Below are 51,632 nucleotides of genomic sequence, written 5' to 3'. Positions count from 1 at the left end.
TCGGCGCCCCGCCGCGCCTCCCGGCCGGGGGGGGGGGGGGCGGGGGGGGGGGGGGGCCGGCGCCCCCCCCCCCCCCCCGGCGACGCGTCACTGCAGGGTGGCGAAGGCGGCTTCGCGGGCGCGGGCCGCGTTCGGGGCGTTCTTCGCCTCCTCCGCGGCCTTCTGGTACGCCACCAGCGGATGTGCGGCGAGGGCGGAGCCGACGGCGGGCACCGCGGCGGCCCCCATCGACAGGCTGCTGACGCCGAGCCCGGCGAGCACGCCCGCCAGCAGCGGGTCCGACGCGGCCTCGCCGCAGACGCCGACGGGCTTGCCGAGCCGGTGCCCGGCCTGCCCGATCAGCGCGACCAGCCGCAGCAGCGCCGGTTGCCACGGGTCGTTGAGCCCGGCGAGCGCGCCGGACATGCGGTCGGCGGCGAACACGTACTGCGCGAGGTCGTTGGTGCCGACGCTGACGAAGTCGACGGCGTCGAGCACTTCGTCGGCGGTGAGCGCGGCGGCCGGGACCTCGATCATCACCCCGGCCCGGCCGAGGCCCGCGGCGCGCACCCGGTCGGCGAACCAGGCGGCCTCGTCGGCGGTGGCGACCATCGGCGCCATCACCGAGACCTTCGCGCCGGAGTCCTGCTCGGCCCCGGCGATGGCCTCCAGCTGCCGGTCCAGCACGCCGGGCCGCTCGAAGCAGACCCGCAGCCCGCGGACGCCGAGCGCCGGGTTCGGCTCGGTGCCCATGTCCAGGAAGGACAGCGGTTTGTCGGCGCCCGCGTCGAGGGTGCGCACGACGACCGGCCTGCCCTCGAACGGGGACAGCACTTCGGCGTAGGCGGCGCGCTGGGTGCGCACGTCGGGTTCCTCGTCGGCGCCGAGGTAGCAGAACTCGGTGCGGAACAGGCCGACGCCCTGCGCCCCGGCCTCCACCGCGAGCCGCGCGTCGACGGCGGACCCGACGTTGGCGACGATGGACACGGCGTGCCCGTCGGCGGTGCCGCCGGCGCCGTTCCAGTCCACGCCCCGCCCGCGCTCGGCGGCCCGGGTGCGCACCGGTTCGCCGGACGTCTCGACGCTGCCGGTCGCGGCGCCGACGAGCACGCCGACGACGGGCGCCGCGGCGAGGATGCCGCGGGCCGCGACGACGGCGGGGATGCCGAGCGCGCGGGCCAGGATCGCGGTGTGGCTGGTGGGGCCGCCCTCCTCGGTGACCAGCGCGAGCACCAGCCGCGGATCGAGGTCGGCGGTGTCGGCCGGCGCGAGGTCGCGGGCGAGCAGGACGCTCGGCCGGTCCAGGTCGGGCACGCCCGGCGGGGTGGCGCCGAGCAGTTCGGCGATGACGCGGTCCCGCACGTCGTGGATGTCCCGGACGCGTTCGGCGAGGTAGCCGCCCGCGTTGCGCAGCGCGTCGGCGAAGCCGTTGGCGGCTTCGTGCACGGCGCGCGGCGCGGGGAGCGCGTTGTTGGTGACCAGTTGTTCGGCTTGGGACAGCAGCGCCGGGTCCAGCGCCATGGCGGCGGTGGTCTCCAGCACGGCCTTGGCTTCGCCCCCGACGACTCCGGCACGTTCGAACAGCCGGTTCGCGACGGCTTCGGCGGCCGGGCGGATCCGGCGCGCTTCGGCCGCGGCGTCGGCGGGCGCCGGGGTCGCGGCCGGTTCGGGGAGGGCTTCGGCGACCCTGGCGACCGGGCCGGATGCTCGGCCGGAGCTGACTCCGACACCAGTGAACAGCGACATGGTCTAGACCATACCCTTCTCTTGCGGCCTCTCCTCGATCGTAGGCAGGGCTCATCCGATCGGCCCGGAAATGCACCGCCGGAACGGGCACGCCAGGTGATTCGGTGACCCAGTACGTACCCGTACGGAGCAGCGGTTCAGCTGACCGATGAGTAACCGATGAGTAGCCGTACGGATCCCGCCGGACCCCTTCGGCCGACAGAGTGTGCTCATGGCAACACAGCGCACAGCACGCACGATCGCAGGCCCCGCTTCCGACCTCGGCGACCTCGCCGATCCGATCGACCGGATCGCCGTGATGTTCACCGAGCTGGGGACCGAACTCGGCGTGCTCGGGGAGCAGCTTCGCGGTCCGGCCGCGCAGCGCGCAACGGCATCTGGGGAAACCACGACGAACACCGAAGGTGACACCGTGATCACTGGGGAACGCTCCGCACCGACCGGCGGCATCCTCGCCGCGCCACCCGACCGACCGACACCCGGCGGCAGCAGACGTGCCCGACCGGGCGCACCCGACCGGATCCCGCTCCCGACGGCGACGATCCGCACCGGGACCGCACCGATCCCCGGCGAGCCCGTCGACACCAGCTTCGCCGAACCGACGCAGACCCCGGCCGCGCCCGCGGCGGGGGCTGCCCCGTCTTCGGGGGCCGGTCGTGGCGAGCCGGGAGAGTCCGACTCCTGCGGAACTTCCGGCGAGCCCGGCTCGTCCGGTGGAACCCTCCCTTCCCACGAATCCGAGCCTTCCCACGAATCCGAGCCTCCCCACTACTTGGAGCCTTCCCGCGACTTCGGGACACCTCGCGAGCCCGACCCCGCCCTCGGTTCCGGTGCGTCCCAGGAGCCCGGTTCTCCTCGCGACCCCGATCCCTCCCCGGGTTCCGGCGCGGCGCGCGAGCCCCGTTCTCCCAGCGAGCCCCGTTCTCCCAGCGAATCCCGTTCTCCCGGCGAATCCCGTTCTCCCCGCGACTTCGCTCCTTCCCGCGATCTCGGCTCCTCGCACGACTCCGGCACGCCCAGCGACCCCGGCAGCCACGACGGTTCCAGCACCGTCGAGCCCGGCGCGGCGCGGAACTCCGCCGGACCCGCCACCTCCCAGCCCCCGGCCGGACCGGCCGCGCACTTCGTCCCGCCGCAGCCAGACGGACTGCTGACGTGGCTCAACCGCCCGGTCGGCGGCGGCTACCCGCAGCACCCGGCGACCGTTCCGCCCCCGCACCACCACGCACCGCTGCACCCGGCCTCGCACCCGTTCACCGGCACCGCGCCACCGCCCCCGCCGCGACCGACGCCGCTGGACCGGATGGCGAACTGGACCGCTCGGCAGGGCACCCGGCTGCTCGCCTGGGCCGGGGCCGCGATCACGCTGCTCGGCGTCGTGCTGCTCATGGTCATGGCCGTGCAGCACGGCTGGATCGGACCGGTCGGCCGGACCGCGGGCGGCGCCGCCCTGGGCGCGGTGCTGCTCGGGTGCGCGTTCCAGGTGCGGCGGCGCTCGACCGCGGCCGCCGGGGCGTTCGCGCTGGCCGCCACCGGCATCGCCGTGTTCTACCTGGACGTGCTGGCCGCGACCGCGCTCTACGAGTTCCTGCCCGCGCCGGCCGGGCTCGCCGCCGCCCTGGTGCTCGCGCTGCTCGGGTTGTGGCTGGCCGACCGCTGGCTCTCGCAGGCCCTCGCGGTCGGCGTGGTGCTGGGCTGCGCGCTGTGCGCGCCGCTGCTGTTCGGCCCGGTGCCGGCGGAACCCGCCTCCACCGCGCTGCTCACCGGGTTCCTCGTCGTGCTCAAGGTCGCCGCGATGCCGGTGCAGGTGCGCCGGTCCTGGCGCGGGCTCACCGCCGCCTCCGCGGTCCCGGCGGTGCTGGCCGCGGTCGTCGCCGACGGCCACGCGCTGCTCGCGGGCGACCCGTGGCCCGCGACGGCGGCCGCGCTGGCGGTGGCCTGCGCGGGAGTCGCGCTCGCCGTGGTCACCGCGCGCCACCGCCCGCGCGACCCGCTCGCGATCGCGCTGCTCGTCGCCGCCGGGGCCCCGACCCTGCTCGTCGCACCGCTGCTGGACCGCTGGTCCGCGCTGGGGGTGCTGGTGCTCGTCGCCGCGGCGCAGGGCGCGGTGTGGGCCGGTGGCCTGGCGAGCGCGGTGCCCCGGGTGCTCGGCACCGTCGCGGGCGGGATGGCCGCGCTGACCGCGTTCCAGGCGACGCTGCTGGTCGCCGGTGGTTCCGGCCGGTCGCTGGGGCTGCTCGCGGAGGCGGTGCTGCTGGCGCTGCTCGCGCACCGGTTGCGCGGCAGGGGACTGCTGCTGGGCGCCGCGCTGTTCGGCACCGCCGGAACGCTGCTCGCGCTGGTCGCCGAGGTGCCGCCGACGTCGTTCCTGCTGTTCCCCGCCGGGCCCTTCCCGGCCGGTTCGACCTCGGCGGTGCTCTCCGGTGTGGTCGCGTTCCTGCTGATCGGCGCCGCCGCCGCGAGCACGACCTGGTCCGCGGTCCGGTTGGGCGTGCTGGCGGCGAGCCCGCGCGCGGTGCTGCCCGCAGCCCTCGGCGTGCTCTACGGCGGGAGCGGCGCGGTGCTGGCGCTGAGCCTGCTGGTGGTGCCCGGCCCGGCCGGGTTCCTCGCCGGGCACGCCCTGATCACCGTCTCCTGGCTGGCGACCGCGCTGCTGGCGCTGCTGCGCGGGATCCGCTCGGTGTCCGCGCGCGTGACCGGGTTCGTGCTCGTCGGGGCCGCGCTGGCGAAGCTGCTGCTGTTCGACCTGGCGGCGCTGTCCGGGTTGGTGCGGGTGCTGGCGTTCCTGGCGGCCGGGCTCCTGCTGCTGGCCGGGGGCACCCGCTACGCGCGGCTGGTCGGGGAGCGCGAGGAGCGGGCCACCGCGTGATCGCGGGTCGGCGCGGGCGCGGCGACAGGTCGGTGTGTCGACATGTCGCCGCGTCGACACGCCCGGTCGTGCCTCGGGTCGACGTGTCGACATGTCGGCGGGGCGACTCGGCGGGAGCGACTCGGCGGGGCGGAGACCGCTCGGAGCGGACTTCGCGTCCGGCAGGTGCCGCGACGGCGGAGCTAGGCCGCGGCGGAGCCGAGGTCGAGCGGTCGGGTGGGGCCAAGGCCGCGCCGGGTCGAGAAACAGCGGCTGGACCAAGACGGGCGCTGATCAAGACGGCCGTCGAAGACGGGCCCTGCGGGTCGGGACGGGGCCGGGTCGGGACGGGACGGGGCCGGGTCGAGACGGGGCCGGGTCGAGACGGCGCCGGGTCGAGATGACGCCGAGTCAAGACGTCGATGAGTCGAGACGGCGACATGTCGACAAATCGGCATGAGGCCCGGCGACTCCCGGATCACGTCCCCCGCGCAGCGTTCGCCGCAACTCCAACCACCGAACTCCGGAACGTTCCCACCCTTTCGGGGGTAGTTCTCGACCAAGTGGCATCCGCGCGACGCGGCCGCGCGTCAGACTGGATGAGTTGCTGCTCGCCGGTATCGCGCCACCGGCGATCGCAACCCCCAGGCGCCGGCCGTGACGCCCCCCGTGCGGCCGGCCCCTGGTCCCACTCCCGGGGAGCTCAGCGATCCCGCTTCAGGCCCAGGGCGTTCAAGGTGCCTTCGACGGGACCGGGCTTGTGGTCCGGCAGCAGCTCGGGGGCGTGCTCGCGCACCGCGTCCAGCACCTGCCCCGCCGACGGGTTCACCGCCGTCCAGTCGCCCAGCACGACCGTCGGCACCGTCTCGTTGCCGTCGGCGATCGAGCGGACCACCGCGGCCGCGTCCTGCTCCTGCCAGATGTCGACGTCCCGGTACTCCAGGCCCTGGCGCCGCAGGCCAGCCCGCAGCGACGTGCAGAACGGGCAACCCGGCCTGGTGTAGACGATCAGCTCCGCGGCGCCCATCGGCCGCACCTCCCTGCTTCCGGGCCGGAGCCCGTTGCCGTGATGTTCTCGTGCGCGCAGTGGTCCCCGCGTCCCCGGCTTCCGACGCGACCGCGTCCACCGGGAACGGCGTTCCCGAGCCCGGCGCTCCGGTTCCCGGGTGGCCCGGGCCCGCTCCCACGGTCGGGCGATCACCGACGAGTGATCCACTGGCCTCCACCGCGCAACGCCACCGCCGCTCGGCTTATTCCTGATCACCGAAACGGGCGTTCCACCGGTCCGGCCGCTACGACCCGTTACGGTGCCCGTGACGTCCCGATCCGCGCCGCAGCGCCAGCACCAGCGGCAGCACTCGATGGAGCGACCGCATGACGAGCCAGGGCACCCGGCGCGAACGCATCCGTGCGGCCACCGATCTGGAGATCCTCGAACACGCGCGCGCCCTGCTCATCGCGCAGGGGCGGGACGCGGTGACGTTGCGCGCCATCGCCCGCGAGCTCGGCATCACCGCGCCCGCGCTGTACCGCTACTACGACTCGCGGGAAGACCTGCTGCGCAGGCTCGGCGACGACGTCTGCACCGACCTGGTCGACGAGCTCAACGAACGGCTGGAGCAGGTGGACCCGGCTGATTTCCGCGGCAAGCTCAACGCGGTCTGCCACGGGTTCCGCCGCTGGGCGCTCGCCCACCCGAAGGAGTTCGCGCTGGTGTTCGCCACGCGGTCCGACGAGACCGGCGAACCGGGTGCGTCGGCGCGCGGCGACGGCTCGGACGACCGGTTCGCCGGGGTGTTCATGAGCGTCATCGGGCCGCTCATGGTCGAAGCGACCACGCTCGTGCGGCACGACGCCGCGCCCGCCGACCTGCAGGCCGAGCTCGCCGCCAACCAGCGGGCCCTCGCGCACGCCTTCGCCGAGGACGTCCCCGAGAGCGCCTACGACACCGATGCGGTGTTCGTGCTGCTGCGCTGGTGGGTGCGGTTGTACGGGCACGTGGCGCTGGAGGTGTTCGGGCGGTTCCCGTTCGCGCTGGTCAACTCGGACCGCTTGTACGAGTCGCAGCTCGACGAGCTGGCCGCGGAGATCGGCATCGCCTGATCCGGGCGAGAACGCTCCGCGGCGCGATCCGGTTGCCCGCCGGTCCGGGATCTCACTCCTGCCCGGCCGGGGGCATCCTCGGCCGGTGCCGCGCGTCTTGTGGTCGAGGAACACGACGACCGCCAGGAGGCACCACATGCTCAGCACCGCGAAGTTCCGCCGCGTCGCCACCGCCACCGCGCTCAGCGCCCTGGTCGGCGGAGGTGCGCTGCTCACCGCGGGCGCGGCAGCCGCCGCGGACGCCCCCGAGTACCCCTGGTGCACGCCGGGTGACCTGGACGTCTCGGTGGCGGAGGGCCACGCGCCGGACGACGGGCGGCTGTTCGCTATCACCTTCGCGGCGAAGCCCGGGGTGTCCTGCGAGGTCGAGGGCGCGCCGTCGTCCCTGATCTTCTTCGACGGAGAGGCGCAGCAGCCCGTCGAGGTGATCAGCCCCGAGCCGGGTTCCGCGCAGCGGTACACGATCGACGAGCAGCACCCCGGCGTCGCCTACGTGGCCACCCCGCCGGAGTCCTCCGACCCGATCCCGGTCTCGACGGCCCAGCTCACCCTGCCGCAGGGCGGCGGGATCGGCGTCGACTGGCCGAGCGCGATCGACGGCCCCCTCCACGTCGGCGACATCGGCCCGGCGGTGAGCTGACGAGGGCCCTCGCAGCCGCGGGCCGCCGGAGCACGAACCACCCGCGGGTTCTCGACGGGATCCGTGCGAGCACGGCGCCGTCGCCCGTGGCGCGGCCACCGGTGAACGTTCCCGCAGCGGGACGGCCAACCGGGGTTCCGCCAGGCTCGGCGCGAGGCGGGTTCGGCAGCGGGGTGCGCGGCCGGGGGACCGGGAGAGGGGAACGGTTCCCCGGCCGCGCGTGTGACACCCCTGCTTCCCGGTCCCCACCGGGTTTCTCCGCGATTCGGACCGAGGCCGCATTCTTCGGGGTGGTGCGGATCGGGGTCCGAATCGGACAGGATCGTCGGCTCAGTAGCCGAAGTCCTGGGTCCAGGTCGAGCCGCCGTCGTCGATGCCGACGCCGATGCTCTTGAGCGAGCAGTTCAGGATGTTGCGCTTGTGCCCGTCGGACTTCATCCAGGCGTCCATGACCTGTTCGGCGCTGCGCTGCCCCTGGGCGATGTTCTCGGCGCCGGCGGACGGGTGACCGGCCTTCTTGATCCGCTGGTCGAAGGTGACGCCTTCCGGCGTGGTGTGCGAGAAGTAGCCGCGGGTGGCCATGTCGGAGCTGTGCCCGGTGGCGGCTTCGGCGAGCCGCTGGTCTGCGGTGACCGGCCCGCAACCGGCGTTCGCCCGCTGTTCGTTCACCAGCTCGACGACGCGCTGCTGCTGCCCGGTGTCGGCGGCGAACGCTTGAGCCGGAACCGCGATCCCGGCCCCGAGCGCCACTGCCGCGAGACCCGAAGCGATTACGGAACGTTGCGAATTGGTCCATGCCATGGGGCCGAAAGCTACCCAAGGCGAGTGAGATTGTTCCGTTATATGTGCGCCAAGGCACAGATCAAGACACTATCCGTGCTCAAAGTCGTTCCGATCTTTTCACCCATATGGGCGTAGATCAATTCCTCTCATTCACCACGCAACAGTGTCGGATCGAACAGGAACCGGAAGAATCCGGGTACCGCACGACAGCGGCCCCCCGACCGCGAGGTCGAGCGGGCCGCCGGTTCCGGAGATCAGCCGAGGGTGCGGTCGTGCGCGCGCTGCGCGTCCTGCCGCGCGTGCTCCGCGCCCGTCGCGATCGGCGCCGTCAGCCACTGGCGGGGCAGGCCGAACGCCTCCACCAGCTCGACGGCGTGCGGCCGCAGGCCCTGGCAGAGCCCGTTCACCGCCTCGGTCACCGCCTTCGCGCGCCGCGGCGTGATCCGCTCGTGCTCCAGGAACCAGCCGCGGTCCTCCTCGATCGTGCTGAGCACGTACAGGTCGCACACCCGCTCCAGCAGCTGCGCCGTCGCCGGGTCGGGGCACCGCTCGACACCGGCGACGAACGCCTCCAGCACGACCCGGTCGATGTGCACCCGCGCCGCCCGCAGCACGTGGTCCTGGGCGTTGTTGAACACCGCGAACGGGTCGGCGTCCTTGCCCGCGGCGCGGCGCAGCCTGCGGGCGAGCCCGTCGAGCACGTGCCGCTCGCGCTCGTCGAACAGCTTCAGCTGCCAGCCGCGGTCGAACACCGCGTCCTCGTCGTCCCGCGCCGCGTCGATCAGGCGCTGCACCAGCGACTTCGCCGCGGTGCGCTCGATGACGGTGCCGACGAACTGGTCGGCGACGAAGCGGGCCATGCCGACGGTGCCGAGCTCGTCGAACTGGTCCTTGTAATCGGTGAGCAGCCCCTTCGCGACCAGCTGCAGCAGCACCGTGTTGTCGCCCTCGAAGGTGGTGAACACGTCGGTGTCCGCCTTGAGCTGCGGCAGCTGGTTCTCCGCCAGGTAGCCGGCGCCGCCGCAGGCCTCGCGCGCGGTCTGGATGGCGTGCGTGGCGTGCCAGGTGGTCACCGCCTTGAGCCCGGCCGCGCGGGACTCTAGCTCGCGCTGCGCCCGCTCGTCGCCGGAGACCGAGACGTCGTGCAGCGTCTGCACCAGCTGCTCCTGCGCGAAGTGCAGCGCGTAGGACTTCGCCAGCGCCGGCAGCAGCTTGCGCTGGTGGGCGAGGTAGTCGAGCACCACGGTCTCCTCCGAGGTGCCCGGGCGGTCGAACTGCCTGCGCGCGGTCGCGTAGCGCAGCGCGATCTCCAGCGCGAGCTTCGCGGTGCTGCCCGCCGTCCCCGCCACCGAGATCCGGCCGCGGATGAGCGTGCCGAGCATGGTGAAGAACCGCTTGCCGGTGCTCTCGATCGGGCTGCTGTAGGTGCCGTCGGCGGCCACGTCGCCGTAGCGGTTGAGCAGCGATTCGCGCGGCACCCGCACCTGGTCGAAGGTGATCCGGCCGTTGTCGACCCCGTTGAGCCCGGCCTTGCGACCGCAGTCGGACAGGTGCACGCCGGGCATCGGCGCGCCCTGCTCGTCGCGGAGCGGCACCAGCAGCGCGTGCACGCCGTGCCGCTCGCCGCCGGTGATGAGCTGGGCGAACACCACCGCCATCCGCCCGTCGCGGGCGGCGTTGCCGATGTACTCCTTGCGCGCCGATTCGTGCGGGGTGTGCACGACGAACTCTTCGGTCGCCGGGTCGTAGGTGGCGGTGGTGCGCAGGTGCTGCACGTCCGATCCGTGACCGGTCTCGGTCATCGCGAAGCAGCCGGGCAGGTCCAGGTTCATGATCGAGGGCAGGTAGCGCTCGTGGTGGCGCTCGGTGCCGAGCGCCTGCACCGCGCCGCCGAACAGGCCCCACTGCACACCGGACTTGACCATCAGCGACAGGTTCCCGGCGAGCATCTCCAGCGAGACGACGGAGCCGCCGACGTCGCCCCGGCCGCCTTGCGCGACGGGGAAGCCGATCTCGGGGATGCCGCTCTTGACCAGCAGGTGCAGCTGTTCGAGGGTCTGCGCGCGGTGGGCCTCGGTGTCGAGGTGGTCGCCGGGCGGGAGTTCGGTGCCCTCCAGGGCTTCGCGCACCTTGGCGCGGACTCCAGCCCAGCGCCCGTCGAGCAGCGTCGCCAGTTCGGTCGCGTCGAACCGGGCGGGGGTCTTCGGGATGTCCATGCCAGCCTCCACAGGTCTGGTGCCGTCGGCGCCGAGCTTAGTTACTCGCCAGTAACTCGACCATGTGACCTCGCTCGCCACCGCGCCCGTGATGCGGGCCGCGATCGATCCTGCCGACCCGCGGCCACCGCCCACCGCCCCGACACGCGGACGAGCGCGAAACGGCCCGCCACCCGGGAGCCGGGGGAGCGGGCCGCTCGTGCGGAACGGGGTCAGGCCACGACGTTGACCAGCCGGCCCGGCACCACGATCACCTTGCGCGGCTCCTCGCCGTCCAGCGCCGCGACCACCTTCTCGTCGGCCATCGCCGCCGCGCGCACCTCGTCCTGGCCCGCGGACGCGGGCACCACGACGCGGGAGCGGACCTTGCCGTTGATCTGGATCGGGTACTCGGCGGTGTCCTCCACCAGGTAGCGGTCGTCGGCCGCCGGGAACGGGCCGCGCGCCAGGCTCTCGGCGTGGCCCAGCCGCTGCCACAGCTCCTCCGCCAGGTGCGGCGTCAGCGGCGCGACCATCAGCACCAGCGGCTCCACCACCGCGCGCGGCGTGCCCGCCGCGCCCGAGTACGCCTTGGTGACCCGGTTGTTCAGCTCGATCAGCTTCGCCACCGCCGTGTTGAACCGCAGCGCGTCGAAGTCCTCCCGCACGCCGTCGATCGTCTTGTTCAGGGCGCGCAGCACCTCGTCGTCCGGCTGCTCCTCGGTGACGCGCAGCTCGCCGGTGGTCTCGTCGACGACGTTGCGCCACAGGCGCTGCAGGAACCGGTGCGAGCCGACGACGTCCTTCGTCGCCCACGGCCGCGAGGTGTCCAGCGGGCCCATCGCCATCTCGTACAGCCGCAGCGTGTCGGCGCCGTAGGCGTCGGCCATCTCGTCTGGGGAGACGGAGTTCTTCAGGCTCTTGCCCATCTTCCCGTACTCGCGGCGCACCTCCTCGCCGTCGAAGAAGAACTTCCCGTCCCGCTCCTCGACCTGCTCGGCGGGCACGTACACGCCGCGCGCGTCGGTGTAGGCGAACGCCTGGATGTAGCCCTGGTTGTACAGCCGCCGGTACGGCTCCTCCGAGCTCAGGAAGCCCAGGTCGAACAGCACCTTGTGCCAGAACCGGGAGTACAGCAGGTGCAGCACCGCGTGCTCCACGCCGCCGACGTACAGGTCCAGCCCGCCCGGGTCGGTCGCGCCGTGGCTCGCCGGGCGCGGGCCCATCCAGTACCGCTCGTTGGCGGGGTCGACGAACTCGGAGTCGTTCACCGGGTCGATGTAGCGCAGCTGGTACCAGCAGGAACCGGCCCACTGCGGCATCACGTTGGTGTCGCGGCGGTAGTGCTTGAGGCCGTCGCCCAGGTCCAGCTCCACCTCGGCCCACTCGGTGGCCTTCGCCAGCGGCGGTTCGGGGCTGCTGTCCGCGTCCTCCGGGTCGAAGGTGCGCGGCGAGTAGTCCGCGACCTCCGGCAGCACCACCGGCAGCGAGCTCTCCGGCACGCCCAGCGGCTCGCCGTCCTCGCCGTAGACGATGGGGAACGGCTCGCCCCAGTAGCGCTGCCGGGCGAACAGCCAGTCCCGCAGCTTGTACTGCACGGTGCCGGTGCCGTGGCCGCGCTCGGCCAGCCAGTCGACGACGGTGCGCTTGGCCTCGTCCAGGTCCAGCCCGTTCAGGTCCAGCCCGGCCGCGGGGTTCGCGGAGTTGATCCGCGGCCCGTCACCGGTGAAGGCGCCGTCGACGTGGTCCTCGGTGGGCTGCACGGTGCGCACCACCGGCAGCTCGAAGGCCTGCGCGAAGTCCCAGTCGCGGGTGTCCTCGCCGGGCACCGCCATGATCGCGCCGGTGCCGTAGCCCATCAGCACGTAGTCCGCGACGAACACCGGGATCCGGCTGCCGTTGACCGGGTTGGTGGCCCACGCGCCGGTGAACACGCCGGTCTTGTCCTTGTTCTCCTGGCGGTCCAGGTCGGACTTCATCGACGCGGTGCGGCGGTAGTCGGCGACGGCCTGCGCCGGAGTGGGGGCGCCGCCGGTCCAGCCGTCGCGGGTGCCCTCCGGCCACTCGGCCGCGGTCAGCTCGTCGACCAGCGGGTGCTCCGGGGCCAGCACCAGGTAGGTGACGCCGAACAGGGTGTCCGGGCGGGTGGTGAAGACCTCGACCCGCTCGGCGGAGCCGTCCAGCGCGAAGGTGACGTTGGCACCCTGCGAGCGGCCGATCCAGTTCCGCTGCATGCTCTTGACCTTGTCCGGCCAGTCCAGCCGGTCCAGGTCGTCCACCAGCCGGTCGGCGTAGGCGGTGATCCGCATCATCCACTGCTTGAGGTTGCGGCGGAACACCGGGAAGTTGCCGCGCTCGGTCAGGCCGTCGGCCGTGACCTCCTCGTTCGCCACCACGGTGCCCAGGCCGGGCGCCCAGTTCACCGGCGCCTCGGACAGGTACGCCAGCCGGTAGGAGTCGATCAGCTCGCGCTGCTCGGCGCGGTCCAGCTCGGCCCAGGGACGCCCGTCCGGGGTGCTGCGCACGCCGTCGGCGAACTCCTGCTCCAGCTCGGAGATCCGCCGTGCCCGGCCCTTGCCGCCGTCCGCGTCCGGGTCGTACCAGGCGTGGAACACCTGCAGGAAGATCCACTGGGTCCACTTGTAGAACTCGATGTCGGTGGTGGCGATGCGACGGCGCTCGTCGTGGCCCAGGCCCAGCCGGCGGATCTGGCGCAGGTAGCGCTCGATGTTCTGCTCGGTCGTGGTGCGCGGGTGCGTGCCGGTCTGCACCGCGTACTGCTCGGCGGGCAGGCCGAACGCGTCGAAGCCCATCGTGTGCAGCACGTTGCGGCCCAGCATCCGGTGGAAGCGGGCGTAGACGTCGGTGCCGATGAAGCCCAGCGGGTGCCCGACGTGCAGCCCCGAACCGGAGGGGTACGGGAACATGTCCTGGATGAACAGCTTGTTCGCCGCGTCCAGCTCGGAACCGGTGCTCAGCGGCCCGGACGGGTTCGGCGCGTGGAAGGTGCCGAGCTCCTCCCAGCGCTGCTGCCAGCGCTGCTCGACCTGCGCCGCCGTCTCCGCGGTGTAGCGGAACCGGGGCGTCTCCTCACCCCCGCCCGACGTTCCCGTCGGCTCGCTCGTCGCACCTGCTGCCTGGCCGCTCATCAACCGCGTTTCCTTCCCTGCTCACCGCGCGGATCGCACACCCCCAGTGTGCCGCCCACCCCCAACCGCTTTTCCGCAGGCCCGTCCGGAGGCCGCGCGGCGGGTCGCCGGTGGCCGGACGATCCCGGGCGGCACCGCTGATCGGAACCCCTGCTCGCCGTGTGATCCAGCGAACGCCACCGGGTAGCGCGCGGATGCCGGGACGGGGCCGGTCGTACCCTGTCCAGGTGATGGCTGTGCAGATGGTCTTGTGCGCGCTGCTCGTCGTACTCGGCGCGGCGCTGGTGTTCATCGGGTGGCGCGGACTGCGGAGCCAGCTGCCGCCGAACCGCTACGTGGGTGTGCGCACGCCGGCGACGCTGCGCAGCGAAGAGGCGTTCGAGCTCGGCAACCGGGTCGCGGCGCCCGCGATGCTCGCCGGTGGCGCCGTGGCGATCCTCGCCGGCGTGTCCGAGCCGCTGCTGAGCACGACGACCAGCGCGGTCGTCGTCGCGGTGCTCGGCATCGCCGGTGCGTTCGCGCTGATGGTCGTCGGCGGTGTCCTGGGCAACCGGGCCGCCGAGGCGATCCCGGCACCGGTCGCCGCCGGTTGCGGCGGCTGCCCCGGCGGCTGCTGCGGCTGACCCCACCTCGACGTCGGAACGCCCGCGGAGATCGATCCGCGGGCGTTCTCGCGTTCCGGGCTAGTTGACCTTCACGTCACCGGGGTGGGTGGCGAGGAAGGCCAGCGGGGTGCCCTGGCGGCGCAGCACCCGCCCCCACAGGTCCGCGCCGGGCGCGACGATCACGTCGTCCGGCAGCGCGGGCACCACGATCCAGTCGCCGCGTTCGATCTCCCCGGCGAGCTGCTTGGCGTCCCACCCGGCGTAGCCCGCGAAGAAGCGCAGGCCGCGGGCGCGCGGCACCAGGTCCTCCGGGTCGCCGTCGAGGTCGACGAGCCCGACCGGCCCGCGCACCCCGACCATGCCGCTGATCCGGCCGACGTCCTCCCCGGCGCGCAGCGCGGCGAGGCAGATCGCGGTGCGCTGCTCGACGGGGCCGCCGACGTACAGCGAGGGCGGTTCGCTGGCGTGCGGGGCCCACTGCGGCAGCACGTCGCTGACGGCGACCTCGCTGGGCCGGTTGAGGATGACGCCGAGGGTGCCTTCGTTCCGGTGGTGGATGATGTAGACCACCGTCCGGCGGAAGTTCACGTCGAGCAGCTGCGGAGCAGCCACCAGCAGCGTCCCCGGCTCCACCTCCGCGTCTGGTTCCACCCCCGCATGATCGCAGAGCGGAAAGCCGCCTGGCGTGACCGTGCCGCGAACGCGGGCGGTTTCCGGCGCTCACGACCGCTCGATCGACCCGCTCGACTGCGAACAGTGAATCTTGCGTGCTCAGCGATTCACCTGAGTATTAATAGATCGAGCTGACCAGGGAGAACGCGAATCGGGAACGCTCGTCTCGACGCGTGGCGCCTGAGCCCGGCCGGGAGGTGCGATCGGCGGAGTCGCGAAGCCCACTCGCCGCCAACCTTCCGCACCCGCCGCGCAGCCCGGCGGATCAGGCCTCGCCGGGGACCTCGATGCCCTGTTCGGCGGCCCAGCGGTGCAGCTCGGCGACGGCGTCCTCGTGCTCCATCGGGCCGCGGTCCAGCCGGGCGTCCTTCAGGTGCTTCCACGCCCGGCCCACCAGCGGCCCCGGCGGCAGCCCCAGCAGCCGCATGATCTCGTTGCCGTCCAGGTCCGGGCGGACCCGCGCCAGGTCCTCCTCGGCGGCGATCCGCTCGATCCGCTCCTCGAGATCGTCGTAGGAGCGCTGCAGCGCGTTCGCCTTCCGCTTGTTCCGCGTCGTGCAGTCGGCCCGCACCAGCTTGTGCAGCCGGGGCAGCAGCGGGCCCGCGTCCGTCACGTACCGGCGCACCGCCGAATCGGTCCACTGCCCGTCGCCGTAGCCGTGGAAGCGCAGGTGCAGGTACACCAGCTCGCAGACCTGGCCGACGATCTCCTTCGAGTAGCGCAGCGCCCGCAGCCGCTTGCGGGCCATCTTCGCGCCGACCACCTCGTGGTGGTGGAAGCTGACCCCGCCGCCCGGCTCGAACCGCCGGGTGCCCGGCTTGCCGATGTCGTGCAGCAGCGCCGCCAGCCGCAGCACCAGGTCGGGTTCGCCGTCCGGGTCGGCCGCCCGCTCCAGGTCGATGGCCTGCTCCAGCACCACCAGCGAGTGCTCGTAGACGTCCTTGTGCTGGTGGTGCTCGTCGATCTCCAGCCGCATCGCCGACACCTCGGGCAGCACGTGCTCGGCCAGGCCGGTCTCCACCAGCAGTTCCACGCCCTTGCGGGGGTACCGGCCGCACAGCAGCTTCGACAGCTCCGCCTGGATCCGCTCCGGGGTGATGCGGGCGAGCTCGTCGGCCATCTCGCGCATCGCCGCCAGCACCCGCTCGGCCGGTTCGAACCCGAGCTGGGCGGCGAACCGGGCGGCGCGCAGCATCCGCAGCGGGTCGTCGGCGAACGACTCCTGCGGGGTCGCGGGGGTGTCCAGCCTGCCGCCTGCCAGGTCCGCGAGGCCGTCGTGCAGGTCCACGAGTTCGCGGGCGCCCAGCTCGACGGCCATCGCGTTCACCGTGAAGTCGCGGCGCAGCAGGTCGCCCTCGATGGTGTCGCCGAACGCCACCTCCGGGTTGCGGGTGACGCCGTCGTAGCTGTCGGCGCGGAACGTGGTGATCTCCACCGTGGTGCCGCGCTTGTAGGCGCCGAGGGTGCCGAACTCGATCCCGGTGTCCCAGACGGTCTCCGCCCAGCCGTCCAGCAGCTCCCGCACCCGCTCCGGGCGGGCCGCGGTGGTGAAGTCCAGGTCGGTGCCGAGCCTGCCCAGCAGCGCGTCCCGGACGCTGCCGCCCACCAGGTACAGCCGATGGCCCGCGGCGGCGAACCGCTCGGCGAGCTCCGCGACGACCGGGGCGGCCTCGACCAGCTCGGCGACCGCGCTGCGCTGGGCCTCCGTCGGCTGCGCGCTGGGCTGGGCCTCGCGGGCGCGGGCGCGCAGGTCGGTCTCGTCCGGGGCGTCACGGGTCGAAGGGGCCACGGGGAGAGGATATCGGCTGCTCAGCGAAGGATCTCCGGGGCCGCTTCGACCACCGGTGCGGTCGCTGATCGCATTACCATCGGCCGCATGCCTCCGTCGCCCGGCCGCTCCGGCGGCGCACAGCCGGGGCGCCGGAACCGCCGCCGGCGCCGGCGGCTGCGGACCGTGGACGAAACCTCCGCCGGGGGGCTGGTGGTCGCCGAGCCGGAACGGCTCGCTGCGATCATCGGGAGGTCCGACCGCAGGGGGCGACTGCTGTGGTCGTTGCCGAAGGGCCACATCGAGCCTGGTGAGACGCCGGAGCAGACCGCGGTGCGCGAGGTCGCGGAAGAGACGGGGATCATCGGACGGGTGACGGTGGCGATCGGCACGATCGACTACTGGTTCGTCGCCGGCGACCGGCGCGTGCACAAGACGGTGCACCACTTCCTGCTGGACGCGGTCGGCGGAGAACTTTCGGACGAGGACGTGGAGGTCACCGAGGTGGCTTGGGTGCCGCTAGGTGAACTGGACGAGGTGCTGGCCTACGCCGACGAACGGCGTCTGGTGCGGCACGCGCTCGCGCTGCTCGGCGATCCCCAGCCGGGCGCGGACGAGCAGGGGAGCGGCAAGACTCCCCGGAACACGGGAACGGAGCCGGGGTGAGGTGTCTGCTAGCCGCAGTGGTCGCGGTCCTGCTGATCAGCGGGATTCCGATCACCTCGGCCCGCACGGCGAGCGCGCAGGGGTCCGACGCGACCCAGCTCGAAGTGACCAAAGTCACGCCGTCGGTGGTCTCGGGCTCGACCGGTGAGGTGAGCATCAGCGGCCGGATCACCAACCGGTCCGGCAGCACCATCAACGGCATCGAGGCCCGCGTGCAGCGCGGCTACCCGACCCAGTCGGACCCCGCCGTGCAGGACGCGCTGCGCGGCAACGCCGCCACGGTCGACGAGACGAGCTTCCGGCCGCTGATCGACACCCTCGCCCCGGGCCAGCAGGCCCCGTTCGAGCTGAAGGTGCCGCTCACCGGGCCCGACTCGCTGGAGATCGCCGAATCCGGCTCGTTCCCGCTGCTGGTCAACGTCAACGGCCAGCCCGACGACGGCGGGCGCGCGCGGATCGGCGAGTCCCGCTTCCTGCTGCCGGTGCTGGCCCCGCCCGGTGCCCCGCCCGCGAAGCCGGCGGAACCCGCGGCGATCGCCGTGCTGCTGCCGATCGTCGACTACCCGCGGATGCAGCAGGAGGGCACGCCGGACCAGCGGGCCGTGCTCGCCGACGACGCGCTCGCCGCCTCGCTCACCCCCGGCGGCAGGCTCTACGACCTGGTGCAGTCCGTGGTGGACGGCGCGGGCGCCGGATCGCCGCTGGGCAACGGGTTGTGCGTCGCCGTCGACCCCGACCTGCTGGCCACCGTCCAGGCCATGAGCCGCGGCTACCTGGTGCGGCGGCCCGACGGCGGGACGCAGGAGGGCACCGGGGCGGCTTCGGCGCAGCTGTGGCTGAACAAGCTGCGCGAGGCGACCGCCGGGCGGTGCGTGCTGGCGCTGCCCTACGCCGACTCGGACCTGCTCGCCCTGGAGCACGCCGGTCTGCCCGACCTGATCAAGGGCTCGTTGGACGGCGCGAGCCTGGTGAAGCAGGTGCTGGCCACCGAACCGCGCCGCAGCGTGCTCTGGCCCATCGAAGGAGCGCTGGACGAGCCGATCTCCCGCAGGCTCACCGGCCTCGGCATCGACACGGTGCTCGTCGACCCGGCCTCGACGTCCACCGGCTCGCCGGCCCCGTCCCGGCTGTTCGAGGACGGGCCGACGGCCCTGCCGATCGATCCGCTGCTGTCCGGGGCGCTGGACCCCAACCACGGCGGCCCGCGCGAGACGACGGCGATGTCCCCGGAGGACGGCGGCGCGGCCAGCGTGCAGAACGCGCTCGGGGCGCTCACCTACCGCGCCACGCTGGGCGCCCAGGACGGCGCGACCTCGGTGCTGGCGCCGCCGCGGCGCTGGAACCTCAGCGGGGAGGACCTGCGTTCGCTGCTGGACGGCCTGCGCGGCCTCGCCGAAGCCGGGTACGTGCGCCCCGCGGGGCTGCCCGAGCGCGGCGGCGAGGCGGAGCAGAGCGACGCGGCGCTGCCGGTGGCGCGACCGGAGTACCCGGCGGAGAACGCCGCCGAGGAGATCCCGCAGCCGGTGCTCGACCAGCTCGCCGAGCAGAACTACAAGGTCGGCGACCTGTACCGCTCCAGCGAGAAGGACCCGGCGACCGACCTGGACCGGGCGGCGCTCACCACGCCGCTGCGCAACGGGCTGCTGCGCGGCGCCTCCAGCGCCTGGCGCAACGACCCGGCCGCGGCCCGGCACTGGGTGCGGGTCGCCACCGACACCCTCGACGGGGTGCTCTCACAGGTCAGGCTCGACGAGTTCGCCGGGAAGATCACGCTCACCGCGTCGAACGCGCCGATCCCGATGACCGTCACCAACGACCTGCCGGTGACCGTGTCGGTGCGGCTGCGCATCCCCGCGACGGCCGGGCTGGAGACCCGCGACCTCGGCGTCATCCGGGTACCCGCGCAGGGGCGCAGGCACTTCCGGTTGGAGACCGAGGTGCACCGGGCGGGCCAGTTCACCGTCGACGTGGCGGTCACCACCGAGGCCGGGACGAAGCTGGGCACGGCGAAGCGGATCCAGCTGCAGTCCTACACCTACGACCCGTTCACCGTCGGCCTCACCGCGATCGCCAGCGCGCTGCTGGTGATCCTGTCCGGGCGGCGCATCCTGCGCCGGTTGCGGGCGCGCCGGGCCCGCTTGGCCGCGGCAGGCGCGGGGCAGGGCCCCGCCTCGGAAGGTGGGGAGGCGTCCGTCGCCGAGTCCACCGCGGTCTCCGGCAGCACCACCGAAAGTGACCGCAGCCCGAGCTGACATCCTGGTCCGGCCACCCGCGGGAGTGACACCCCGCGAGCCGGCACAGGCGGTGAGTGAAGGGCACAGGCAGTGAACCGAGACAGCGACGCGGAAGCACGGCGGCACCCGGCGGGTCCGGGCGGTCCCGGCGGCCCGGCGGCTCCCGCCGACGATCGGACGCAGCACATCCCGCGTGTCGAGCCCGGTGGCCCGCCGCAGGCGCCCCGGCCGCAGCAGCCGGTGCCCGCAGCGGCCCGGCCGGTGCCCGCCGAACGCGGTGCCGCCGCGCGATCCGGCTGGCACGCCGCCGAGACGCAGCCCATCCCGGCGGTGCTGCCCGAACCGGGTCTCGACCAGGCCGCCGAGCAGACCCAGGAGCAGACCCAGGTGCTGCGCCCCACCGGCGGCGGCGGTGGCGGCGGCAAGTCGCTGCTGCGCGCCAGCGGCTCGATGGCGATCGCCACCCTCATCAGCAGGATCACCGGTTTCGGCTGGAAGATCCTGCTCGCGCTGATCATCGGCTTCGGCGTCGAGAACGACTCCTTCACCGTGGCGAACAACCTGCCGAACAGCGTGTTCGAGCTGCTGATCGGCGGGGTGCTGACCAGCGTGATCGTGCCCGTCCTGGTGCGCGCGCAGAAGTCGGACTCCGACGGCGGCGAGTCCTACATCCAGCGGCTGCTGACGCTGTCGGTCGTGATGCTGGTGATCGGCACCGCGCTCGCCGTCGTCGCGGCACCGGGGCTGGTGTGGCTGTACGTCCGCGACGGGGGCAACGCCAGTCCGGAGCTGGCCACCGCGTTCGCCTACCTGCTGCTGCCGCAGATCCTGTTCTACGGGATCAGCGCGTTGATGAGCGCGATCCTGCAGGCCAAGCAGATCTTCAGCCCACCGGCCTGGGCTCCCGTCGTCAACAACCTCGTCGTGATCGCCACCATCTGCGTCTACTGGACGCTGCCCGGTGAACTCACCGTCAACCCGATCCGGATGACCGACGCGCACCTGCTGACGCTGGGGATCGGGGTCACCCTCGGCGTCGTCGCGCAGGCGTTCATCCAGGTCCCGGCGCTGCGCCGCACCGGATTCCGGTTCCGCTGGCGGTGGGGCTGGGACCCGCGGCTCAACGAGTTCGGCGGCCTCGCGCTGTGGATGCTGGCCTACGTCGGCGTCAGCCAGATCGGCCTGATGGTGATGAGCGGCGTCGGCACCCGGGCCGTCGTGTGGTCGATGTACAACTACGTGTGGATGCTGCTGCAGCTCCCGTACGGCGTCATCGGGTTCTCCGTGATGACCGCGATCCTGCCGCGGATGAGCGGGGCCGCCGCCGACCACGACTACCCGAAGGTCGTCGCCGACCTGTCCCTGGGCAACCGGTTGTCCACGGTCACGCTGCTCCCGATCAGCGGCGTCATGAGCGCCATCGGGCTCCCGCTGGCGTTGGCCCTGTTCTCGGTCGGCAAGAGCAGCGGCGATGCCGGGCAGATCGGTATCGCGCTGGCCGTCTCGGCGTTCGGCGTGCTGCCCTACGCGATCACGATGATGCAGATGCGCGTCTTCTACGCGCTCAAGGACGCCCGGACGCCGACGCTGATCATGGTCGTGATGACCGTGGTCAAGGTCGGGCTGGCGCTGCTGTGCGGCCTGGTCGAAGACCCCGAGATGGTCCTGTACGCCCTGGTGTTCATCAACTCGTTCAGCTTCGTGGTCGGCTGGGTGGTCGGCGAGGTCTGGCTGCGCCACCGGCTCGGGCGGCTCGAAGGGCGCGTCTTCCTGATCACGCTCGGCAAGACGCTGCTGGCTTCGGTCCTCGGCGGCCTCGTGACCTGGGGCGTCGTGCTCGGCGTGGACGCCGTGGTCCCCGGCGAAGCGGGGTCGGGAACGGGCTGGTTGCAGCTGCTCGCGGGCACGGTCGTCGGCTTCGCGGTCATCTTCGGCCTGATGGCGTTGTTCCGGGTGCGGGAACTGGAACCCGCGATCGGGCGGGTCAGGGCCATGCTGCGCCGTTGAGCGACGCCGCACCCCCACCGGCCGGCGGCGGGTGCGGGGGATCGGCCGCGCCGGCGGCGACCGGTCCGCACCGCCGGCGAACGACTCCGCACCTCGTCGCGCGTGCGGCGGTCGCCCGCCGGGCACGAACCGCGCGGTGCGGCGGCACCGCTTCCGCCCCGCCCGCGACCCGGGTGCGGAGGCGACCGCCGACCTGGCTCGACCGGTGCCGACCAGGGCGGGCGCGATGCCCGGTCCGGCGGTGTTGCTCCGGGTGCGGGAACCGCGGCCTGCGATCGGGCGGCTCACCGCTCTGCTGCGTCGTCGTTGACATCGGCGTCACGTACCCTCGGAGCGGAAGTCTTCTCCCGTGGGGAGGGGGTGTTCAGTGCCCCCCGGCTGGAGCGGGAGGAGCGGGAGAGGGAAGGTGAGCAGCAAACCGACCAGGCAAGCGATGCCGGAACGTGACGCGGGCGATTCGACGGCGGACGACGCCGAACAGCTGACCCCCGGGGCGGTACTCGACCACGGCCGATACCGCCTGCTGGAGAAGGTCGGCGCGGATCCCCGGTGCGACGCGCAACTGTGGCGGGCCAAGGACGGTGTGCTCGGACGCGACGTCGCGCTGACCATCCTGACCGGGGACCGCTCCCACTCGGACGCGGCGTCGAGCGCGCGGCGCACGCTGGAACGCGCGATGCACGCCAGCACCTTCAACCACGTCGGCGTCGCGCGGGTGCTCGACGTCGTCACGCCCGCCCCGGGCGATCCGCAGGGGGTGCTCGGCGTCGTCATCGCCGAGTGGACCCACGGGACCGACCTGATCGAACTCATCTCGGGCGGACCGCTCGCGCCGGGAACCGCGGCGCGCGTGCTGCAGCCGCTGGCCGCGGCCGTCGAAGCCGCCCACCACGCCGGGCTCGTGCTCGGCGCCGACCACCCGCAGCGGATCCGGGTGACGCCGGAGGGCGAGGTCCGGATGGCCTTCCCCGGACCGCTCTCCACCGCCAGCTCCAGCGACGACGTGCGCGGCCTCGGCGCCGTGCTGTACCTGCTGCTGACCGGTCGCTGGGCGCTGGACGCGGCCCCGGACGGGCTGCCGACCGCGCCGACCGGTCCGGACGGCACCATCGTCGCGCCGCGCACGCTGCGCCCCACCGTGCCGCTGGAGCTGTCCACGGTCGCGCTGCGCGCCCTCGGCAGCCCCGACACGCACGGCACCACCGGCGGCGTCCGCACCGGGGCCGCGGTGCTCCGCGTGCTGGAGCAGCACGCCACCTTCGAGGAGGACGCCTCCACCTCCACCATGCAGGCCGCCCCGGCCGGTGGCGGCGCGCGGGAGAGCAACGAGGTCTGGAGCACCCAGGACCCGAAGCCGGACGAGGTGAAGCGCAAGAAGCTGGCCATCAGCGTCGGTGCGCTCGCCGTGGCGACGCTGCTCGTCGTCGGCTGGATCGTCGCGAACCTGATCGGCCTGGTCGCGGGCAACCAGGAGGCCGAAGGCCCGTCCGTGACCTTGGAGGACGGCAACCAGCAGCCCGCGCCCGGCCCGGAGCAGTCCGTCCCGGTCAAGGTCACCGGCGGCTCGCCGTTCGTGCTGGAGCAGACGCCGGACAGCCCCGGCAAGCTCGGCAACCTGTTCGACGGCGACCCGGCGACCTCCTGGGCCACCGACTCCTACAACGACCAGTTCGGCAGCGGGTTCAAGTCCGGTACCGGTGCCGTGCTCACCTTCGCGTCGCCGACGACGCTGCGCGAAGTGGTCATCGACTCGCCGAGCGCGGGCACCGTGGTGGAGATCCGCGCGGCCGACGGCACCAGCCCCGACCTGAACTCCAGCCAGGTGCTCGGCAAGCAGACGCTGTCCGCGGGGCAGACCACCATCCCGATCGACGCGGCCCAGCCCACCCAGCAGGTGATCGTGTGGCTGACGCAGCTCGCCCCGACCGACGGCAAGTTCCAGAGCCGGATCAACGAGATCACCCTCGCCGGTTCGGCCGCCTGACCAGGCGCGTCGCGCGTCCCGCGCGGGATCACCGCGATCCCGGTCCCGCGCGGGTGCGGACCGCCGCGGCGCGGTGCTCGTGGGCGGGATCACGATCAGTAGAGTGCTGAACCGTGTCTGCCCCCGAGAGAACGGACGCCGAGCTCCTCGCGGCGCACGTCAACGGCGATCGAGACGCGTTCGCCGCGCTCTTCCGCAAGCACCGGGACCGGTTGTGGGCGGTCGCGCTGCGGACGATGCGCGACCACGAGGAAGCTTCCGACGCGCTGCAGGACGCGATGATCTCCGCCTTCCGCAGCGCCGGGTCGTTCCGGGCGGAATCGCAGGTCACGACCTGGCTGCACCGGATCGTGGTGAACGCCTGCCTGGACCGGATCCGCCGCCGCCAGGCGCGGCCCACGGTTCCGCTGCCCGAGACCGGACCGGCCGAGCCCGCCGTTCCGCGCGACGCGATCGAAGAGCAGGACACCCGGATGGCCGTGCAGGAAGCGCTGGCAGCCCTCCCCGAGGAGCAGCGCGCGCCGATCGTCCTCGTCGACGTCGAGGGCTACTCGGTGACCGACACGGCCGCCGCGCTCGGCATCGCCGAGGGCACCGTGAAGAGCCGCTGCGCCCGTGGGCGGGTGAAGCTGGCGAAACTTCTGGGGCACCTGCGGAACCCGAGTGCGGATGCGAACGTCCCAGATGACGCCAACGCCAAGTGTCGACGGGAGGGACGATGAGCGGCGAACGACGGCGCCCCGACACGCCGCAAGGCCCACCGTGGTCGCTGGATCTGGTGGCGGACCTGCACGCGGGTGCGCTGGACCCGGAGACGGCCGAACGGCTCCTGCCGCGCATCCAGGAGGATCCGGAGGCGAGCGCGCTGCTCGCCGCGCTGGACGCGACGAGCTCGGAGCTCCGGGGCCTCGACGACCTCAAGGAGCCGTCGCCGGAGGTGCCCGCGCCCGCGATGCCCGCGGACGTCGCGGCCCGGCTCGACGACGTGCTGCGCGCCGAACTCGACGCCTGGCCGGGCACGGCGCAGCCCGTCGGCTCTTCCCCAGCCGTCGGCTCCGCACCGGTCGGGGAGGGCGAACCCGCCCCGGTGCTGGACCTCGCCGCCGCCCGCGCCCGCAGGCGCAAGCGGGTCGGCTGGACGACGGGCCTGCTCGCGGCGGCCGCCGCCGTCACCGGGATCGTGGTGCTGGGCACCGCCGTCCCTGGCGGCGACAGCACCCCGCAGGCCGGTCGGCCGGAGAGCGCCCGGCCCGCGGACGGCCCGCCACCGCTGGCGCTGCGCGGCGGCGACACGCTGCCCGCCAACCACCTCGGCGAAGCCCTCTCCGCCGAGCAGTACGGGGAGCTCACCGACCCGGCGCGATTGCTCGGCTGCCTGCAGGCCAACGGCGTCACCAGCGGAAACCCGCTCGGTGCCCGGGAGGTCACGATCGACGGCCGGCCGGCGAGGGCGCTGGTGCTGCAAGGCGGCGGCATCGGGAGGTTCCGGATCCTCATCGTCGGCCAGGACTGCGGGCCGAACCGGCCGGCCACGATCTCCGACAGCACCCTCGGCGGCTGACCGGGTCGCGCTCGTCACGGGCAGCGGTGCCGGGAACAGAGACGCCTAGGATCGCGTTGACCCGGATACGCTCGCGCGTGCTGCGCGGCGGGCGGCACGCGACAACGAAAGGGGCGCGGTGAGCGACGACGTCCGCAACCTCATCATCGTGGGCTCCGGCCCTGCCGGTTACACCGCCGCGGTGTACGCCGCGCGGGCCGAGCTGGAGCCACTGGTCTTCGAGGGCACGCAGTTCGGTGGCGCGCTGATGACGACCACCGAAGTGGAGAACTACCCGGGTTTCCGGGACGGCATCATGGGCCCCGAGCTCATGGAGCAGATGCGGGAACAGGCGAAGCGGTTCGGGGGTGAGCTGCGCGCCGAGGACGTCGAGCACATCGACCTCGCAGGCGAGGTGAAGAAGGTCGTCGCCAACGGCGTCGAGTACCGCGCCAAGGCGATCGTCCTGGCGATGGGCGCCGCCGCGCGCTACCTGGGCATCCCCGGCGAGGAGAAGCTCCTCGGCCGCGGCGTGTCCGCCTGCGCCACCTGCGACGGCTTCTTCTTCCGCGAGCAGCACATCGCCGTGATCGGCGGCGGCGACTCGGCGATGGAGGAGGCCACGTTCCTCACCAAGTTCGCCGACTCGGTGACGATCATCCACCGCCGCGACGAGTTCCGCGCCTCCAAGATCATGCTGGAGCGGGCCAAGGCCAACGAGAAGATCCGCTGGCGCACGAACGCCGCGGTCACCGAGGTGCTCGGCGACACCGCCGTCACCGGCCTGAAGCTGCGCGACACCAGCACCGGCGAGGAATCGCAGCTGGACGTGACCGGAATGTTCGTCGCCATCGGCCACGACCCGCGCAGCGAACTCGTGCGCGACCAGGTCGAGGTCGACGACGAGGGCTACGTCGCCGTGCAGCAGCCGACCACCCGGACCGGCATCCCCGGCGTCTTCGCCGCGGGTGACCTCGTCGACCACACCTACCGGCAGGCCATCACCGCCGCGGGCTCCGGCTGCTCGGCCGCGATGGACGCGGAGCGGTGGCTCGCCGAGAACGAGATGAGCGAGGCCGCGCACGTCGCGCCCGAGCACGAGGGCGGCGGTTACGCGCCGGCCGCCGAGACCGCGGCAGCGCGCTGAGCGCGGAACCGACACCTGAATTCCACCCGAGGGAGATGAACATGGCCGCGAACAACACCGTGACCGTCGACGCCGACTCGTTCAAGACCGACGTGCTGGGCAGCGACAAGCCCGTCCTCGTCGACTTCTGGGCGACCTGGTGCGGCCCGTGCAAGATGGTCGCCCCGGTGCTCGAGGAGATCGCCGGCGAGCACCAGGACAAGATCACCGTCGCGAAGCTGGACATCGACAAGAACCCGTCGATCGCCCGCGACTACCAGGTCATGAGCGTGCCCACCCTGCTGCTGTTCTCCAACGGGGAACCGGTCAAGCAGATCGTCGGCGCCAAGCCGAAGGCCGCGCTGCTGTCCGACCTGGAGGACTACCTGTGACGCGTCGCTGACCCGTCGCACCGACCGGAACCCCGCCCGCCCCGCCACCGCGCGGAGGTGCGCGGGGTTCCGTCGTTCCCGCCGGTACGCGCGAGGTCACGCCGTGCGCAGCGCGCTGCGAGCGGCCCGCAGCGCCGCTGCATTGCAGGCAAGGCACAATGAGCCGGTGGGTTCGCATCCGAACCCTTCCACCCAAAAGTGGACATTCGGGGGAGTACGACCGTCCTACGCGCCGGGATCCGTCCGGCGCCTGAATCGAGCGAGGAGTGCATGCAGCTGCTCCACCGCGGTGACGTCGGTCCGGCCGTTGCCGAGATCAGGAACACCCTTGCTGCGCTGGGTCTCCTACCGGCCCCCCCAAACGGAACCGCGTCCGGTCCCGCGCACTTCGACGCAGCGGTGGAACACGCGGTGCGCGTCTTCCAGCAACGACGCGGACTGATCACCGACGGGGTCGTCGGTCCTGCCACCTACCGCGCGCTGATCGACGCGCGCTGGCGGCTCGGTGACCGATCGCTGGCCTACCTGGTGTCCAAACCGGTCAGCGGGGACGACGTGTTCGCCCTGCAGGAGCGGCTGCTCGAACTCGGCTTCGACGCGGGCAGGCCCGACGGCATCTTCGGCTGGCAGACCGAGCACGCGCTGCGCAGCTTCCAGCGCGACTACGGGCTCAACGCCGACGGCATCTGCGGGCCGGGCACGCTGCGCGCGCTCAAGCAGCTCGCCCCCAAGGTCCGCGGCGGCAGGCCGGTCTACCTGCGGGAACAGGAGAAGGTGCGCCGCGCCGGGCCGCTGCTGCGCGGCAAGCGCATCGTGCTCGACCCCGGGCACGGCGGCACCGACCGCGGCGTCGCCGTCGGCGGTGTCAACGAAGCCGACATCGCCTGGGACCTGGCGCGCAGGCTCGAAGGCCGCATGGTCGCCACCGGGATGGAAGCGCTGATCACCCGCGGGCCGCACTCCTGCCCGCCGGAAGCCGACCGCGCCGGGTTCGCCAACGAGGCGGGCGCCGACCTGTTCCTGTCGCTGCACATGGACGCCAACGCGGCACCGGCCGCGCAGGGCGTCGCCAGCTTCCACTTCGGCACCGGGAACGGCACCACCTCCACGGTGGGGGAGGCGCTGGCCGGTTTCCTGCAGCGCGAGATCGTGGCCCGCACCGGCATGCTCGACTGCCGCATCCACCCGAAGACGTGGGAAGTCCTGCGCCTCACCCGGATGCCCGCGGTGCGCACCGAGATCGGCTACCTGACCAACCCGGAGGACCGGCGGCGGCTGCTCGACCCGGCGTTCCGCGACATCATCGCCGAGGGCTTGCTGGTCGCGGTGAAGCGGCTCTACCTGCTCGGCAAGGACGATCAGCCGACGGGCACCTTCACCTTCGACGACCTGCTTCGGCACGAGCTCACCCGCGCCGAAGGCGCCTGAGCACCGCCCGCAGCGCGGAGCCGGTCGCCGCACCGGACTCGACGGCTCACCCGAGGGCCGGCTCCGCCGTTTTCACCGACACCGTGCTGAGCAGCCGTTCGAGCGCTGCTTCGACGTCTTCCTTCCAGGAGATCGCGGTGCGCAGCTCCAACCGCAGCCGCGGCCACTTCGGGTGCTGCCGGACCGTCTTGAACCCGACCTGCTGCAAGAACCCGGCGGGCACCACGCAGCTGTCGGTCTCCTCGTGCAGGTCCCCGAACGCCTCGATCGCGCGCACGCCGCGCTTCGTCAGGTCCTTCGCCACGTTCTGCAGCAGCACCCGGCCCAGGCCGCCGTGCTCGAAGTCCGGCATCACCCGCAGTGCCGTGAGCAGCACCGCGTCCGCGCTGACCGGCCCGGACGGGAACGCCGCGGCCCGCGGCACCGCGGCAGGCGGGGCGTAGAGGGCGTAACCGGCGGGGACCTCGTCGACGTAGAGCACCCGGCCGCAGGACCCCCAGTCCAGCAGCACGTTGGAGACCCAGGCCTCCTTCTCGAGACCGGTTTCGCCGAACTCCTCGGCCTGCTCCCGGATGTGCGGCGCGAGTTCCCAGAACACGCAGCGACGGCACTTCGGTGGCAAGTGGTCGAGGTTGTCCAGCGTGACGCCTACGACGCGTCGCGACACCCTGACCTCCCCTGCAATCCGCCAGAACCCACGCACGGCAGGTGGGGTGCCGCAAGGATAAGCCGACCCCACCGAGCGCCGGAAGCATCTCGTCCTTCCCAGTGTCCCCCGGAATGGTGAGATGGGTTACCGTCAAGCCGGTTTGTGCGAGGCGCCCGTTACACAAGCCACCGCCGGACGCGATAGCACAGATAGACTCGCGCGACCGTCACCTAGCGGTAACAGGAGACGATCACTACAGCGCACACCCGATCCACCGGAGCGCGGAATGTCCGATCACGGCAGCAACCCGACCGATCAGCAGCAGCCCGGCCCCCAGCAGGAGGCAGCGGTCCAGCAGGCAGGAGCGGCGCGCAACCTCGACGCGCACCGCGACCGCTACGCCCAGCGGACCGCAGGCATGACCGCATCGGAGATCCGGGCACTGTTCGCCGTGGCCAGCCGGCCCGAGGTCGTCTCGCTCGCCGGCGGCATGCCGAACCTCGCCGCGCTACCGCTGGACTCGCTCGCCACCGAGGTCGCCCGGCTCATCGCCGATGACGGCCAAGCCGCGCTGCAGTACGGCTCCGCGCACGGCGTGCCGGAGCTGCGCGAGCAGATCTGCGAGATCATGGCCGCCGAGGGGATCACCGGTCACCCGGACGACCTGATGGTCACCGTCGGTTCCCAGATGGCGCTGGACATGGTGACCAGGCTGTTCTGCGACCCGGGCGACGTGGTCCTCGCCGAAGGACCGTCCTACGTCGGTGCGCTCGGCTCCTTCGCCGCCTACCAGGCCAAGGTCGTGCACGTCGCGATGGACGACGACGGCCTCCAGCCCGAGGCGCTGCGGCACGCGATCGCCGAGGTCACCGCGCGCGGCGAACGCATCAAGTTCCTCTACACCATCCCGAACTTCCACAACCCCGGCGGCGTCACGCTCGCCGTGGAGCGCCGCGCCGAGATCCTCGAGATCTGCCGCAAGCACGACATCCTGGTGCTCGAGGACAACCCGTACGGCCTGCTCGGCTTCGACGGGCAGACCTACCCGGCGCTGCGCAGCCTCGATCCGGAGAACGTGGTCTACCTCGGCTCGTTCTCCAAGACCTTCGCTTCCGGGCTCCGCGTCGGCTGGGTGCTCGCCCCGCACGCGGTGCGGGAGAAGCTGGTGCTCGCCGCTGAATCGGCGACGCTGTGCCCGCCCACGCTGAACCAGATGATCGTGTCCCGCTACCTCACCACGCACGACTGGAAGGGCCAGATCAAGACCTTCCGCGAGCAGTACCGGGAGCGCCGCGACGCGATGCTCGGCGCCCTGGAGCAGCACATGCCGGTCGGCTGCACCTGGACCAAGCCCGACGGCGGGTTCTACGTGTGGCTCACCGCCCCGGAAGGCGTGGACACCAAGGCGATGCTGCCGCGCGCCGTGACCCAGCGGGTCGCGTACGCCTCCGGCACCGGCTTCTACGCGGACTCGTTCGGGGCCCGGCAGATGCGGCTGTCCTACTGCTACCCGACGCCGGAACGCATCCGGGAAGGCGTCCGCAGGCTCGCGAACACGCTGACCGACGAGATGGAGCTGGTGCGGACCTTCGGCACCGTGCCGCAGCGCGCGGTGTCCGGGCCCGAAGCTCCCTCTCCCGACACGGCGTAACCTCGGGTCCTGCCGCACGATTCGATCGGTCCACTGCGCACCTGGTGCGCAGTGGACTCTTACTTTCAGGGGAGTTCGACCAGTGTCCGATCGTTGGGTCGCCGTGCTGTCCGGTGGGCTGTCGCACGAGCGCGAAGTGTCGTTGCGCTCCGGGAGGCGGTTGTCCACCGCGCTGCGCTCCGTCGGAATGACCGTGGGGGAGTGGGACGCGGACTCCCGCCTCCTCGCACGCGTCCAGGACGAACGGCCGGATGCCGTGGTCATCGCGCTGCACGGTGGTGAAGGGGAGAACGGCGCGGTGCAGTCCGTGCTGGACATGCTCGGCGTCCCGTACGTGGGCACCGACCCGCGCGCCTGCCGCCGCGCGTGGGACAAGCCGACCGCCAAGGCCGAGCTGGCGCGCGCGGGCCTCAGCACCCCGGACTGGGTGGTGCTGCCGCACGCCACGTTCCGCGAACTCGGGGCGCAGGCGGTGCTGGACGCGCTGGTGGCCAAGCTCGGCCTGCCGCTGATGTTGAAGCCGGACCAGGGCGGATCGGCGCTCGGCGCCCGGGTCGTCCGGGATGCCTCGGAACTGCCCTCGGCGATGGTGGGTGCGCTGGCCTACGGCGACACCGTGCTCGTCGAGCAGTTCGTCGAAGGCGTCGAGGTGGCGATCAGCGTCGTCGACACCGCGGACGGGCCGGAGGCGTTGCCCGCGGTGCGGATCGAAGCAGCCGACGGCGTGTACGACTACACCGCGCGCTACACCGCGGGGCTCACCAGCTACGAGGCCCCAGCCGATCTGGCACCGGACGTCGCGACCCGGGCGGGGGAGCTGGCGGTCTCGGCGCACCGGCTGCTGGGGCTGCGCGACGTGTCCCGCACCGACGCGATCATCGATCAGCACGGGGTGCCGCACTTCCTCGAAGTGAACGTGTCGCCGGGACTGACCGAGACCTCGCTGTTCCCGATGGCGGTGGAAGCCGCCGACCGGTCCCTCGGCGAGGTGTTCGCCGGACTGGTGGAGAAGGCGATCGCTCGCGGCAACTGATCGCATGTTTCACGTGAAACAGCGAGTGGGTCGAGTTCGCTGACCCGACGCGCAGTTCGCCGCTCAAGCAGGAGCCGCCGATGTCACGACATCGGCGGCTCTTCTTCGTTCCGGGGTCGACCTACGCATTGGCGGATCCGCGGAGCCGAAGTGATCGGCGTCGGGCCTGAGCGATGTCGGGCCCGCCGGACCGCGGAGGAGGGAGAGCGGTCGTCGGTGGCGGCCGCTCCAGCAAACCGGATGAACAGGGCAAAACGGTGATCGTCACCGTGACGAAAGGCCCCGGTGTCATCCCTCCCGGATTTCGCGGAGCTTTTCGGCCTCACCCGGCAACAACAACTCGGCCAACCGCTCCAAGTCGTCGACCGAACCGAACTCCACGACGATCCGGCCCTTCCGCTTGCCCAGATCGACCTTGACCTTCGTGTCGAAGCGGTCGGACAGCTTCTCCGCGAGTCCCTGCAAACCGGGGGACTGCAGCTGCTTCCGCGGCGCCGCCTTCTGCTTCGCCGGCCCCTCGCTCTTCTTGAGCGTCACCGCCTCCTCGGTCGCCCGCACGGACAACCCCTCGGCGATGATCCGCGATGCCAGCTCCTCCTGGCCGCCCGCGTCGTCCAAGGCGAGCAGTGCCCGCGCGTGCCCCGCCGACAGCACCCCGGCCGCGACCCGGCGCTGCACCGGCATCGGCAGCCGGAGCAGGCGGATCGTGTTGGTGATGACCGGACGGCTGCGACCGATCCGCTCCGCCAGCTCGTCGTGCGTCACGTCGAACTCGTCCAGCAGCTGCTGGTACGCGGCCGCCTCTTCGAGCGGGTTCAGCTGCACCCGGTGGATGTTCTCCAGCAGGGCGTCCCGCAGCAGCGCGTCGTCCGCCGTCTCGCGGACGATCGCCGGGATGACCTCCAGGCCGGCGCGCTGCGAGGCGCGCCAGCGGCGCTCGCCCATGATGAGCTCGTACTGGCCGGACTCGATCTCCCGCACCACGATCGGCTGCATCAGCCCGAACTCGCGGATCGAGTGCTCCAGCTCGGACAGCGCCTCTTCGTCGAAGACCTGCCGCGGCTGCCGCGGATTCGGCGTGATGGACGCGGTCACGACCTCCCGGTAGGTCGCACCCGCCACCGTTCCGCCGCTTGTTTCACGTGAAACCGGCTCTGGCGCGCTCGCGCCGTCCCCCGGAGCGGGGGAGGGAGGTGGGGTGAAGCCGGCGCCGCGCACGGAGACTCCGGTCGAGCCGCCGCTCTCCGCGGGAGGACCGCTCGGGATCAGCGCCGCGAGGCCGCGCCCCAGACCACCCTTGCGTTCGGTCATGCCGTCTTCCTCTCCACACCCCGCTCGGCGATCTCCTTCGCCGCATCCAGGTAGCTCATCGAACCCCGCGAACCGGGATCGTAGTTCAGCACCGTCTTGCCGAACCCGGGCGCTTCCGAGATCTTCACGCTGCGCGGGATGACCGTCCGCAGCGTGAGCTCCCCGAAGTGACCGCGCACCTCGTTGGTCACCTGGTCCGCCAGCTTGGTGCGGCCGTCGTACATCGTCAGCAGGATCGTGGACACCCACAGCGCCGGGTTCAAGTGAGCCTGCACCAGCTCGATGTTGCGCAGCAGCTGCCCGAGACCCTCCAGCGCGTAGTACTCGCACTGGATCGGGATCAGCACCTCGTGCGCGGCCACCATCGCGTTCACCGTGAGCAGGCCGAGCGAAGGCGGGCAGTCGATGAAGACGTAGTCGGGCGCGATCTGCTCGATCGCCTCGGACTTCAGCGCCTCCTTGAGCCGCCCTTCCCGGGCGACCATCGACACCAGTTCGATCTCCGAGCCGGCCAGGTCGAGCGTCGCCGGCACGCAGTACAGGTTCGGCGATTCGGTGCTCTGCGCCGCGGCGTCCGCGATGCTGATCTCACCGAGGAGCACCTCGTACACCGAGGGGACTCCAGACCGGTGGTCCACGCCGAGCGCGGTGCTGGCGTTGCCCTGCGGGTCGAGGTCGATCACGAGCACCTTCAGCCCCTGCACCGCCAGCCCGGCGGCCAGGTTCACCGTGCTCGTCGTCTTGCCGACGCCGCCCTTCTGGTTGGCGACGGTGAGGATGCGCCGCCGATCCGGGCGGGGGAGCTGCATCGTCTCGGGGTGCAGCACCCGGGTCGCCCGCTGGGCCTCTTCCATGATCGGAGTCCAGCCCACGCCATCCGCCGGGAAGGCCTCACTCGCTTGCTGACCGCGTTCTTCCGCGCTGGAAGGGAAACGCATGGAACCCATCACGCGCCCCTTCGTTTCACGTGAAACACGATCCGCTCCGTTCGACTCCGTCACCGTCCACGATCCTTCCTCGCTCTGCGGCCGCCGTCACGACGCCGACCGGGCGCTTTCTGAGATACCCGCTCCACGACGACGACCGTCGTCGGCACATCGAGCACGTTGTCGCCGCACGACAACACTTCACCGGGGCTGCCACCCACCGCCTGGACGGCGGCCGCATCGCGTTCCAGCTCTTCCGCAGCGGTCGATCCCTTCAACGCCAGCAACCGTCCGCCGGGACGCAACAGGGGGAGGCACCAGGCCGAGAGCCGTTCCAACGGCGCCACGGCGCGCGCGGTGACCACGTCCTGATCGGCGAGCCGATCACGCACCGGGCCTTCCTCGGCACGCCCACGCACCACCTCGACGGAGAGATCCAGTTCCTCGATGACTTCCCGCAGCCAGGCCACTCGTCGAGCCATCGGCTCCAGCAGAACCAGCTCGACATCGGGGCGAGCGATCGCCAGCGGAATGCCCGGCAGCCCCGCCCCTGAGCCTACGTCCACGACACGGCAATTCGGTGGCAGCAACTCCGCGAGTACCGCAGAGTTCAACAGATGGCGGTCCCAAATACGGGGGAGTTCCCGCGGGCCGATCAATCCTCGCCGCACGCCTTGCTCGGCGAGCATCGTCGCGAACCGCTCCGCTCCCGGAAGACGATCGCCGAACACCGCTCGCGCGGCCTCCGGAACCGGGATCGGATCACCTTCTGCTGCGGTCACAGTCTTCCACCCTGCTGTCGTTGTTTCACGTGAAACGGGGCGCGTCCACCAAGTCGGTACGGAGTTGTTTCACGTGGAACGGGCTCGATGATCGGCGCACTGGTTTCACGTGAAACGCGGACTCGGCACAGGCGGCCCGCGCGACCCGCATCATCATCTCAGCCCGAAGTCGGTCTTGCTCCCGCGCCTGGTTTCACGTGAAACACGGCGGATCCGGCTGCCCAGTTCCGCGCGGGACGACGTGCGGACGCAAGAACGCCCGGCCGGGGAGATCCCGACCGGGCGTCTGCGTTCGACCCCGCGTTCACCGCGGGGGAGGGGAGGTCAGTTCGACTTGTAGACGACGACCTTCCGGTTCGGCTCTTCGCCTTCGCTCTCGCTGTGCACGCCGTCCACCGCCGCGACCGCGTCGTGGATGATCTTCCGCTCGAACGGGGTCATCGGACGGAGGCGGGTCTCCTCGCCGGAGGACAGCACCTCTTCCGCCGTGGTGCGACCGAGGTCGCTGAGCTCCTCGCGTCGACCCGCGCGCCACCCGGCCACGTCCAGCATGAGACGGCTGCGCACGCCGGTGTCCTGCTGCACGGCGAGCCGGGTCAGCTCCTGGAGCGCTTCCAGCACCTGGCCGCGCGAGCCGACCAACTTCTCCAGATCGCCACCGCCGTCGATGCTCACCACCGCACGACCGGCCTCCACGTCGAGGTCGATGTCCCCGTCGTAGTCCAGCAGGTCGAGCAGCCGCTCCAGGTAGTCACCGGCCACGTCGCCCTCCTGGACGAGCAACGTCTCGGTATTGCTGCGCTCCTGGTCCGTGTTCGGCGCGGACTCCGCCGACTCCTCGACCTTGGTCGGCTCCTGCACGGTTTCAGACACTGGGCGTCTCCTCTCCAGGGGTACGCGACGTCGGTCAGCGGGACTCGCCCGGCCGGCTGTCGCGGGAACGGTCTTCGAACACCCCGGAGGCATCACCGGGTTGGTCTGCGTCGGCGGCCGGGCGCGCGGGGGAGGGGGCCTCGGTCGCGTCCTGGGTCGCGCTCTCGTCCGACTCCGCGGCGGCCGGCTTCGCCTCGATCGCCGCGGGCGCGGCGGCCTCGGTGGTCTCGGCGGTCGACGCGGCAGAGGGCGCAGAGGCCGCAGGCTCGGCGGTCGAAGCGGTGACGGTGGTGCCGTCGACGACGGCCGCCGCGGCCACCGCTTCCTCGCGGTCGATGCGGCTGTAGACGATGCGCTGCTGCCCCAGGGTCCAGAAGTTGTTGGCCAGCCAGTAGAGCAGGATCGCCAGCGGGAGGAACGGGCCGCCGATGATGGCGAACATCGGGAAGACCCACAGCACCATGCGGTTCATGATCTCGGTCTGCGGGTTCGCGGCCGCTTCCGGCGTCTGCCGCTGCACCGAGTGCCGGGAGGTGAAGTGGGTGGCGATGGCCGCGGCGACCATCAGCGGGACACCGACCACCAGCATCGACGGGCGGTCGGTTCCGAAGGTCGCGAGCACCTCGGGGGCCTGGCTGATCGTGTTCGACAGCTTCGCGCCGAACAGGTCGGCGGACACGAACGAGGCGACGTCCTCCGGGCCGAACACGAAGTTCGACGGCGCGCCGGGGCGGAACCCGTTGAGCACGTGGAACAGGCCGAAGAACACCGGCACCTGCACCAGCATCGGCAGGCAGCCGGAGATCGGGTTGAAGCCCTGCTCCTGCTGGAGCTTCTGCATCTCCTGCGCGAGCTGCTGCTTGTCGTGCCCGTACTTCTCCTGGAGCGCGCGGACCTGCGGAGCGAACTCCTGCATCTTCTTCATCGAGCGCACCTGGTGCACGAACGGCTTGAACAGCAGCGCCCGCAGGGTGAAGACGAGGAAGACCACGGACAGCGCCCAGGCGTACCCGCTGGCCGGGTCCAGCACGAAGCCGAAGACCTCGTGCCAGAACCAGAGGATCGCCGAGACCGGGTAGTTGATGAAGTCGAGCACTAGTCCTCCGCGGGGGGTCGGGGCGCTTCGCCCGGCTCGGCCGCCGGCCCGCCGGCGCGGCCCCGCCGGGATGGGACGTAGTCGAAGCCGCCGGGATGCCAGGGGCCGCACCGCAACAACCGCCGCACGGTGAGCCAGCTGCCGTAGAGCGCTCCGTGCACGGTCAGCGCTTCGACCGCATAGGCGCTGCAGCTGGGGTAGAACCGGCAGGTCGGCGGCAGCAACGGCGAGATGATCTTCCGGTAGACGTGCACCGGGCCGAGCAGCAGCCATGCGGCCGGGCTCGGACGAACCCGCTCACCGCTGTCCTGCGTGTCCGACATCCGGGGCCTCCAGCGCCATCTAGGGACCCGTCACCGGACCACCGCGCACCACGCGCAGCTTGCGCAGCGCCGCGTCGAGATCCGATCCGAGATCGCTGCTCGATGCGGTCGCGGCCGGGGGAAGTGCACGCACCACCACCAGTGTGCCAGCGGGCAACGCGTCGAGGCGGTCGCGCATCAGGTGCCGGAGCCGCCTGGTGACGCGGTGCCGCAGCACCGCGTTCCCGACGGCCTTGCTCACGACAAAACCCACGCGGGCCGGTTCGCCGGTGTCCCGAGTGGGTTCGATGTCCGAGTCCGACCGCGGTCCCGCCGCGGACGCCGGGTTCGGCTCGGCGCGCCCCGCGAGCTCGCTCGACGCGGGGTGCGCCGCCGTGGTCCCGTCGTGCCGGTCCCCGCCCTCGCGGTTCACCTGGTGGGCGCGTTCAACGGCGGCGCCGCGGACCTCGGTCCGGGGCGCCGCGTTCGGCACCAGCAGGTGCACCACCAATCGGGCGCGCCCCGCACGGCGGCCACGACGGACCGCCAGGCGAAATTCCTGGCTGGAGGTCAGCCGGGCGGCCGCGGGCAGCACGAACCGATGATCAGGCGGTCAGCGAGGCACGGCCCCTGCGGCGACGCGCGGACACGATGGCGCGACCGGCGCGGGTGCGCATGCGCAGCCGGAACCCGTGCTTGCGGGCACGGCGACGGTTGTTCGGTTGGAAGGTGCGCTTGCCCTTGCTCACGGTGGATCTCCCGTTACTTCAGGCCCGTTGGAACAGGCACGTGCTCGGCCCGATGGCTCGGTCAAGATGTCCCCGCCCGCCGTAGCGGCCATCGTGTCGAGCTCACCCCCCGGTGGAACGAGGGGAGTCTGCACGCGGCGGCACCGGTGGTGCCTCGCGCGCTGCGCCGGGACCTCTGCCGAAATCCAAGCGCGGCGACATTCCCGCTCGTGCGGCGGGGGACTGCACGAGGCTACGCCACCTGCCCGGATGCCCGGGCACCGGGGGGTTCCGCAGCCGGCGGAGCGGTCCCGGGAGGGCGGGACCACCCGCCTTGTGAGGCGATCTCGACCTTGTTAGGTTGTCCCTCCTGCGATGCGCGCCCGGCGGCGTGGGAGCCGCCGTCCGCACTGAGCATCGACGCGGCACGCAGGGGCACCACCAGGATCGCAGGTACCGGCGGGGACCCAGGGGGCACGTCCGAGGTTCGCTGCCGTACCTTCATGCACAGCTGTGGATAACTCTGTGGACACCTCGTCCGGGCGTGCGCGGAGCCAGTTCATCACTCCGCGCCGGCGACGCCGCACTTGCCGAGGTGTGGGAGTCAACGGTGCGGGTCACGTGCCGGTGAGGGGAGCGCAGGGGTGACCGACCACCAAACCGAGCTTGGTCGGGTCTGGGACGAAGTGGTGCTGGAGTTGTCCTCGGGCACGCTGTCGCCGCAACAACGCGCTTGGATGCGCGTGACCCGCCCGATCGGCCTGCTGGATGGTACGGCACTGCTGGCCGCTCCCAGTGATTTCGCGAAGGAAGCGATCGAGCGCGCGCTGCGGGACCCGATCACCGACGCGCTGTCCCGCCGCTTGGGCCGGGAGGTGTCGCTCGCGGTCAAGGTGGACACCGCGGTGCCCGCGCCGACCCGTCCGCTCGCCGCGCCCGAGGCCCGGCCGGAACCGCCGGCCCGCGCGGGGGGCGAACCGGCCGAGCGGCCCACGACGTTCGGGATCGCCTACGACTCCTCCCCGTACATCGCGACCGGACCCTCGAACTATTCGGCACCGCCGCGGCGGCCGGAGGCCTTCGGCAGCACCGCGCACGGCGGTTCGATCAGCGGTTCGCTGCCGAACGAGCAGGTCGGCTCGCCGTACACCCACCAGCCGCGGGAGGCGCAGCACTCCCCGGACTCCCGGATCGCGCCGGAGACCTCCTACTCCCCGGCCGCGCCGTACGCGCCGGAAGCGCAGTACGGCTCCGAGCAGAAGTACTCCGCCGAGGGCGGCTACGCCGACTACCAGCCGGAACCGGACCGCGCGCCCGAGCAGCAGTGGCCGGCGGCACCGGAAGCGCCGGTGGAGCAGGACCACGAGGCCGACGCCGAGGACGAGTCCGCCGACCAGGAGGACGCCACCCCGACCGAGGCGAACGTGTGGCCGACCTTCGGCCGCGGCCAGCACACCGAGCAGCACCAGCCGGGCCAGCCGTTCACCGCGCCGAAGCACGCGCCGCCGACCTCGCAGACCAGGCTGAACGCGAAGTACACCTTCGACACCTTCGTGATCGGCGCCTCCAACCGGTTCGCGCACGCGGCCGCGGTGGCGGCGGCGGAGGCACCGGCGCGCGCGTACAACCCGCTGTTCATCTGGGGCGAGTCCGGACTGGGCAAGACGCACCTGCTGCACGCGGTGGGGCACTACACGCAGCGGTTGTTCCCGGGGATGCGGGTGCGCTACGTGTCCACCGAGGAGTTCACGAACGACTTCATCAACTCGCTGCGCGACGACCGGCAGGTGGCGTTCCAGCGCCGCTACCGCGACGTGGACGTGCTGCTGGTCGACGACATCCAGTTCCTGGAGGGCAAGGAAGGTACTCAGGAGGAGTTCTTCCACACCTTCAACACGCTGCACAATTCGAACAAGCAGATCGTGGTGTCCTCGGACCGCCCGCCGAAGGGGCTGCGCACGCTGGAGGACCGGCTGCGCACCCGGTTCGAGTGGGGCTTGATCACGGACATCCAGCCGCCGGAGCTGGAGACGCGCATCGCGATCCTCCGGAAGAAGGCGGCGCAGGACCGGATGGCGGCGCCCGCCGAGGTGCTGGAGTTCATCGCCGCCCGCATCGAGCGGAACATCCGGGAGCTGGAGGGCGCGCTGATCCGGGTGACGGCGTTCGCGTCGTTGAACCGGCAGCCGGTGGACGTGCAGCTGGCGGAGATCGTGCTGCGCGATCTGATCCCCGATTCGGCGACGCCCGAGATCACCGCGCCGACGATCATGGGCGTCACCGCCGAGTACTTCGCGGTGACGATCGACGACCTGTGCGGGCCGGGGAAGACGAAGGCGCTGGCGCAGGCGCGGCAGATCGCGATGTACCTGTGCCGGGAGCTGACCGACTCGTCGCTGCCGAAGATCGGGCAGAGCTTCGGCGGCCGGGACCACACGACGGTCATGCACGCGGACAAGAAGATCCGCAAGGAGATGGCGGAGCGGCGTCGGGTGTACGACCAGGTGCAGGAGCTCACGTCCCGGATCAAGCAGCAGTCGCGCGGCTGAGACCCTTCCTCCTGGCGTCCATGCAGGTCAGCGCGCCGCGCTGATCGACTCCGATGCACTGCGTCCTGCTGGTGAGGCGTACGCTCCAATCGTATTAGCGAGTGGCCGGTAATCACTGGTCACGATGCCGCCGAGGTGCCCGACGCGGCGCCGCGGGAACCGGCGGGCGCGGCCGTGCCGGATAGCTCTGACCTGCGTGTCCGGCAGCGACCTGCGGCCGTGCACGAGCGTGGAGCGCGACGAGGCGGACAGCACCGGCGGGCCGGCGGATCTTCAACAGCACGGCACGAGGGCCGGCGCTGCGGGTCGCACGGCTGCGGACGCGGAAGCCTCCGGGTGCCGGCGTCCCCGGAGCGCGGGACCCGGAGCACGGACAGCTGCGAAGCCGGACGCGCCGCCCCGAGGTCGGCGTTCGCCCGACCCGCCCGGCGCGCCCCCTCCAACGGTTCCGATCGCCTCGCGCATCCGCGGCGGCCGGACCCCGACCTCCCGGCCGGACGCGCGGAACCTTTCTGCTCCACCCCGGGGACGCGACCCGGGCGCCCCGCCAGAAAGATCCCGCGAGATCTCCGCGGGCCGACCGTCCGGCGCCGACGCGGAATCGGCTCCGGCCCGCAGGCGCCGCGATCGCTCGCCACGCCGCACCGCCACCACACCAGAGCCGCACCGGCACCGGACGAAGCCGCACCGGCACACCGCAACCCCGTCCCCACGGGCGCTGCCGCCGCGAGCCCCGGCCGGCCGGACCACCGCGAGACGCCCGCCGAACCTTTCTGCCGCACCGGTCGGCTCCCAGCACCCACCGTTCGCAGAAAGATCCGCGCCCGGAACCGGACCCGACGCGCCCCCGGAGGCCGCCGGCGGCCGTGCACACCCTGTGGAGAACTCGGATTCCGAGCGGTCTGCGCACAACCGGTCGCTCAGCGCACGGATTTCGCCGCTCCGCCGCCCCCTCGACCCCCGTGCCGGCCACCGGAGCGCTTCGAACCGGTGGATCGGGGTGTGGATCGCGCGAACTTTTCTGCGCGGGGGCAGTGGCCTTGCCCTCATCTCCCAGCAGAAAACCCGCCGCGAGGTCGACCTGTCCACAGTTCCGCCATCCCCAGGCCTGAGCTGGAGTTTTCCCCAATCCGTGCACAGGCTGTGCACAACCATCCCCGACCTGCCCACAGGCCATACCCCGGTTGGACACAGGAAACCCACAGATCTGCCCACACCCCGATCGGTGGAGGCCCGAAAAGGGAGCCCTCATCCGCAGGGTCTGGGTACAACTGGGGGTTCAGCTGTGGATGGCGGTGTGGACAACATGGCCTCGATGTGGACAACTTCGGGTCGGTCAGAAGCCCCCCACGACTCGTTCAGACCATCCACCGGTTACCCCCAGTCCCCATCCACAGCTGTCCAGGTGTCGTGAGCAGCCAAAACGGGGGTTATCCCCACAACCCACAACCCTTACTACTACTGCTCTCTTTCTTTTCTTTTGAATGAAGAAAAAAAGAAGAGAGAGGGGCGGTGGACAAGTGGACAACCGAGCCGAGGCCGGCCGGGACGAGCGCTTCGAGAGCCCGGACCCGGATGCGGCGATCGCGACGAACGCTCTACGGTGGAACTCCCGCGACGGCCGATCCGGAGCCGCGAGCTCGTGGCCGTCTCGTGGGACGGATTCCGCTGCGCCCCGCGGCAGGTGCCGCCCTCCGGGCGCGCACCCCGGGCGACGCAACGGAACACCGACCCCCGACAGCCCCGCACCGACAGCACTCCCGGAGCTGGCCGCCCCCACGGCGCCAGCAGCGTTCTCCCCGGCACCCGGCTTCGGCCGAAACCGAAAGGACATCGATGAAGATCCGCGTGGAACGTGACGGTCTTGCCGACGCCGTCGCCTGGGTCGCGCGCAGCCTGCCGTCGCGGCCGCCGGTTCCGGTGCTGGGCGGGGTGCTGCTGGACGCGAGCTCCGGCGAAGCGCTGACCATCTCCGGTTTCGACTACGAGGTCTCCGCTCAGGTCACGACCGAGGCGTCCATCGACTCCACCGGCAAGACCCTGGTCTCCGGGCGGTTGCTGGCCGACATCACCAAGTCGCTGCCGAACCGGCCCGTCGAGATCACCGTGGACGGCTCGCGGGTGACGATCACCTGCGGCAGCTCGCGGTTCAGCCTGCCGACCATGCCCGTCGAGGACTACCCGGAGCTGCCCTCGATGCCGGAGCGCGCGGGTGCGGTCCCCGGCGACCTGTTCTCCGCCGCCGTCGCCCAGGTCGCGGTCGCCGCCGGGCGGGACGACACGCTGCCGATGCTCACCGGCGTCCGCATGGAGATCAACGCGGACCGGCTGACGATGGTCGCCACCGACCGGTTCCGGCTCGCGATGCGCGAGTTCACCTGGGAACCGGACGAGTCGATCGCCGACACCGCGATCCTCGTGCCGGCCAAGACGCTCGCCGAGTCCGCGAAGACCCTCGGCGGCTCCGGCACCAAGGTGGAGATCTCGCTGGCGTCCGGCGACGGCCTGCTCGGCCTGTCCGGCTCGACCCGGCGGAACACCACCCGGCTGCTGGACGCGGAGTTCCCGAAGTACCGCCAGCTGCTGCCGTCCGAGACGGCGGCCACCGCGATCATCGACGTGGCCCCGCTGGTCGAGGCGATCAAGCGCGTGTCGCTGGTCGCCGAGCGCGGCACCCAGGTGCGGCTGGAGTTCTCCGACTCCGGGCTGCGGCTCACCGCGGGCGGCGACGACGAGGGCAGCGCCGAAGAGGAGCTCCCCGTCGAGCTCACCGGCGAGGGCCTGACCATCGCGTTCAACCCGACGTACCTGCTCGACGGCCTGGGCGCGCTCAAGACCGACCGGGCCCAGATGCTGTTCACCACATCCAACCGCCCCGCGCTGCTGAAGCCGGTCGGGGAGGATGGTGAGGTGGTCGAGGGCTACCTCTACCTGCTGATGCCGGTGCGCCTGCCGGGCTGAGGTGGTCCCGGTGCCCGCCGCGATCCGCCCGGGCGCCGATCACGTGCGGCACCGGGCCGCGTCCGAACGGCCGGCCCGGGCAACAACCAGTCTCGAAGGGGAAGATCCGGTGCAACTGGGACTTGTGGGTCTCGGCCGAATGGGTTTCAACATGCGCGAGCGGCTGCGGGCCGCCGGGCACGAGGTCATCGGCTACGACCGGAACCAAGAGGTCAGCGACGTCGCTTCGATCGCGGACCTGGCGGGCGGGCTCACCGGCCCGCGGATCGTGTGGATCATGGTTCCGCACGGCGAGCCCACGAAGCAGACCATCGAGGCGCTCGCCGAGGTGCTCTCCGCGGGTGACCTGGTCATCGAGGGCGGGAACTCCAAGTTCACCGAGGACCAGGCAAACGCGGCGCTACTCGCCGAGCACGGCGTGAAGTACGTCGACGTCGGCGTGTCCGGCGGCGTGTGGGGCGCCACCAACGGCTACGGCCTGATGGCGGGCGGCGACACCGCCGACATCGAGCGCGCCATGCCGATCTTCGACGCGCTGCGGCCGGAAGGTCCCCGTGAGGAGGGCTTCGCGCACGCCGGGCCGGTCGGTGCCGGGCACTACGCGAAGATGGTGCACAACGGCATCGAGTACGGCCTGATGCAGGCCTACGCCGAGGGCTTCGAACTGCTCGCCGCCTCCGACGTGGTGACCGACGTGCCCGCGACGATCAAGGCGTGGAGCCGGGGCACCGTGGTGCGCTCCTGGCTGCTGGACCTGCTGGTGCGCGCGATGGACGACGACCCGGAGCTGCAGAAGCTGCGCGGTTACGTCTCCGACTCCGGCGAGGGCCGCTGGACGGTGGAGGAGTCGGTGCGCCACGCGGTGCCGACCCCGGTGATGACCGCCGCGCTCTACGCCCGGTTCGCCTCCCGCCAGGACGACTCGCCCGCGATGAAGGCGGTCGCCGCGCTGCGCAACCAGTTCGGCGGGCACGCGGTGGAGACCAACGAGGGCTGAGCCGGGTCGCCGTGTCGACAAGGTGACATGTCGGTGAGGTGACTCCGCGCGGGTCACCTCACCACGTGCCCGGCCGCGCGGGTGCCGTCCGCGCGACCAAATCCCGTGGAGCGCTGTGTACGTCCGACATCTGCAAGTGACCGACTTCCGCTCGTGGCCGCAGGCCGACCTGGCCTTCGAACCGGGGGCGAGCGTGCTGGTCGGGTCCAACGGCCAGGGCAAGACGAACCTGGTCGAGGCGCTGGGGTACGTCGCCACGCTCGGCTCGCACCGGGTGTCCAGCGATGCGCCGCTCGTGCGCTACGGCGCGCAGCGCGCGTTCGTGCGCGCGGCGGTGGTCAACGGCGGCCGGGAGCTGCTGGTCGACCTGGAGATCACGCCGGGCAAGGCGAACCGGGCGCGGATCAACCGCGGTGCCCCGGGCAAGCCGCGCGACGTGCTGGGCATCCTGCGCACCGTGCTGTTCGCGCCGGAGGACTTGGCGGTGGTGCGCGGGGACCCGGGGGAGCGGCGGCGGTTCCTGGACGAGCTGCTGGTGTCGCGGTCGCCGCGGTACGCGGGGGTGCGCGCGGACTACGAGCGGGTGCTGCGCCAGCGCAGCGCGCTGCTGAAGTCGGCGGGCGCGGCGCGCCGGGGCGGTCCGGCGCCGGACCTGCGGACGCTGGAGATCTGGGACGGGCACCTCGCGGCGCACGGCGCCGACCTGCTGGCGGCCCGGCTGGACCTGGTGGCGGACATCGCCCCGCACGTGACCAGCGCTTATGCCAGCGTGGCGGAGACCGGGACGGACAGCGCGCCGGCCGGCCGGGTCGCGGACGTGCGCTACCGCAGCAGCCTCGGAGACTCGTTGCCCGCCGGGTACGGGGTGCCGCAGGGCGTGCGGGCCGACCGGGCCGAGCTGGAGTCGGCGCTGCTCGCGGAGCTGGAACGGGTGCGCGGCCAGGAGCTGGAGCGCGGGGTGTCGCTGGTCGGGCCGCACCGCGACGACCTGGAGCTGGTGCTCGGCGAGCTGCCCGCGAAGGGCTACGCGAGCCACGGCGAATCGTGGTCGTTCGTGCTGGCGTTGCGGCTGGCTTCGTACCACCTGCTCACCGAGGATGGCGCGGAGCCGGTGCTGATCCTGGACGACGTGTTCGCCGAGCTGGACCGGCGGCGCCGCTCGCGGCTGGCCGAACTGGTCGGCGGTGCCGAGCAGGTGCTGGTCACCGCGGCGGTGGGGGAGGACGTGCCCGAGGAGTTGAAGGGCACCCGCTTCGACGTCCGCGACGGGGAGGTGCGCCGTGTCGGGTGAGTTGCCGGGCGCCGCCGGTGAGCGCGGCACACGCAGGGTGAACGTCATCCCCCGGAGTTACCCACAACTGGGGATAAGGCTGTGGATGGTGTGGATAACTCGATGACATCGGGCGAGCGCGCGGAGCGATCGGACGCCGCCGAGGCCGGCTCGGCGGAGCTTCCCGCGGCCGGTTCCGACGGCGCTGAGCTGCACGGATCGGATCTGGCGCGGGCCGCGCTGCAGGCGGCGAAGGAGAAGTCGAAGTCGCAGCGCCGCACCCGGCGCAGCGTGCTGGGCTCCGGTGGTTCCCGCCGGCGCCGCCGCTGGTCGGGGCCGGGCGCGGACGAACGGGATCCGCAGCCGCTGGGCAGGCTGGCCTCCCGGCTGGCCACCGAGCACGGCTGGAACGACCGGCTCTCCGGCGGGCAGGTGTTCGCGCGATGGAACGGCCTGGTCGGCGGGGACATCGCGGAGCACACGAAGCCGGTCGCGCTCTCCGACGGGGAGCTGACGGTGCAGGCCGAGTCGACGGCGTGGGCCACCCAGCTGCGCCTGCTGCAGCGGCAGATCCTGCAGCGCATCGCCGACGGGGTGGGCAAGGGCGTGGTCCGCAAGATCAAGGTGCAGGGCCCGGCGGCACCGAGCTGGCGGCACGGGCCCCGGCACGTCCCCGGCCGCGGGCCGCGGGACACCTACGGCTGAGCCCCGACGAGCCCGCGCAGGAGCCGCGCGGACGCGCTCGCGGGTCTCGGATGGTGTCCCGATCCGAGTTCTCGGCTCTGTGAGGAATTCAGGGGTGTCCTTGCCGCACTCCTGTCGGGGACACCCAGTAGAATCGTCAGGGTGGGTGCGGCGTCCTGCGCCGCCGGACGCCCGGCCCGCACGTCCGCACCGCGCTTCGACCGCCGGTCGCGGCCGTGCCCAGGACCGGACGACGAGCCGTGCCCGCCGTGGTGGGCGCCCGTGCGCGGGCGCCGCAGGGCGGTCGCCGACGCGGCCGGGCCACCCAGACACATTGCCGGTTCGAGGAGACACCGAGGCCCGTGGCATCGAAGAAGAACGAATACAGCGCGTCGTCCATCACCGTGCTTGAGGGCTTGGAAGCCGTCCGCAAGCGTCCCGGCATGTACATCGGTTCCACCGGTGAGCGCGGCCTGCACCACCTCGTGTGGGAGGTGGTGGACAACTCCGTCGACGAGGCGATGGCCGGTTACGCGACGACCGTCGAGGTGACCCTGCTGGCCGACGGCGGCGTCCGCGTCACCGACGACGGCCGCGGCATCCCGGTGGACATGCACCCCGTGGAGAAGAAGCCGACCTTGGAGGTCGTGCTCACCGTGCTGCACGCGGGCGGCAAGTTCGGCGGTGACTCGTACGCCGTCTCCGGTGGTCTGCACGGCGTCGGCGTGTCGGTGGTGAACGCCCTCTCGTCCGCGCTGGAAGCGGAGATCTACCGCGACGGCAGCGTGTGGCGCCAGCGCTACGAGGACTCCAAGCCGGTCAGCGACGTGCAGAAGGGCGAGGGCACCAAGCGCACCGGTACCTCGATCACCTTCTGGGCGGACCCGAACATCTTCGAGACCACCCGCTACAACGCGGAGACGGTGTCGCGGCGCCTGCAGGAGATGGCGTTCCTGAACAAGGGGCTGACCATCGTGCTGCGCGATGAGCGCATCGCCGAGGAGGACGAGTCCGGCGAAGACGCGGGCGGCCGGTCGGCGCGCGCCTCGGAACGGACCTTCCACTACCCGGGCGGGCTTGAGGACTTCGTCAAGCACATCAACGCGACGAAGGAGCCGATCCACAAGAAGGCCGTCGCCTTCAGCGCCTCCGGCACCGGCGTCGAGGTCGAGGTCGCGATGCAGTGGAACTCCGGCTACAACCAGTCGGTCTACACCTTCGCGAACACGATCAACACGCACGAGGGCGGTACCCACGAGGAGGGCTTCCGCTCGGCGCTGACCCGCGTGGTCAACGCCTACGCGAAGGAGAAGAAGCTCCTCAAGGAGAAGGACGGCAGCCTCACCGGTGACGACGTCCGCGAGGGCCTCGCCGCGATCGTGTCGGTGAAGGTCCGGGAGCCGCAGTTCGAGGGCCAGACGAAGACGAAGCTGGGCAACACCGAGGTCAAGTCGTTCGTGCAGACGGCGTCCTTCGAGTGGCTCAACGACTGGTTCGAGCGCAACCCCGCCGACGCCAAGACGATCATCAACAAGGCGGTCGGTTCGGCGCAGGCGCGGATGGCGGCCCGCCGGGCGAAGGAACTGGTCCGGCGCAAGAGCGCGATGGACATCGGCGGCCTGCCCGGCAAGCTGAAGGACTGCCAGTCCAACCAGCCCGACGAGTGCGAGCTCTACATCGTGGAGGGCGACTCCGCGGGCGGTTCGGCGAAGGACGGCCGGGAGTCGCGCTTCCAGGCGATCCTGCCGATCCGGGGCAAGATCATCAACGTGGAGAAGGCGCGGATCGACAAGGTCCTCAAGAACAACGAGGTCCAGTCGATCATCACCGCGCTGGGCACCGGCATCCACGACGAGTTCGACCTCTCGAAGCTGCGGTACCACAAGATCGTGCTGATGGCCGACGCCGACGTCGACGGCCAGCACATCCGGACGCTGCTGCTGACCCTGCTGTTCCGGTTCATGCGCCCGCTGATCGAGAACGGGCACGTCTACCTGGCCCGCCCGCCGCTCTACAAGATCAAGTGGCCGCGCTCGGAGCCGGAGTTCGCCTACTCCGACCGCGAGCGCGACGGGCTGCTGGAGGCGGGCGCGGCGGCCGGCCGCAAGCTGCCGAAGGACGACGGCATCCAGCGCTACAAGGGTCTCGGCGAGATGAACCCGCAGGAGCTGTGGGAGACCACCATGGACCCGGACACCCGGCTGCTCATGCAGGTCTCGCTGGACGACGCCGCCACCGCCGACGAGCTGTTCAGCGTGCTCATGGGCGAGGACGTCGAGGCGCGCCGCTCGTTCATCGTGCGCAACGCCAAGGACGTCGGCTTCCTCGACGTCTGATCCCGGACCCGCCAGCACGGACGGGATCGACCGCCGTCGCCGGGCCACCGCGCCCGGCACGCCGCGCCCCCGGCGAGCCTCCCCGGACGCTCGCCCGCGTCGCGCCGGCGCAGGAACCCGCCCCACCCGCCTGAAAGGAACTTCCACCCGTGACGGAAATCCTGCCGCCGGAACACGGCCGCGTAGAACCGGTCGACATCCAGCAGGAGATGCAGAACTCCTACATCAACTACGCGATGAGCGTCATCGTCGCGCGCGCCCTGCCGGACGTGCGGGACGGCCTCAAGCCGGTGCACCGCCGCGTGCTGTACGCGATGTACGACTCCGGCTTCCGCCCGGACCGGGGGTACGTGAAGTGCTCCCGCGTCGTCGGCGAGGTGATGGGCAACTACCACCCGCACGGCGACTCGGCGATCTACGACACCCTGGTGCGCCTGGCGCAGCCGTGGGCGATGCGGCACCCGCTGATCGACGGGCAGGGCAACTTCGGTTCGCCGGGCAACGACCCGGCGGCCGCCATGCGGTACACCGAGTCGCGGTTGAAGCCGTTGGCGATGCACATGCTCGCCGACATCGAAGAGGACACCGTCGACTTCTCCGACAACTACGACGGTCGGACCCAGGAACCGGACGTCCTCCCGGCCCGCATCCCGAACCTGCTGGTCAACGGCGGTAGCGGCATCGCGGTCGGGATGGCGACGAACATCCCGCCGCACAACCTGCGGGAAGTCGCCGACGGCGTGGTCTACCTGCTGGAGAACCCCGAGGTCGACGACGAGACGCTCCTCGAAGAGCTGATCAGGCTCATCAAGGGGCCGGACTTCCCGACCAGGGCGCTGATCCTCGGCACCAACGCCATCGCGGACGCGTACCGCACCGGCCGCGGCTCCATCAAGATGCGCTCGGTCGTCTCCGTGGAGGAGGACGCGAAGGGCCGCACCTCGCTGATCGTCACCGAGCTGCCCTACCAGGTCAACCCGGACAACTTGATCGAGAACATCGCGGCCATGCACCGCGACGGCAAGCTCACCGGCATCTCGGACATCGCCGACGAGTCCAACAGCCGACGCGGCATGCGCATCGTCATCACCTTGAAGCGGGACGCGATCCCGAAGGTGGTGCTGAACAACCTCTACAAGCACACCCAGCTGCAGACCACGTTCGGCGTGAACATGCTGGCGTTGGTCGAGGGCGTGCCGCGCACGCTGCGCCTCGACCAGGTGATCCGGTACTACGTCACGCACCAGATCGAGGTCATCGTCCGGCGCACCCGCTTCCGGCTGCGCAAGGCCGAGGAGCGCGCCCACGTGCTGCGCGGCCTGGTCAAGGCGCTGGACGCGCTGGACGCGGTGATCGCGCTGATCCGCCGGTCGCCGACCGTGGACGAGGCCCGCACCGGGCTGATCGGGCTGCTCGACGTCGACGAGGTGCAGGCCGACGCGATCCTGGAGATGCAGCTGCGGCGGCTGTCCGCGCTGGAGCGCCAGAAGATCATCGATCGGCTCGCCGAGCTGGAGCTGGAGATCGAGGACTACAAGGACATCCTCGAGAAGCCGGAGCGGCAGCGGCAGATCATCCGCGACGAGCTCATGGAGATCGTCGAGAAGTACGGCGAGGACCGCCGCACCAAGATCGTGCCCTACGAGGGCGAGGTCTCCATGGAGGACCTCATCGCCGACGAGGACGTCGTCGTCACGATCACCCGCACCGGCTACGCGAAGCGGACCCGCACCGACCTGTACCGCGCGCAGAAGCGCGGCGGCAAGGGCGTGCAGGGCGCGCAGCTCAAGCAGGACGACATCGTCTCGCACTTCTTCGTCTGCTCCACGCACGACTGGATGCTGTTCTTCACGAACAAGGGCCGGGTGTACCGGGCGAAGGCCTACGAGCTGCCCGAGGCGAACCGCACCGCCCGCGGCCAGCACGTGGCGAACCTGCTCGCGTTCCAGCCGGACGAGCACATCGCCCAGGTCATGCAGATCAAGGACTACACCGCCGCCCCGTACCTGGTGCTGGCCACCAAGGCGGGCCTGGTGAAGAAGTCCCGGCTCACCGACTTCGACTCGAACCGTTCGGGTGGACTCATCGGGGTGAACCTCAAGGACGAGGACGAGCTGGTCGGCGCGGTGCTGTGCTCCGAGGAGGACGACCTGCTGCTGGTCTCCGCCGAAGGGCAGTCGATCAGGTTCCACGCCACCGACGAAGCGCTGCGCCCCATGGGCCGCGCCACGTCAGGCGTGCTCGGCATGCGGTTCAACGCGGGCGACGAGCTGCTCGCGATGGGCGTCGTCCGGGCCGGCCGGTTCGTGCTGGTCGCCACCGACGGCGGTTACGCCAAGCGGACGGAGATCGACGACTACCCGGTCCAGGGCCGCGGCGGCAAGGGCGTGCTCACCGTTCAGTACGACCGCAAACGTGGGAGGCTTGTCGGGGCGCTCATCGTCGACCTGGACGATGAGCTCTACGCGATCACCTCCACCGGCGGCGTCATCCGGACCACCGCCAAGGAGGTTCGCAAGGCAGGCAGGCAGACGAAGGGGGTGCGTCTGATGAACCTGGGCGACGGGACTTCGGTGGTGGCCATCGCGCGCAGCGCCGACGAGGCCGCCGATCCGGACGCCGCCGGGCCTGAGCCGACGAAGTAGCGACCGCCGATGACGATCATGAAGGATCTCTCGTGACATCTTCCGAGAAGCCGGAGCGTCCGGACGGGCACCCGGGTGACCAGGATGCCGAACCGACCAACGGCCAGAACTCCCAGCACACCTCGGTGATGACCGGGCAGACCGCTGCGACCGGGGGCGACGGCGACACGTCGGCCGCGGCCGACGGCAACGGCGAGGCGAGCTCGAAGCCGAACGGTTCGGAGACCTTCGAGGGCACCGAGGCGCCGCCGCCGTGGCAGCGCACCGGAGCCGGGGCCGGCAGCGCCGACGGCGGTGCCGAAGCCCAGCCCGGTTTCGACACCGCGCAGACCCAGGGGATCCCGAAGCCCGGGCACGACCAGGAGACGGTCCGCACCGAGATCCCGAAGCAGGGAGCGGACGGCCGCACCGCGGTGAACTTCGGCGCGGCCGCTCGGCCGGGCGCGCAGTCCACCAGCGCCCGCCGGCCCAGCAGGGGACCGCGGCGGGCGAGCCTCCAGGTCAAGCGGCTCGACCCGTGGTCGGTGCTGAAGCTGGCCCTGGTGCTCAGCGTGGCGATGTTCTTCGTCTGGATGATCGCGGTCGCCGTGCTCTACGGGGTGCTCGACGGCATGGGCGTGTGGGACTCGCTGAACGGCACGTTCACCGAGCTCACCTCGCCGGAGGACGCCGCCAGCGAAGAGCTGATCAGCGCGGGCCGCGTGTTCGGCGTCGCCTCCATCATCGGGGCGATCAACATCGTGCTGTTCACGGCGCTGGCGACGGTGAGCGCGTTCATCTACAACGTGGCCGCCGACTTCGCCGGGGGCGTGGAAGTCACGCTGTCCGAGCGGGAGTGACCGGTCCGGGGGGGGGGGGGGGGCCCGCCGCCCCCCCCCCCGGGCCCCCCCCCGGGGGGGGCCCCGGGGGGGGGGGTGTATTGGGGTGACACCCAAGGGCGATATCTCAGGCGGGTTGAGCGCGTGGGGGGTAAA

The 51,632-nt window shown here is 71.9% G+C and carries 39 protein-coding genes; 23 read left to right on the top strand and 16 right to left on the bottom strand.

The genetic code is table 11. From position 1 onward, the window contains the following. Nucleotides 1-87 precede the first annotated feature (87 nt). Complete coding sequence (locus LCD35_RS06645; RefSeq protein ID WP_225043906.1) at nucleotides 88-1,725, bottom strand: phosphoenolpyruvate--protein phosphotransferase; 1,638 nt, start codon at nucleotides 1,723-1,725, stop codon at nucleotides 88-90. A 772-nt stretch (nucleotides 1,726-2,497) separates the two neighbouring features. On the opposite strand from LCD35_RS06645, the gene LCD35_RS06640 reads away from it, so the two are divergent. Further along, nucleotides 2,498-4,594 carry a DUF2339 domain-containing protein gene (locus tag LCD35_RS06640; RefSeq protein ID WP_225043905.1) on the top strand — a complete coding sequence of 699 codons (2,097 nt, stop codon included), beginning with the start codon at nucleotides 2,498-2,500 and terminating at the stop codon, nucleotides 4,592-4,594. Between the two features lie 682 nt (nucleotides 4,595-5,276). Here LCD35_RS06640 and LCD35_RS06635 read toward each other — a convergent pair. Next, entirely contained in the window at nucleotides 5,277-5,600 is a 324-nt protein-coding gene (locus tag LCD35_RS06635; protein WP_224957062.1) for a glutaredoxin domain-containing protein, read from the bottom strand. Nucleotides 5,601-5,947: 347 nt separating this feature from the next. On the opposite strand from LCD35_RS06635, the gene LCD35_RS06630 reads away from it, so the two are divergent. Continuing rightward, nucleotides 5,948-6,676: a TetR/AcrR family transcriptional regulator gene (locus LCD35_RS06630; RefSeq protein WP_224957060.1), complete on the top strand. Its 729-nt coding sequence runs from the start codon at nucleotides 5,948-5,950 to the stop codon at nucleotides 6,674-6,676. Between the two features lie 136 nt (nucleotides 6,677-6,812). Next, nucleotides 6,813-7,316, top strand: coding sequence for a DUF4232 domain-containing protein (locus LCD35_RS06625; RefSeq protein WP_224957058.1), 504 nt, complete (start codon nucleotides 6,813-6,815; stop codon nucleotides 7,314-7,316). 330 nt (nucleotides 7,317-7,646) lie between these two features. Here the strand turns inward: LCD35_RS06625 and LCD35_RS06620 are convergent, their stop codons facing one another. The 3 genes from LCD35_RS06620 to leuS all read right to left on the bottom strand — a co-directional run bounded on the left by LCD35_RS06620 (nucleotide 7,647) and on the right by leuS (nucleotide 13,443). Continuing rightward, entirely contained in the window at nucleotides 7,647-8,066 is a 420-nt protein-coding gene (locus LCD35_RS06620; RefSeq protein WP_308011295.1) for a CAP domain-containing protein, read from the bottom strand. Nucleotides 8,067-8,353: 287 nt separating this feature from the next. Beyond that, nucleotides 8,354-10,315, bottom strand: coding sequence for an acyl-CoA dehydrogenase (locus LCD35_RS06615; RefSeq protein WP_224957053.1), 1,962 nt, complete (start codon nucleotides 10,313-10,315; stop codon nucleotides 8,354-8,356). 212 nt (nucleotides 10,316-10,527) lie between these two features. Next, nucleotides 10,528-13,443, bottom strand: a complete 2,916-nt coding sequence (gene leuS / locus LCD35_RS06610; RefSeq protein WP_224957051.1) for a leucine--tRNA ligase — start codon at nucleotides 13,441-13,443, stop codon at nucleotides 10,528-10,530. 230 nt (nucleotides 13,444-13,673) lie between these two features. Here leuS and LCD35_RS06605 point away from each other — a divergent pair, with 230 nt between their 5' ends. Then, nucleotides 13,674-14,066: an SdpI family protein gene (locus tag LCD35_RS06605; protein ID WP_224957049.1), complete on the top strand. Its 393-nt coding sequence runs from the start codon at nucleotides 13,674-13,676 to the stop codon at nucleotides 14,064-14,066. Between the two features lie 60 nt (nucleotides 14,067-14,126). Here LCD35_RS06605 and LCD35_RS06600 read toward each other — a convergent pair whose 3' ends face one another. Continuing rightward, nucleotides 14,127-14,699, bottom strand: coding sequence for a YqgE/AlgH family protein (locus LCD35_RS06600; protein WP_224957047.1), 573 nt, complete (start codon nucleotides 14,697-14,699; stop codon nucleotides 14,127-14,129). Nucleotides 14,700-14,985: 286 nt separating this feature from the next. After that, on the bottom strand, nucleotides 14,986-16,470 hold the full coding sequence (locus LCD35_RS06595) for a CCA tRNA nucleotidyltransferase (protein ID WP_224957055.1): 1,485 nt from the start codon (nucleotides 16,468-16,470) through the stop codon (nucleotides 14,986-14,988). Nucleotides 16,471-16,596: 126 nt separating this feature from the next. Between LCD35_RS06595 and LCD35_RS06590 the strand changes: the two genes are divergently transcribed. From LCD35_RS06590 to LCD35_RS06550, 9 genes are all read left to right on the top strand, one after another. After that, nucleotides 16,597-17,154 carry an NUDIX hydrolase gene (locus LCD35_RS06590; protein WP_224957045.1) on the top strand — a complete coding sequence of 186 codons (558 nt, stop codon included), beginning with the start codon at nucleotides 16,597-16,599 and terminating at the stop codon, nucleotides 17,152-17,154. 17 nt (nucleotides 17,155-17,171) lie between these two features. After that, the gene (locus tag LCD35_RS06585; RefSeq protein ID WP_224978068.1) at nucleotides 17,172-19,406 is read left to right on the top strand and encodes a DUF6049 family protein; all 2,235 of its coding nucleotides are present in this window, start codon (nucleotides 17,172-17,174) and stop codon (nucleotides 19,404-19,406) included. A gap of 72 nt (nucleotides 19,407-19,478) precedes the next feature. After that, nucleotides 19,479-21,395, top strand: a complete 1,917-nt coding sequence (murJ, locus tag LCD35_RS06580; RefSeq protein WP_224967180.1) for a murein biosynthesis integral membrane protein MurJ — start codon at nucleotides 19,479-19,481, stop codon at nucleotides 21,393-21,395. Nucleotides 21,396-21,801: 406 nt separating this feature from the next. Continuing rightward, complete coding sequence (locus LCD35_RS06575) at nucleotides 21,802-23,379, top strand: protein kinase family protein (protein ID WP_224967179.1); 1,578 nt, start codon at nucleotides 21,802-21,804, stop codon at nucleotides 23,377-23,379. Nucleotides 23,380-23,492: 113 nt separating this feature from the next. Continuing rightward, nucleotides 23,493-24,101 carry an RNA polymerase sigma factor SigM gene (sigM, locus tag LCD35_RS06570; protein WP_224967178.1) on the top strand — a complete coding sequence of 203 codons (609 nt, stop codon included), beginning with the start codon at nucleotides 23,493-23,495 and terminating at the stop codon, nucleotides 24,099-24,101. Further along, on the top strand, nucleotides 24,098-24,940 hold the full coding sequence (locus tag LCD35_RS06565) for a hypothetical protein (protein WP_224978069.1): 843 nt from the start codon (nucleotides 24,098-24,100) through the stop codon (nucleotides 24,938-24,940). The genes sigM and LCD35_RS06565 overlap by 4 nt, the downstream gene beginning before the upstream one ends. Nucleotides 24,941-25,058: 118 nt before the next feature. After that, complete coding sequence (gene trxB / locus LCD35_RS06560) at nucleotides 25,059-26,066, top strand: thioredoxin-disulfide reductase (protein WP_224967176.1); 1,008 nt, start codon at nucleotides 25,059-25,061, stop codon at nucleotides 26,064-26,066. Nucleotides 26,067-26,107: 41 nt separating this feature from the next. Beyond that, a complete protein-coding gene (gene trxA / locus LCD35_RS06555) occupies nucleotides 26,108-26,437 on the top strand; it encodes a thioredoxin (RefSeq protein WP_224957038.1) in 330 nt (109 codons plus the stop codon). A 270-nt stretch (nucleotides 26,438-26,707) separates the two neighbouring features. After that, entirely contained in the window at nucleotides 26,708-27,865 is a 1,158-nt protein-coding gene (locus tag LCD35_RS06550) for an N-acetylmuramoyl-L-alanine amidase (RefSeq protein WP_224957037.1), read from the top strand. Between the two features lie 46 nt (nucleotides 27,866-27,911). Here LCD35_RS06550 and LCD35_RS06545 read toward each other — a convergent pair whose 3' ends face one another. Next, the gene (locus LCD35_RS06545) at nucleotides 27,912-28,532 is read right to left on the bottom strand and encodes a GNAT family N-acetyltransferase (RefSeq protein WP_224957036.1); all 621 of its coding nucleotides are present in this window, start codon (nucleotides 28,530-28,532) and stop codon (nucleotides 27,912-27,914) included. A gap of 268 nt (nucleotides 28,533-28,800) precedes the next feature. On the opposite strand from LCD35_RS06545, the gene LCD35_RS06540 reads away from it, so the two are divergent. Together LCD35_RS06540 and LCD35_RS06535 are read left to right on the top strand one after the other, a co-directional pair. Then, nucleotides 28,801-30,165 (top strand): PLP-dependent aminotransferase family protein, encoded by a 1,365-nt coding sequence (locus LCD35_RS06540; protein ID WP_224978070.1) that lies wholly within the window; start codon nucleotides 28,801-28,803, stop codon nucleotides 30,163-30,165. Between the two features lie 82 nt (nucleotides 30,166-30,247). Next, entirely contained in the window at nucleotides 30,248-31,198 is a 951-nt protein-coding gene (locus LCD35_RS06535) for a D-alanine--D-alanine ligase (RefSeq protein WP_224957033.1), read from the top strand. 288 nt (nucleotides 31,199-31,486) lie between these two features. Here the strand turns inward: LCD35_RS06535 and LCD35_RS06530 are convergent, their stop codons facing one another. From LCD35_RS06530 to rpmH, 8 genes are all read right to left on the bottom strand, one after another. Continuing rightward, nucleotides 31,487-32,509, bottom strand: a complete 1,023-nt coding sequence (locus LCD35_RS06530; RefSeq protein ID WP_224957032.1) for a ParB/RepB/Spo0J family partition protein — start codon at nucleotides 32,507-32,509, stop codon at nucleotides 31,487-31,489. Next, nucleotides 32,506-33,363: a ParA family protein gene (locus LCD35_RS06525; RefSeq protein ID WP_224957031.1), complete on the bottom strand. Its 858-nt coding sequence runs from the start codon at nucleotides 33,361-33,363 to the stop codon at nucleotides 32,506-32,508. Before LCD35_RS06525 ends, LCD35_RS06530 begins: the two co-directional genes overlap by 4 nt. 143 nt (nucleotides 33,364-33,506) lie before the next feature. Continuing rightward, nucleotides 33,507-34,217: a 16S rRNA (guanine(527)-N(7))-methyltransferase RsmG gene (gene rsmG / locus LCD35_RS06520; RefSeq protein ID WP_224957030.1), complete on the bottom strand. Its 711-nt coding sequence runs from the start codon at nucleotides 34,215-34,217 to the stop codon at nucleotides 33,507-33,509. Between the two features lie 324 nt (nucleotides 34,218-34,541). Beyond that, the gene (locus LCD35_RS06515; RefSeq protein WP_224957029.1) at nucleotides 34,542-35,090 is read right to left on the bottom strand and encodes a R3H domain-containing nucleic acid-binding protein; all 549 of its coding nucleotides are present in this window, start codon (nucleotides 35,088-35,090) and stop codon (nucleotides 34,542-34,544) included. 34 nt (nucleotides 35,091-35,124) lie between these two features. Next, entirely contained in the window at nucleotides 35,125-36,186 is a 1,062-nt protein-coding gene (gene yidC, locus LCD35_RS06510; RefSeq protein ID WP_224957027.1) for a membrane protein insertase YidC, read from the bottom strand. Beyond that, nucleotides 36,186-36,509 carry a membrane protein insertion efficiency factor YidD gene (gene yidD / locus LCD35_RS06505; protein WP_224957026.1) on the bottom strand — a complete coding sequence of 108 codons (324 nt, stop codon included), beginning with the start codon at nucleotides 36,507-36,509 and terminating at the stop codon, nucleotides 36,186-36,188. Before yidD ends, yidC begins: the two co-directional genes overlap by 1 nt. A gap of 19 nt (nucleotides 36,510-36,528) precedes the next feature. Then, a complete protein-coding gene (gene rnpA / locus LCD35_RS06500) occupies nucleotides 36,529-37,083 on the bottom strand; it encodes a ribonuclease P protein component (RefSeq protein WP_224957025.1) in 555 nt (184 codons plus the stop codon). A gap of 10 nt (nucleotides 37,084-37,093) precedes the next feature. Continuing rightward, the gene (gene rpmH, locus LCD35_RS06495) at nucleotides 37,094-37,237 is read right to left on the bottom strand and encodes a 50S ribosomal protein L34 (protein ID WP_224957024.1); all 144 of its coding nucleotides are present in this window, start codon (nucleotides 37,235-37,237) and stop codon (nucleotides 37,094-37,096) included. 623 nt (nucleotides 37,238-37,860) lie between these two features. Between rpmH and dnaA the strand changes: the two genes are divergently transcribed. The 8 genes from dnaA to LCD35_RS06455 all read left to right on the top strand — a co-directional run bounded on the left by dnaA (nucleotide 37,861) and on the right by LCD35_RS06455 (nucleotide 51,497). Then, the gene (dnaA, locus tag LCD35_RS06490; protein ID WP_225043904.1) at nucleotides 37,861-39,765 is read left to right on the top strand and encodes a chromosomal replication initiator protein DnaA; all 1,905 of its coding nucleotides are present in this window, start codon (nucleotides 37,861-37,863) and stop codon (nucleotides 39,763-39,765) included. Between the two features lie 1,836 nt (nucleotides 39,766-41,601). After that, complete coding sequence (dnaN, locus tag LCD35_RS06485) at nucleotides 41,602-42,726, top strand: DNA polymerase III subunit beta (RefSeq protein WP_224957022.1); 1,125 nt, start codon at nucleotides 41,602-41,604, stop codon at nucleotides 42,724-42,726. Nucleotide 42,727: 1 nt separating this feature from the next. Beyond that, the gene (gnd, locus tag LCD35_RS06480; RefSeq protein ID WP_308012534.1) at nucleotides 42,728-43,723 is read left to right on the top strand and encodes a phosphogluconate dehydrogenase (NAD(+)-dependent, decarboxylating); all 996 of its coding nucleotides are present in this window, start codon (nucleotides 42,728-42,730) and stop codon (nucleotides 43,721-43,723) included. Nucleotides 43,724-43,838: 115 nt separating this feature from the next. Continuing rightward, entirely contained in the window at nucleotides 43,839-45,014 is a 1,176-nt protein-coding gene (gene recF / locus LCD35_RS06475) for a DNA replication/repair protein RecF (protein WP_225043903.1), read from the top strand. A gap of 102 nt (nucleotides 45,015-45,116) precedes the next feature. Then, complete coding sequence (locus LCD35_RS06470; RefSeq protein ID WP_225043902.1) at nucleotides 45,117-45,698, top strand: DUF721 domain-containing protein; 582 nt, start codon at nucleotides 45,117-45,119, stop codon at nucleotides 45,696-45,698. 341 nt (nucleotides 45,699-46,039) lie between these two features. After that, nucleotides 46,040-48,013: a DNA topoisomerase (ATP-hydrolyzing) subunit B gene (gyrB, locus tag LCD35_RS06465; protein WP_224957018.1), complete on the top strand. Its 1,974-nt coding sequence runs from the start codon at nucleotides 46,040-46,042 to the stop codon at nucleotides 48,011-48,013. Between the two features lie 149 nt (nucleotides 48,014-48,162). Next, nucleotides 48,163-50,658: a DNA gyrase subunit A gene (gene gyrA, locus LCD35_RS06460; RefSeq protein WP_224957016.1), complete on the top strand. Its 2,496-nt coding sequence runs from the start codon at nucleotides 48,163-48,165 to the stop codon at nucleotides 50,656-50,658. 32 nt (nucleotides 50,659-50,690) lie between these two features. Next, nucleotides 50,691-51,497 (top strand): DUF3566 domain-containing protein, encoded by an 807-nt coding sequence (locus LCD35_RS06455; RefSeq protein ID WP_224957015.1) that lies wholly within the window; start codon nucleotides 50,691-50,693, stop codon nucleotides 51,495-51,497. Nucleotides 51,498-51,632 lie beyond the last annotated feature (135 nt).

Origin of the sequence: Saccharopolyspora sp. 6V (genome assembly GCF_020176785.1) — a bacterium.
Classification (GTDB): Bacteria; Actinomycetota; Actinomycetes; order Mycobacteriales; family Pseudonocardiaceae; genus Saccharopolyspora_C; species Saccharopolyspora_C gregorii.
This window is presented reverse-complemented; position numbering and strand designations above follow the sequence as displayed.

Excerpts from the sequence above, each read along its gene's own strand:
- LCD35_RS06565 (WP_224978069.1), top strand. The coding sequence starts at position 24,098 with ATGAGCGGCGAACGACGGCGCCCCGACACGCCGCAAGGCCCACCGTGG.
- LCD35_RS06550 (WP_224957037.1), top strand. The coding sequence starts at position 26,708 with ATGCAGCTGCTCCACCGCGGTGACGTCGGTCCGGCCGTTGCCGAGATC.
- LCD35_RS06625 (WP_224957058.1), top strand. The coding sequence starts at position 6,813 with ATGCTCAGCACCGCGAAGTTCCGCCGCGTCGCCACCGCCACCGCGCTC.
- LCD35_RS06525 (WP_224957031.1), bottom strand. The coding sequence starts at position 33,363 with ATGGAAGAGGCCCAGCGGGCGACCCGGGTGCTGCACCCCGAGACGATG.
- LCD35_RS06590 (WP_224957045.1), top strand. The coding sequence starts at position 16,597 with ATGCCTCCGTCGCCCGGCCGCTCCGGCGGCGCACAGCCGGGGCGCCGG.
- yidD (WP_224957026.1), bottom strand. The coding sequence starts at position 36,509 with ATGTCGGACACGCAGGACAGCGGTGAGCGGGTTCGTCCGAGCCCGGCC.
- LCD35_RS06470 (WP_225043902.1), top strand. The coding sequence starts at position 45,117 with ATGACATCGGGCGAGCGCGCGGAGCGATCGGACGCCGCCGAGGCCGGC.
- LCD35_RS06540 (WP_224978070.1), top strand. The coding sequence starts at position 28,801 with ATGTCCGATCACGGCAGCAACCCGACCGATCAGCAGCAGCCCGGCCCC.
- trxA (WP_224957038.1), top strand. The coding sequence starts at position 26,108 with ATGGCCGCGAACAACACCGTGACCGTCGACGCCGACTCGTTCAAGACC.
- LCD35_RS06630 (WP_224957060.1), top strand. The coding sequence starts at position 5,948 with ATGACGAGCCAGGGCACCCGGCGCGAACGCATCCGTGCGGCCACCGAT.
- LCD35_RS06605 (WP_224957049.1), top strand. The coding sequence starts at position 13,674 with ATGGCTGTGCAGATGGTCTTGTGCGCGCTGCTCGTCGTACTCGGCGCG.
- LCD35_RS06530 (WP_224957032.1), bottom strand. The coding sequence starts at position 32,509 with ATGACCGAACGCAAGGGTGGTCTGGGGCGCGGCCTCGCGGCGCTGATC.
- LCD35_RS06615 (WP_224957053.1), bottom strand. The coding sequence starts at position 10,315 with ATGGACATCCCGAAGACCCCCGCCCGGTTCGACGCGACCGAACTGGCG.
- dnaN (WP_224957022.1), top strand. The coding sequence starts at position 41,602 with ATGAAGATCCGCGTGGAACGTGACGGTCTTGCCGACGCCGTCGCCTGG.
- LCD35_RS06645 (WP_225043906.1), bottom strand. The coding sequence starts at position 1,725 with ATGTCGCTGTTCACTGGTGTCGGAGTCAGCTCCGGCCGAGCATCCGGC.
- leuS (WP_224957051.1), bottom strand. The coding sequence starts at position 13,443 with ATGAGCGGCCAGGCAGCAGGTGCGACGAGCGAGCCGACGGGAACGTCG.
- LCD35_RS06635 (WP_224957062.1), bottom strand. The coding sequence starts at position 5,600 with ATGGGCGCCGCGGAGCTGATCGTCTACACCAGGCCGGGTTGCCCGTTC.